49 protein-coding genes and 2 pseudogenes (1 of these 51 only partly in view) are annotated in these 57,671 nt (G+C 40.3%); 38 read left to right on the top strand and 13 right to left on the bottom strand.

The annotated features are described in order from the left end of the window. The 4 genes from drt2 to ACIQXV_RS06955 form a co-directional block, all read left to right on the top strand. Positions 1-509, top strand: partial view of an antiviral reverse transcriptase Drt2 gene (gene drt2 / locus ACIQXV_RS06940; protein ID WP_402957242.1) — the 3' portion only. 874 nt of this gene lie to the left of the window's left edge; the window shows 509 of its 1,383 coding nt (coding positions 875-1,383); its start codon lies beyond the left edge, outside the window; its stop codon occupies positions 507-509. A 197-nt stretch (positions 510-706) separates the two neighbouring features. After that, positions 707-1,609, top strand: coding sequence for a LysR family transcriptional regulator (locus ACIQXV_RS06945; protein ID WP_402957244.1), 903 nt, complete (start codon positions 707-709; stop codon positions 1,607-1,609). A gap of 217 nt (positions 1,610-1,826) precedes the next feature. Beyond that, a complete protein-coding gene (locus ACIQXV_RS06950; RefSeq protein WP_387314707.1) occupies positions 1,827-2,342 on the top strand; it encodes an acyl-CoA thioesterase in 516 nt (171 codons plus the stop codon). Between the two features lie 25 nt (positions 2,343-2,367). Next, positions 2,368-2,739, top strand: coding sequence for a hypothetical protein (locus ACIQXV_RS06955; RefSeq protein WP_402957246.1), 372 nt, complete (start codon positions 2,368-2,370; stop codon positions 2,737-2,739). Positions 2,740-3,012: 273 nt separating this feature from the next. On the opposite strand, the gene ACIQXV_RS06960 is transcribed toward ACIQXV_RS06955, so the two are convergent. The 4 genes from ACIQXV_RS06960 to ACIQXV_RS06975 all read right to left on the bottom strand — a co-directional run bounded on the left by ACIQXV_RS06960 (position 3,013) and on the right by ACIQXV_RS06975 (position 6,425). After that, positions 3,013-3,558, bottom strand: coding sequence for an NADPH-dependent FMN reductase (locus tag ACIQXV_RS06960; protein WP_402957248.1), 546 nt, complete (start codon positions 3,556-3,558; stop codon positions 3,013-3,015). A gap of 47 nt (positions 3,559-3,605) precedes the next feature. Beyond that, entirely contained in the window at positions 3,606-4,097 is a 492-nt protein-coding gene (locus ACIQXV_RS06965; RefSeq protein ID WP_402957250.1) for a flavin reductase family protein, read from the bottom strand. Positions 4,098-4,181: 84 nt separating this feature from the next. Then, a complete protein-coding gene (locus ACIQXV_RS06970) occupies positions 4,182-5,099 on the bottom strand; it encodes an alpha/beta hydrolase (protein ID WP_402957252.1) in 918 nt (305 codons plus the stop codon). 81 nt (positions 5,100-5,180) lie between these two features. Next, on the bottom strand, positions 5,181-6,425 hold the full coding sequence (locus ACIQXV_RS06975) for an LLM class flavin-dependent oxidoreductase (RefSeq protein ID WP_402957254.1): 1,245 nt from the start codon (positions 6,423-6,425) through the stop codon (positions 5,181-5,183). Positions 6,426-6,596: 171 nt separating this feature from the next. Between ACIQXV_RS06975 and ACIQXV_RS06980 the strand changes: the two genes are divergently transcribed. Continuing rightward, positions 6,597-7,496, top strand: coding sequence for a LysR family transcriptional regulator (locus tag ACIQXV_RS06980; protein ID WP_402957256.1), 900 nt, complete (start codon positions 6,597-6,599; stop codon positions 7,494-7,496). A 322-nt stretch (positions 7,497-7,818) separates the two neighbouring features. Here the strand turns inward: ACIQXV_RS06980 and ACIQXV_RS06985 are convergent. Then, positions 7,819-8,280: pseudogene (locus ACIQXV_RS06985) on the bottom strand (SDR family NAD(P)-dependent oxidoreductase); the annotation flags it as partial. 1,009 nt (positions 8,281-9,289) lie between these two features. Here ACIQXV_RS06985 and ACIQXV_RS06990 point away from each other — a divergent pair. From ACIQXV_RS06990 to ACIQXV_RS07005, 4 genes and pseudogenes are all read left to right on the top strand, one after another. Beyond that, positions 9,290-9,736: a hypothetical protein gene (locus ACIQXV_RS06990; protein WP_402957258.1), complete on the top strand. Its 447-nt coding sequence runs from the start codon at positions 9,290-9,292 to the stop codon at positions 9,734-9,736. 48 nt (positions 9,737-9,784) lie between these two features. Further along, positions 9,785-10,348, top strand: a complete 564-nt coding sequence (sipW, locus tag ACIQXV_RS06995) for a signal peptidase I SipW (protein ID WP_402957260.1) — start codon at positions 9,785-9,787, stop codon at positions 10,346-10,348. A gap of 77 nt (positions 10,349-10,425) precedes the next feature. Beyond that, a complete protein-coding gene (locus tag ACIQXV_RS07000; protein ID WP_402957262.1) occupies positions 10,426-10,986 on the top strand; it encodes a TasA family protein in 561 nt (186 codons plus the stop codon). A 106-nt stretch (positions 10,987-11,092) separates the two neighbouring features. Then, positions 11,093-11,215, top strand: a pseudogene (locus ACIQXV_RS07005) (DinB family protein); the annotation flags it as partial. A gap of 337 nt (positions 11,216-11,552) precedes the next feature. Here the strand turns inward: ACIQXV_RS07005 and ACIQXV_RS07010 are convergent. From ACIQXV_RS07010 to ACIQXV_RS07020, 3 genes are all read right to left on the bottom strand, one after another. After that, positions 11,553-12,566 (bottom strand): NAD-dependent epimerase, encoded by a 1,014-nt coding sequence (locus tag ACIQXV_RS07010; protein ID WP_402957264.1) that lies wholly within the window; start codon positions 12,564-12,566, stop codon positions 11,553-11,555. A gap of 207 nt (positions 12,567-12,773) precedes the next feature. Further along, positions 12,774-14,282: a glycosyltransferase family 4 protein gene (locus ACIQXV_RS07015; RefSeq protein ID WP_402957266.1), complete on the bottom strand. Its 1,509-nt coding sequence runs from the start codon at positions 14,280-14,282 to the stop codon at positions 12,774-12,776. Next, on the bottom strand, positions 14,279-15,379 hold the full coding sequence (locus tag ACIQXV_RS07020; protein ID WP_402957268.1) for a CotS family spore coat protein: 1,101 nt from the start codon (positions 15,377-15,379) through the stop codon (positions 14,279-14,281). The genes ACIQXV_RS07015 and ACIQXV_RS07020 overlap by 4 nt, the downstream gene beginning before the upstream one ends. 380 nt (positions 15,380-15,759) lie before the next feature. Between ACIQXV_RS07020 and ACIQXV_RS07025 the strand changes: the two genes are divergently transcribed. From ACIQXV_RS07025 to ACIQXV_RS07065, 9 genes are all read left to right on the top strand, one after another. Continuing rightward, positions 15,760-16,536 carry an SDR family NAD(P)-dependent oxidoreductase gene (locus ACIQXV_RS07025; RefSeq protein WP_402957270.1) on the top strand — a complete coding sequence of 259 codons (777 nt, stop codon included), beginning with the start codon at positions 15,760-15,762 and terminating at the stop codon, positions 16,534-16,536. A gap of 63 nt (positions 16,537-16,599) precedes the next feature. Continuing rightward, positions 16,600-16,866: a VOC family protein gene (locus ACIQXV_RS07030; RefSeq protein WP_402957713.1), complete on the top strand. Its 267-nt coding sequence runs from the start codon at positions 16,600-16,602 to the stop codon at positions 16,864-16,866. Between the two features lie 182 nt (positions 16,867-17,048). Next, positions 17,049-18,647 (top strand): glucose PTS transporter subunit IIA, encoded by a 1,599-nt coding sequence (locus ACIQXV_RS07035; protein WP_402957272.1) that lies wholly within the window; start codon positions 17,049-17,051, stop codon positions 18,645-18,647. Positions 18,648-19,110: 463 nt separating this feature from the next. Continuing rightward, positions 19,111-20,457 carry a gluconate:H+ symporter gene (locus ACIQXV_RS07040; protein WP_402957274.1) on the top strand — a complete coding sequence of 449 codons (1,347 nt, stop codon included), beginning with the start codon at positions 19,111-19,113 and terminating at the stop codon, positions 20,455-20,457. 265 nt (positions 20,458-20,722) lie between these two features. Continuing rightward, complete coding sequence (gene larE, locus ACIQXV_RS07045) at positions 20,723-21,556, top strand: ATP-dependent sacrificial sulfur transferase LarE (RefSeq protein WP_402957276.1); 834 nt, start codon at positions 20,723-20,725, stop codon at positions 21,554-21,556. Beyond that, the gene (locus tag ACIQXV_RS07050; RefSeq protein ID WP_402957278.1) at positions 21,549-23,324 is read left to right on the top strand and encodes a sigma-54-dependent Fis family transcriptional regulator; all 1,776 of its coding nucleotides are present in this window, start codon (positions 21,549-21,551) and stop codon (positions 23,322-23,324) included. Before larE ends, ACIQXV_RS07050 begins: the two co-directional genes overlap by 8 nt. 224 nt (positions 23,325-23,548) lie before the next feature. Next, positions 23,549-24,835, top strand: coding sequence for a four-carbon acid sugar kinase family protein (locus ACIQXV_RS07055; protein WP_402957280.1), 1,287 nt, complete (start codon positions 23,549-23,551; stop codon positions 24,833-24,835). 201 nt (positions 24,836-25,036) lie between these two features. Beyond that, the gene (gene pdxA / locus ACIQXV_RS07060; RefSeq protein ID WP_402957282.1) at positions 25,037-26,038 is read left to right on the top strand and encodes a 4-hydroxythreonine-4-phosphate dehydrogenase PdxA; all 1,002 of its coding nucleotides are present in this window, start codon (positions 25,037-25,039) and stop codon (positions 26,036-26,038) included. 108 nt (positions 26,039-26,146) lie between these two features. Then, entirely contained in the window at positions 26,147-27,403 is a 1,257-nt protein-coding gene (locus tag ACIQXV_RS07065; protein WP_402957284.1) for a nickel pincer cofactor-dependent isomerase, group 22, read from the top strand. Positions 27,404-27,655: 252 nt separating this feature from the next. Here ACIQXV_RS07065 and rluF read toward each other — a convergent pair whose 3' ends face one another. Beyond that, positions 27,656-28,372 (bottom strand): 23S rRNA pseudouridine(2604) synthase RluF, encoded by a 717-nt coding sequence (gene rluF / locus ACIQXV_RS07070; protein ID WP_402957286.1) that lies wholly within the window; start codon positions 28,370-28,372, stop codon positions 27,656-27,658. A 179-nt stretch (positions 28,373-28,551) separates the two neighbouring features. Here rluF and ACIQXV_RS07075 point away from each other — a divergent pair, with 179 nt between their 5' ends. The 4 genes from ACIQXV_RS07075 to ACIQXV_RS07090 all read left to right on the top strand — a co-directional run bounded on the left by ACIQXV_RS07075 (position 28,552) and on the right by ACIQXV_RS07090 (position 33,871). Continuing rightward, positions 28,552-29,697, top strand: a complete 1,146-nt coding sequence (locus ACIQXV_RS07075) for a 1-propanol dehydrogenase PduQ (RefSeq protein WP_402957288.1) — start codon at positions 28,552-28,554, stop codon at positions 29,695-29,697. A 179-nt stretch (positions 29,698-29,876) separates the two neighbouring features. After that, entirely contained in the window at positions 29,877-31,661 is a 1,785-nt protein-coding gene (locus tag ACIQXV_RS07080; RefSeq protein ID WP_402957290.1) for a L,D-transpeptidase family protein, read from the top strand. 415 nt (positions 31,662-32,076) lie between these two features. Next, positions 32,077-33,234, top strand: coding sequence for an Alp7A family actin-like protein (locus ACIQXV_RS07085; protein WP_402957292.1), 1,158 nt, complete (start codon positions 32,077-32,079; stop codon positions 33,232-33,234). Between the two features lie 13 nt (positions 33,235-33,247). Continuing rightward, on the top strand, positions 33,248-33,871 hold the full coding sequence (locus ACIQXV_RS07090; RefSeq protein WP_402957294.1) for a hypothetical protein: 624 nt from the start codon (positions 33,248-33,250) through the stop codon (positions 33,869-33,871). Between the two features lie 255 nt (positions 33,872-34,126). On the opposite strand, the gene ACIQXV_RS07095 is transcribed toward ACIQXV_RS07090, so the two are convergent. After that, on the bottom strand, positions 34,127-34,255 hold the full coding sequence (locus tag ACIQXV_RS07095; RefSeq protein WP_402957296.1) for a DUF4023 domain-containing protein: 129 nt from the start codon (positions 34,253-34,255) through the stop codon (positions 34,127-34,129). A gap of 96 nt (positions 34,256-34,351) precedes the next feature. Next, the gene (gdhA, locus tag ACIQXV_RS07100) at positions 34,352-35,734 is read right to left on the bottom strand and encodes an NADP-specific glutamate dehydrogenase (protein ID WP_402957298.1); all 1,383 of its coding nucleotides are present in this window, start codon (positions 35,732-35,734) and stop codon (positions 34,352-34,354) included. A gap of 155 nt (positions 35,735-35,889) precedes the next feature. Between gdhA and gltC the strand changes: the two genes are divergently transcribed. From gltC to ACIQXV_RS07115, 3 genes are all read left to right on the top strand, one after another. Then, positions 35,890-36,795 carry a glutamate biosynthesis transcriptional regulator GltC gene (gene gltC, locus ACIQXV_RS07105; protein ID WP_402957300.1) on the top strand — a complete coding sequence of 302 codons (906 nt, stop codon included), beginning with the start codon at positions 35,890-35,892 and terminating at the stop codon, positions 36,793-36,795. 97 nt (positions 36,796-36,892) lie between these two features. Beyond that, positions 36,893-38,515, top strand: coding sequence for a glutamate synthase-related protein (locus tag ACIQXV_RS07110; protein WP_402957715.1), 1,623 nt, complete (start codon positions 36,893-36,895; stop codon positions 38,513-38,515). A 94-nt stretch (positions 38,516-38,609) separates the two neighbouring features. Continuing rightward, positions 38,610-39,560 carry a phosphotransferase family protein gene (locus ACIQXV_RS07115; protein WP_402957302.1) on the top strand — a complete coding sequence of 317 codons (951 nt, stop codon included), beginning with the start codon at positions 38,610-38,612 and terminating at the stop codon, positions 39,558-39,560. A 32-nt stretch (positions 39,561-39,592) separates the two neighbouring features. Here the strand turns inward: ACIQXV_RS07115 and pepT are convergent, their stop codons facing one another. Continuing rightward, positions 39,593-40,825, bottom strand: a complete 1,233-nt coding sequence (gene pepT, locus ACIQXV_RS07120) for a peptidase T (RefSeq protein WP_402957304.1) — start codon at positions 40,823-40,825, stop codon at positions 39,593-39,595. A 421-nt stretch (positions 40,826-41,246) separates the two neighbouring features. Between pepT and ACIQXV_RS07125 the strand changes: the two genes are divergently transcribed. The 4 genes from ACIQXV_RS07125 to ACIQXV_RS07140 are packed head-to-tail and all read left to right on the top strand — an operon-like array spanning position 41,247 to position 44,390. Then, positions 41,247-41,870 (top strand): TetR/AcrR family transcriptional regulator, encoded by a 624-nt coding sequence (locus tag ACIQXV_RS07125; RefSeq protein WP_402957306.1) that lies wholly within the window; start codon positions 41,247-41,249, stop codon positions 41,868-41,870. Between the two features lie 15 nt (positions 41,871-41,885). Then, positions 41,886-42,770, top strand: coding sequence for an ABC transporter ATP-binding protein (locus tag ACIQXV_RS07130; RefSeq protein ID WP_402957308.1), 885 nt, complete (start codon positions 41,886-41,888; stop codon positions 42,768-42,770). Between the two features lie 6 nt (positions 42,771-42,776). Beyond that, positions 42,777-43,574 (top strand): ABC transporter permease subunit, encoded by a 798-nt coding sequence (locus ACIQXV_RS07135; RefSeq protein WP_402957310.1) that lies wholly within the window; start codon positions 42,777-42,779, stop codon positions 43,572-43,574. An 18-nt stretch (positions 43,575-43,592) separates the two neighbouring features. After that, positions 43,593-44,390, top strand: coding sequence for an ABC transporter permease subunit (locus ACIQXV_RS07140; RefSeq protein ID WP_402957312.1), 798 nt, complete (start codon positions 43,593-43,595; stop codon positions 44,388-44,390). Positions 44,391-44,599: 209 nt separating this feature from the next. On the opposite strand, the gene ACIQXV_RS07145 is transcribed toward ACIQXV_RS07140, so the two are convergent. Then, positions 44,600-45,298 carry a hypothetical protein gene (locus ACIQXV_RS07145; protein WP_402957314.1) on the bottom strand — a complete coding sequence of 233 codons (699 nt, stop codon included), beginning with the start codon at positions 45,296-45,298 and terminating at the stop codon, positions 44,600-44,602. Positions 45,299-45,437: 139 nt separating this feature from the next. Between ACIQXV_RS07145 and ACIQXV_RS07150 the strand changes: the two genes are divergently transcribed. The 9 genes from ACIQXV_RS07150 (at position 45,438) to ACIQXV_RS07190 (ending at position 57,596) form a co-directional block, all read left to right on the top strand. Continuing rightward, positions 45,438-46,172, top strand: coding sequence for a gluconate 2-dehydrogenase subunit 3 family protein (locus ACIQXV_RS07150; protein ID WP_402957315.1), 735 nt, complete (start codon positions 45,438-45,440; stop codon positions 46,170-46,172). A gap of 175 nt (positions 46,173-46,347) precedes the next feature. Continuing rightward, positions 46,348-48,063, top strand: coding sequence for a GMC family oxidoreductase (locus ACIQXV_RS07155; RefSeq protein WP_402957317.1), 1,716 nt, complete (start codon positions 46,348-46,350; stop codon positions 48,061-48,063). A gap of 94 nt (positions 48,064-48,157) precedes the next feature. Then, positions 48,158-48,508 carry an ASCH domain-containing protein gene (locus ACIQXV_RS07160; RefSeq protein WP_402957319.1) on the top strand — a complete coding sequence of 117 codons (351 nt, stop codon included), beginning with the start codon at positions 48,158-48,160 and terminating at the stop codon, positions 48,506-48,508. A 136-nt stretch (positions 48,509-48,644) separates the two neighbouring features. Continuing rightward, complete coding sequence (locus ACIQXV_RS07165; RefSeq protein WP_402957321.1) at positions 48,645-50,375, top strand: ABC transporter ATP-binding protein; 1,731 nt, start codon at positions 48,645-48,647, stop codon at positions 50,373-50,375. Then, positions 50,376-52,220: an ABC transporter ATP-binding protein gene (locus tag ACIQXV_RS07170; protein WP_402957323.1), complete on the top strand. Its 1,845-nt coding sequence runs from the start codon at positions 50,376-50,378 to the stop codon at positions 52,218-52,220. It abuts the gene before it with no gap. Positions 52,221-52,316: 96 nt separating this feature from the next. Next, a complete protein-coding gene (locus ACIQXV_RS07175; RefSeq protein WP_402957324.1) occupies positions 52,317-53,027 on the top strand; it encodes a hypothetical protein in 711 nt (236 codons plus the stop codon). Between the two features lie 108 nt (positions 53,028-53,135). After that, entirely contained in the window at positions 53,136-54,716 is a 1,581-nt protein-coding gene (locus tag ACIQXV_RS07180; RefSeq protein ID WP_402957326.1) for a PspC-like choline-binding domain-containing protein, read from the top strand. Between the two features lie 168 nt (positions 54,717-54,884). Continuing rightward, positions 54,885-56,090, top strand: a complete 1,206-nt coding sequence (locus tag ACIQXV_RS07185) for an MFS transporter (protein WP_402957328.1) — start codon at positions 54,885-54,887, stop codon at positions 56,088-56,090. A 318-nt stretch (positions 56,091-56,408) separates the two neighbouring features. Next, positions 56,409-57,596 (top strand): ABC transporter substrate-binding protein, encoded by a 1,188-nt coding sequence (locus ACIQXV_RS07190; RefSeq protein ID WP_402957330.1) that lies wholly within the window; start codon positions 56,409-56,411, stop codon positions 57,594-57,596. The last annotated feature ends 75 nt before the right edge of the window (positions 57,597-57,671 follow it).

Below are 57,671 nucleotides of genomic sequence, written 5' to 3' on the forward strand. Positions count from 1 at the left end.
TTATACCTTTTGAAGGGGAAGCAAACAGTTACGATTATAGCCAACATCTAGATGTAATTGAACAAGTGAAAAAGCAAACTCCAAGGTTAATCATTCAAAAAGAAAAAACAAATAGGTTTATCTATAAACAGGACAGAATATATGACGAGAATTTTGAGCCAAGTATTCTAGATTACCTAGGTTTTGCGTTTGATGGTCACAATGTGAAATTACGAGAAAAGAGTTTATTCAAATACTATTGCAGGGCATATAAAAAAGTTCGATTATGTAATTGGAAATCAGAAAAGTCGGGTGTAAAAAAGCATAGGAAAAGCTTATATACTAAATATACTCACCTCGGAAACGGCAAGGCAGGCTATGGTAACTTCTTAACTTATGCTGAAAGGGCTCAAGAAGTATTTGATAAAGACTCTGCAACAAACAACCTTATGGCATACCAAGTTAAAAACCATTGGAAAAAAATTCAGAAGCGCTTAATAACGCCGAAGCCTAAAAAGTCTAGCACCTAATTAACGAGTGTTGGGTTTTTTAGATTTTAGTGAAAAAACCTCATTTAGATGTGTTACGGTGAACCGTATCATAAGTAAATGAGGTTTTTTCAAAAATATTGGTTTGCCTTTTTGATAAATCACAAGTGAGGTTACTAAAGTAAAAAATGTGGTAAACTAAAATATCTTTAAAAAAGTATATAAGGTGTTTGATAGGATTGGAAATTAAACATTTGGAGTGTTTTATTGAAGTTACACGTACTGGCAATTTCACCAATGCAGCTGAAAATCTGTTTATTACGCAGCCTGCCCTCAGTAGAATTATCAAAACCTTGGAGGATGAACTTGGTACACAGCTATTTATTCGCACAAGAAAAGGGCTGATATTAACAGATTCAGGACGTATTTTAAAAAAGCATACATTAATAATTGAAAAACAGTTGCAGCTTTTGGATGCGGAACTTGGTCAGATGTTCATGCTAAAAAAAAGCCATGTCCGTATTGGACTCCCTGCGATTACTAATTCTATTTTTTTCTCACAACTGATTGCATCGTTTCATGAAAAATATCCAGAGGTGACATTCCAATTGGAAGAGGATGGATCTAAGCCGATTGAGGAGAAGATTGTCAATGGTTTGTTAGATTTTGGGGTTCTCGTTCTTCCGGAGAAAAATGATAATCTCGACTATTATAGGTTTGTTAATGAGAAATTAAAACTAGTGGTACCCTCGTTTCATCGTCTTGCTGGGAGACATGAAGTGTCATTGAAAGAACTTAAAGAAGAGAGCTTTATTATGTTCAATCGAGATTTTGAGTTAAGGAACCTAGTCATGACTGCTTGCAGAGAAGCTGGTTTTCAACCGAAAATTATTTCGGAAACATCACAATTAGATTTTATTCAAGAATTGGTGGCTTACAATATAGGTATTACTTTGCTGCCTGAGAATACATGTTTGGAACTAGCAAATGATTTTCGAACTATAACCGTAATCAATCCGACAATCGAATGGAATCTAGCGATGGTCTGGAAAAAAGATGCATACTTATCACAGGTTGCGAAAGAATTTATCCGATTTGCTAAAGTAAAGCTGTCGACATCTAATCATAACCATGATTCATAATCTAAATTGAGTCAAATAGTAGAAGGCTTCCTCTTGTTAAGGGGAGGCTTTTTTTATTGTTTAGGCTAAAGAGCGCTTACATACTATTTTGTTATGAATTGCATATGGGATTGGCATTGTATCTTTCCACTATAGTCATATTATAATTGTCATTGTAAAAACTTCAATGCATTTGAGGAGAACGCTTCAAATGTATTTTTATATAAGGTGGTATTTTATGCAAGCGAAAAGGGTTATAGAAACGCGTGTTGTTCAAACCGATCAAGTGCTCATTAATGATTTGAACAATTATCATACATTATTTGGTGGAGTTCTAATGAAGAAGATGGATGCTTGTGCGACGCTTTCCGCTCGCAGGCACTCAAGGGTAAAGGAATGTGTTACGGCATCTACTGACTCGGTTAACTTCATTGAACCAATCAGAGTAAGTGATTCGGTTTGTATCGAATCATTTGTCAGCTATACAGGTAAAAGGTCAATGGAGATTTTCTGTAAAGTGGTGGCCGAAGATCTTGAAACTGGAAAACGTAGACTTGCAGCTACAGCATTCTTAACTTTTGTTCCTCTAGATGAAAATAAAAGGCCGATAGAAGTTCCAGGTGTTATTCCAGAAACAGAAGAAGAAAAATTTCTCTATGAAACGGGAAAAGAACGTGAAAAAATTCGCAAGCTAAAAAGACAACAAAATAACGAACTCGTGTCCAAACTTTCAGTGGATAAACCATGGGACTAATACCAAGCAAAAAGGGAGAGAGATTGTGCTAACAACATCAAGTTACAACCAATTGAAAAGTGCGCAAATTGCTATCGGAAAATTGAATTCCACAAAACCATCTATTTACAGAAAATTTATCAATATCATTAAGCTGACTCGTCAATTGCAGTTTGGATATCAATATATGGGCTCATTAATTATGGATGAAGACCCAGGTAAATTCAATCCGAGGACTCAAGATGATTATGTGTTGTCTGTCTATTATCGGGAAATCGAAAATTTAAAAACAGACATAAAGTTCCTTGAGTTAAAGCAATTACTAAAAACGTATAAACAACTCAGCTATGCTAATATTAGCAAGTTGGCATTGGGGGAAAACCCAGAAGAATTAGTTGGTCCAACTTTAGTCCGTTAATAGCCGAACGGAACCTTTCCAACCTCACTTAGAACTTTCACGGTGAACCTTACCATAAATAGAGGCGGTTTACATTAATTATCCTGAAACCCTATCGTATCTTCGAGGTTTTCAGGCTGACGTTTATTCAAACACGAGCAGGAGAAAAAACCGGTAAAGTTTAGAAATCAACTTTCGGTTAATCTTTTGATCTTAAAACTAGTATGCATCTGTTTATACTATAAGAATGGGGCCACTAGTCGTGGTCCCCAACTAGGCAAGTTATGGTCTCTGTTACTTTGATTCCATTGACAATTTGCTCATCATAAATAATACTTGGTGAGAAAATTCCTTTATTTCCACGTTCAATTCTGAATCCACAATTTCATTTTGCTTATTAAATTGACTACTATTTGCAAAGATAAAATGTGGAGTTATAATGGCTTTAAAATATCCTGCAATTGGTTTTAATTGATTTTCAACCACTAAGTAATGCTGAGGATTTCCTCCAGTAGCCACGAACCCCATAACTTTGTGCTGAAATACCGAAGGAGGAACCAAATCTAATAAATTTTTTAATGCACCAGTGAAGGAACCTTGAAAAATGGGGGTTCCTATAATATAGCCGTCAGCTAAAGAAATTCGTTCGATTACTTCCTTCGTATCTCCTGTATATTCGGAAGTTGTGCGTCCATCACAAAATTGAATGTTAAATTTTCTAAGATCTAGAATGTCCACGTCCACTTCAGGGGAAAAACTTTTAATCTCATTTATCACTTGCTCAATAACTGTTAGAGTTTTCCTTCCTATCAACGTACCTGAAATCCCCAATATTTTCATCCGTGCAGCTCCTCTTAAGAAGGTTTTGAATCATAATAATTATTTTACTACCAATCTTTTGGAATGGTTCCAGCCTTTTTGTTGTAAAAAAGTAAAGGTTCCTTGTCTTTTTTTAATAACTCTTTTACTTCACCTAATAGAATAATATGATCTCCTGCATCTATGCGTTGAACCGTAAGGCATTCTAAAACTCCGAGGGAATCCTCTATGATTGGTAATTTGTTTTCCGATGTGTACCAATTTACTTTCATAAAACGATCTGAACCCTTTCCGGCAAATGCCCAACAAGCCTCAGTTTGATCTGAAGATAGGGTATGAACAGCAAAGCCATCAGCCTTTAAAAACGTTTCAATTGAAGATGTTTTTTTATCGATGCACCATAATACTAACAATGGATCTATTGACACGGAGGTAAAGGAATTTACAGTAAGTCCGGCAGGCTCTTCATTCTCGTCCATAGTAGTAACAATCGTAACGCCTGTTGGATAGTGACCCATGATTTGTTTAAAGAGATTTATTTTATCCGTTGTTTTAATCAAAAATATCCCCCTTTTCTACAAAAAAGGCTACCGAAGCAGCCTTCTCAGAACAGTTTTTTAAACCGTAATTTCGTTGGAAGAATCTTAAGGAATTTCAATAGCTTCCAGCTTTTTAGTTACATAGTTTCCAATTTCATTTATAGCTTCTTGCGCTTCTGGGACACTTGTAGCAAATGCGTGGAACACATGCCACATGTCTTCGAATATCTTGAAGCTGACTTCCACACCTGCTACCTCAGCCCTCTCCACAAGTCGAACAGAATCGTCCAGTAAAATTTCGTCATTACCGACATGAACAAGCATTGGAGGCAGTCCCTGTAAATCTGCATAAAGGGGGGAGACTAATGGATGGCGCGGATCCATATTCCCTATATACATAGCGGGTGCTACTCTGTTCTGGTCAGGGTTTAGCCATGGATCTACATCTTTCCTAGTTTCCATTGATTTCCCCGTTCCTTCTAAATCAGTCCAAGGTGAGAGAAGTATAGCCGCGGCTGGAAGAGTGTCATCCGCATCCCTCAAAGATAATAGCGTGGCCAAGGTTAACCCACCACCAGCGGAATCTCCTCCAATAATGATTTGGGACGGATCAATCCCCTGATCAGAAACAAGCCAGCGATACGCAGAAACCGCATCCTCAATGGCGGCAGGGTATTGATGCTCAGGAGCCAATCTATACTCAACTGTGAGCACCCGGCTATTTGTTGCTTTGGAAAGACGTGACGCCAAATCCCGGTAGGCTTTACAGCTGCCTAAAAAGTAACCGCCTCCATGAAGGAAAAGAAATACGCGGTTCTGGGTAGCGGTTGGTGTTGTGACCCATTCAGCTGGTGTTTCTCCTATTTGAATTCTATTTATAGAAACATCCGACGCAAGTGGTGTACTACTCATCAAGTCCTCTAGGCTTTTTCTCATTTCCTCAATGGAAGGCTGTTTTTGTGCCTGCTGCGCTCCCCAATCCAGTAATCCCTGCCTAACAGCCAAACTCTCTTTACTTGCCATCTAGCATACCCCTCCCTAGAATCCTTAGTTTGGTAACACTTACAACGTAAACTTTTAAAAATATATTCTTTCCATATAGGTTTATTTGTTATTTATTGTTTCCGTAATTGGCAGGCGTGGCGGCGAGACCACTACATAATCCTCATCCGCGTGAAGAGCTGGGGCCTTACGTTCCAATGCCTGCTCTATTGCTAGAGCAAGTCTTTGCTGTTTGCGTGCTTGATAATGCTCATCACGTTCTTTAAATTCCGGCATTACTTCCTGGGCAAATAAAGTCAGTGCCTCACAAATATGTTCATGCTTGTTATTACCTGCTTGACTAATGAAAATCACTTGGTCAACCCCAGCTTCCTCATAACGGCGTAGAAGTTCGCGGACTTGCTCAGGTGTCCCTATTGCTCCTCTCCTAGAAATGGTCTCATGACCTGTTTCCTCAGAAGCACTAGTAGTGGCTTGCAGTTGGTTTTGGTTAAATTCATCCCAAATATCCGAATATCCAGGGCGGTGCTTACCGAAGGCATAATAATGTCCTAAAGAATAATCGAAAAAGTTAGCTCCCTCGACACCTCGTTCGATAGCTGTTTTTTCATCCTCATGTACCATAAACGGCAGAACTAAAGCGACATTTGGATTTACGGAAAAACCGGCAGGATTACATTGTTCAGATGCAAGTAACTGATAATAATCATCTACCCACTCTTTCGCCTGCTCCGGTTCAATAAATGCAAAGGACAGAGCACCAATTCCTTTTAATGCTGCCGTACGAATATATTCATGCTGGCTGCACGCCATCCATAAAGGCGGGTGAGGTTTTTGCATGGGCTTTGGAAGGACGTTACGTGCAGGCATTTTTAAAAATTCGCCGTTATAACCAGCAAACGGTGCTTCGACAAACATTTTTGTAATCGCATCAAGAGCTTCGCTCCATTCCCTGCGCTTGGCATCACGGCTGACATTAAAGCCTCCCAATTCAATTTCTGCTGAACCTTCTCCCGTTCCAAATTCAACCCTGCCATCAGAAATTAAATCCAATGTTGCAATCCGCTCTGCTACACGAGCTGGATGGTTGAATTCCATTGGCAGCTGGACAATACCGTGTCCAATACGAATGTTTTTCGTGCGCTGTGAAGCTGCAGCAAGAAAAACTTCTGGTGCTGAAGAATGACTGTACTCTTCAAGAAAGTGGTGCTCAACCTCCCATACATAGTCATAACCTAGTTGATCAGCCAGTTCAATTTGATCTAGAGCATCTTTTAAAAGCTGATGCTCGTCCCCCTCTTTCCATGGTTTAGGTAATTGATGCTCATAGAATAATCCAAATTTCATTGCTTTTCCTCCTTCATTATTATCAATATAGGGTGGCTTACATCTTCCAGATAAGTGTTTTATCCAGAATTTTTAGACTAATCTAAAAATAATTTTACAAAAGGAAATGGCCCATGTAAAATTAATATAAATCATGGTTTCATGAGTTTTGGTCATGGATGGAGGTATAAGGTGAATATCGAGCAATTAAAATATATCGTTGAAGTGGCAAAAACAAGATCGATTACCACAGCAGCGCAAAATCTCCATGTTACGCAATCTGGAATAAGCAGGGCAATTGCTTCACTTGAAGATGAGCTTGGAATCTATTTTTTCAAGCGTACACGATTAGGAGCAGAACCAACGGTTGAAGGAAAAGAAATGATTCAACATGCCAAAGAAATCGTTATAAAGCTTCAGGAATTTGAGGAAAAGGCCCGAAAGAAACAAAAAGAATTAAAAATATCAGCTATATTTGGGCTATGCAATACACTATTACTCGATGCCTTTCAGTCTTTTCACGAAAGCCAACGTCATATTAAAGTAGATATAGAAGAAGATTCCACAGAGGAGATTATCGAAGGAATCAAACAAGGCAAAATCCATGCAGGTTTAATTCATATTTATGAAAGTATGCATAAAGAGCATGATGATTTGTTATTTAAAGTTCTTTTCGATTCAAAAGTACATGTCCTTGTAAACAGACATTCACCATTAGCCTCCCTTGAATACATTACGCCGTATGATTTGTCAAATTATCCCATAGTTATATATAACAGCAAGTATGTAGTGCAATTTTTTCAAGAGCTTTCCAATAAATATGCTCCTAATAAGATCCTTTTTGCTACTAATAACACAGATATTATCGAAAAGACAGTTGCCGAAGGAAGAGCAATTAACTTTATTCTAGACCCTGCTTTAAAAAATGGACAAGTTATGTGGAACAAATTGATCGTCTCTAAACCTTTCATGATAGATCATAACCCCGTAAAGATTCCCATGGGCTACGTAGTATCAAAGAATAATTCATCAAAATCTGTGAAGGCATTTCTAAATATTATCCAAAACCAAATGAAAAGCTATTACAAATAGACTAGTTAAGTAATTAGGAATTAGATGGCATTTCACGGTCCTCCTGAACTAAATAATTTCCTTAAATTAAGCCATAACCTGCAATTCTAGCTTTTTAGTAGACCGATAATGTTACCAGCTATTTTCCAATACTTAAAAACCGCCGGTATAATTGGTGCGGTGAACCGTACCATAAGTAAATGAGGTTTCAAATCTAGGTGAAGCAGCATAAACATCTTAAATAATCCGAAAAGGGAATTGGATGTATCCAATTCCCCTCGCTTTTTGATTACAGCATCTTTGTGTTAAAAATCCTTCTTTACCAGAAAAGTTTCCTACAATATTAGTGAAGCATTATTGAGCCGCCGTCAACCATGATTGTTTGACCAGTAATATATTGAGAATCCTCAGAAGCTAAGAATACGGCAACACGGCCGATATCATTTTCTACATCACCAAAACGGCCCTTTGGAATTTTGCTTTTAACGCTTTCGTAATATTCAGGCTGTGCTTTAGCCCAAGCTTGTACACCTGGAGAGTTAGCGAGTGGACTGATTATGTTTACGTTAATACCGAATCTGCCCCATTCGTTTGCTGCTACACGTGATAACCCACGAATCGCTTCTTTAGCAGCAGCATAAGTTGCTTGTGTTTCATGTCCCTCAAGACCCGCACCAGATGCGAAGTTAATGATATTTCCTTTGGATTCCTTCAAGTATGGTAGTGCAGCTTGCATTAAATAAAATGTCGGATAAAATCCAGTACCAAATGATAGATCTAAATCTGCTTGTGTTGTTTCTTCTATTATTTTTCTTCTATGTGGGGTTTTTTTCGGTTTCTTTTTTGATCATACGTTAAGCGTTTTACCAATAAGCTTTTATGATTTAAATGATAATTCACAACTTGAACTTACAGACTTTCTATCACATTGTATGTACGGCCCGTATAGTTATCTGTTCTTTTAAATATATGATCAACGGGACATCCGGCCACGGTATTGCCCTGTGTATATCCTTATTTGGGCGCTTCTAAGTGTAGGAGTAGAAAGAGTGTCTGAATTACTAGGAGTCTTCCATTACAATTATGGGTATAACATTTACTACTCGTTCGCCATTTATCTGTTTGTCCTTAGTTTTTGGGTTGTCTTTTACTATACCATCAAAACATATGGTTACAAACTGTTCTAGATGTTTAAGTAGGGGCAAATAGAATAAGTGCCTGTAACCACCCGCATTTTGTCGAATTCATCGACATTGTTCGAGGAGTGGTAGGCACTCATTTAGAAATACCAAGAACCTGCTTGGCAACATTTGTGGAGACAAGGTTATCTATGTACAGATATATTACTTTAATTCCAACGGTGTTTGGGTAAAGTCAACCGTTGGGATAGTTTGAAAACTCTATGGCGCGTAGCTATAGAGTTTTTTGTATGAATAATGAGTTTCTCAAAGAAGCCAAATTATTCATAGATATTATAAAGTACAAAATATTCTATATAAAGAATAATTTAATGAGAAAACGGGAGATAAACGGATATAAAGGACAGAAAACGTTCTTATTTGGGGAAAAACACCTATTTCAGGAGTTTTTCAATAGTGGTATTTTGTACTATACTAAATCAGAGATATTCGTTATAAAGAACACTATTTTGGGCAGTTCAGATTTTTTACGAGAGTATAGCTCTTTTATCGCAAGTTACCCAATGATTAATAAAGGGAGGGAGAACAATTAAACTTACTAGGTTTAGGAATTTAAGAAGGAAGCATAGAAGCCTCTTTATTATTTTGAATTTTGGACTTGCCTGGTATGTCTTAATGTTTATATCACTTAACTTAACATCAACAACAAATGCGCTTTTTATTAGTCAAGCAAAAATTAAAACCAGCATTGAAGCAGGTCCCGGGTTTGATTATAGTACATTATCATTTACAAATGCTAGTTATGATTCAAATGAAATCTATGCCTATATCCAGAATGTCGGTCCGGGAGATATGACCCTAAACTCAACATATTACGTTTATTATAGTCCGAATGGAAACCCTGTTGGCCCTCATGGAGAAACTGGTGAACTAGTATTTTGCGAGGGGGTAATTCCTAAAATGGCAGCAAATGGGGCACCAATCAAGATTACATATACTCCATTAAAAAAGGGATTTTATATGTTTGTTGCTTTTCAGAATCATGAAAAGCTAATAGGAAATGAGTTATTAATAGAAGGATCACCAGTAACTGTTAGTAAAAAAATTAATGTTAATAAATAAAAGAGACATTACCTTTTTATCAAACAAAAAAAAAGAGTAGGTGAAAGAATGGAAGGTTTAAAAAAATGGGCAGGTAGAATTTCATCAATAATTATCTACGGGTTGTTAATTTGCATGGTTATTACAGTGATATCGACAAAAATAAATGGTGGAACTCCAAAGATTTTCGGCTATGAGATTATGACGGTCTTATCAGGTTCAATGGAGCCAGGTATTAAGACGGGGTCAATAATAGCTGTAAAACCAGTTTCTAATACGGCTAGTCTTCAAAAGGGTGATGTGATCACTTTTAAAGCGGCTGATAATCCTAACACATTAATAACCCATAGAATTATTAAAATACAAAAAGAAAAGGATTCAGTCCAGTTTATTACAAAGGGTGATAACAACGACACTAAAGACCGATCCCCTGTAATTACTGAAAAAATAGTTGGGGTATATAGTGGTTTCACTCTCCCTTTTGTAGGAAGGCTATTGGCTTTTATTCAATCTACCAATGGTGCAATTTTCCTTATGATTGTTCCAGGAGTGCTAATGATCCTATCGTCCGTTATTAGCCTATGGAAAGCCATTTCACAAGTAGAATCAAAAGAATCAAATCCAACTGGTTGAATCTCCTAAAAAGGAGTTCACATAAAATCATTTATCCTTATAGATATCTGGATAATAGAAAATGGGAGGCAAGGAAGATGAGTTTAAAAAGAAAAATGGGAGCGGCCTTACTGACAACAGCCATGGGAGCAGCATTAATAAGCGCAGGGACATTTGCATTGTGGACTAGCGAGGGTGCATTTGAAGGCAGTAATTTTAAACCAGGATTATTAGAAATTAATGCAGTAAACGGTGGACCAATTTTTGCAGAATCACTCCACATGGAAAATTTAGCACCAGGGGATTCTGAAACTGTTAAAGTTAAGGTGAAAAATGATGGAAACTTGAATGCTTGGGTTACATTTGATCAGGAACAATCCAATTCAACCAAGCAGGGTGAATTATTTGAGGCGTTTGAGGGTCATAATACACCTCTAAAAATTACCTATGATAATGCAGTAAAACTAATAAAACCAGGTGAGACTGCAACATTAGATTTAACCTATACATTCCCTAGAAATGCACCTAATCATTTTCAACGCGCAAATTATGGCTACATCGATATTTTTGTTAAAGCGGTTCAATCGCGGAATAATGGTGACGCAAATGATAATGGTGTAATCGATCCTGGGGACGCAGTCCAAAGTTGGAACGATTAAATAGAGTAAAGTGGAAATAAGTTCCTGTCACCACCCGCATTTTGTCGAATTCATCGGCAATATTCGGGGAGTGACAGGAACTGTTTTTATGTGAGCTTAATTGACTGTAAATGGTTTCCCTGAACAAGTGAAATGGTGGGGAATACTCGGAAATGATTCAACTCATAATGCATATCACATTGCCCAAATAATTTATATTAGAAAGTTGAAAACCAGGGGCAATCAATAGCATCTCCAAAGTGAAAAAATGTATGGCCCTTCTTATACGCATTTTCTTCTCACTAATATCATTAGAAGAATACAAAATAAATCCTTTTTAAAAATATAAAAAAGCACTCGTCAATATTCTTAAAAATGCGAGCACCTTACAGTATTAAAAACCGCAAATTAGATTGTACGGTGAACCGTATCATAAGTAAATGAGGTTTTTGCTTTATAAAATATAGAATGCTTGGTCATAAAGGGCTGTCCAAAAGGTTATTCTATTGACTAGTATACAGCCCCTTTTGTCTCTGCATATATTAATTAAAGTTTTGAAAAATAGTCCCTTTAAAAAATTGAGGAGATTATTTTTCCTTTAGATGGTATTTTTTATACCAATCTACAAATTTACCTAAACCTATTTCTAATGGTATAGCAGGGTAGAAGCCCACATCCTTCTGCAAACTTGTAATATCTGCATAGGTCTCTTTAACATCTCCTGGCTGCATAGGTAATAATTCTACTTTTGCCTTTTTGCCAATTAGCTTCTCTAATATCTGAATAAATTCCATTAACTTGACGGGATTATTGTTGCCAATATTATAAATCTTGTAGGGAGCATAACTTGAACTCGGGTCAGGTTTTTTTCTATCCCAATTATTATTGTATTTGGGTGGATGATCTAGTAATTTAATGATCCCCTCCACAATATCATCAATAAAAGTGAAGTCTCTGCTCATATCGCCATTATTAAATACTTTTAAAGTATTTCCTTCTACAATAGCTTTAGTAAAAGAATAATAAGCCATATCGGGTCTTCCCCAAGGGCCATACACTGTAAAGAAACGAAGGCCTGTGGTTGGAATATTAAATAAATGGCTATACGAATGAGCCATTAACTCATTTGCTTTTTTTGTAGCAGCATAGATACTCACCGGGTGATCAACAGAGTCTTTTGTAGAGAATGGAATGTTTGAATTTGCTCCATAAACGGAACTTGAAGATGCATAAATTAAGTGCTCAACTTGATAGTGCCTACAGGCCTCTAAAATATTTATAAACCCAAATAAGTTTGAATGAACATAAGAATGAGGATTGTGAAGACTATAACGGACTCCAGCTTGAGCTGCCAAGTTGATTACAATATTGATTGATCTATTTTCAAATATTGGCATTAATGATTCTTGATCTGCCAAATCAATTTTATAGAATTCGAAATTAGCGTTTTTTTTCAATATATTTAACCGATCGTTCTTTAAATGAGCATCGTAATATTCATTAAGATTATCTACACCGATAACATGATAATTTTCATCTAACAAACGTTTAGAAAGATGAAACCCAATAAAACCAGCCGTTCCTGTCACTAAAATGTTCATTTGGAAATAAGTTGTCTCCTTTCGACAAAGTGTCCGGATTTTTTTCCATTTTAATATAAATTACTACGGTTAATTAAAATGGCTTGGACAAATTTACTGGAAATTATGAGGATATTTCTAAAAAATCAAGGTGCCATTTGAATTGCATCTTGATTTTTTGAACGCGTACCTACATCGATAAAATTATTATTATGATCAGTCGTTTTTTTACTTCTTCTTATGTTTGTTACCTTTTGAATGTTTTTTCATATGCTTTTTATCTTTGTTACCTTTTGCCTCACTCCTCTTAGATTCTTTATCCTTCTTTTTGTGTTTATCTTTTTTGTCTCTATCTTTGTGCTTCTCTTTATCCTTCTTTTTGTGTTTATCTTTTTTGTCTCTATCTTTGTGCTTCTCTTTATCCTTCTTTTTTTCTTTTTCATGAACACTCGATTCATCTGTGAATTGAGTGCTTGTTTGCTCGACCTCACTAACGTGTATCTCTCTAGATCCGCCCTGTACAGGAATAATATTTTGGAAACTTTCAACCTCTGGGGCTACATATCCATCTGGGAGCGGTGTAGGAAGAGGCATTTGCAGAGTAAGACCCCAAACTTCCATAATTTCATGTGCTACTCGAGACCAGTTATAATTGCTTATAGCAAGTTCTCTTCCTCTTTTCCCCATACTTTGCATTAATGATTTATTTGATAATACTTCAGAAATCTTTTCTGCAAAATTTGCTGGGTCTTCTGGATTTTCGACTACAAAGCCATTCTCTCCTAAATTAATTACCTCTGGATTCCCTCCTCTTGCCGTTGTCACAATAGGAAGGCCGGCAGCCATGGCTTCGTAATGAACTCGTGCTAGTGGTTCTTGCCAAAGGGAAGTACAAACAAATAAATCGGCAGCCGCAAACCAATTTTGAATATCAGCTGGTGATACAAAGCCTGTTGTCACAACAGGAACGGCCTGTTGTTTCGCTAAAGATCGAACATAGGCTACATAATCGGTTACTTTGTTCTGACTAAACCAATTACTTCCTACTACAACTAAGGCTAAGTTTTTGAATTTTTTTGAAAGCAGCGGTAACGCCCGAATTAACCGATCTACTCCTTTGTTTTCGGAAAGTCTCCCTGCAAATAGGATCACATTCTTACCATCTAAGCCATGTTCTTTGCGAAGTCGATTTCGAATAGATTCCATTTTGGAATGATTACCAGGTAAAAATCTTTCAGAATCAACGCCTGAATAAATAGTTCGGAGCTTTGATGATGCCTGAGGATAGAGGTTTCGGATGACATTCCCCACATAGTTACTGACTGTAACGATCATAGAGACTTCATCTATTGCAGAATTTGCTTCATTTGGTTCGATTTTATCAAGATTGAACATATCATTGTGCATGCTAAGGATAATTTTGGATTGAGGTGCAATACTTCGAATCGGCATAACAAGACGAGGACGATTAAAAATATGAATAATGTCAAAAGAATTGGAAGCTAAAAATTGAACGATTCCTTGTTGATAGAGTGCTAATAATTTTCCTGGTACCCGGACATATTTAATTCCCTCTTTGATTTCTTCATTAGGAAGCGAGGGGTCCGTTATTCCTAAAACAGTAATATTATACGACTTTGCTAGGTAGGGTAGGCTTCCAGAAATATAGGTTTGAATTGCCCCTCCCAGTACAGGGGGTACAGGAAGTTTTTCAGTAGCGATCATTAAAATATTCATGCTTTCTTATTCCTCCAATCGTTTTGAATTTCTTTTAATGCCGGCCACTTGGATTGGTCTGTATCGACAATTGTTCTAATTAGTTGAGAGGTTGTTTCATTTAAAAATATTTCTGGTTCATATAGTACTTCTTTAACATTTTTATAAAATTCATTAGGAAGTGACATATCAATCATTAAGATGTCATATAGTTCTGGACTGATTGGATTTGCTTCGTGATAAGCTTGGATCATTTCACGCATCCACGTTACATCCCATCTATATAAATCTGCCATGGTACCTGTAATCAATTTCCTTAAGTCGCGTATTGGAAGATCATATGCCACTCCGTCCAGGTCAATAATCCACATACCATTCGGTCCCATTTGCCCATTTGACCAGCCGTAATCCTGATGTACTAACCCCCAATTTGTATTTCCGAGTTTTACCAGTTCGGGGTATTGTGACTGATTAAGTGCTTCTACACTTCTCTTTGCTTGTTCTTCAAATAGATCGATAACATTTAATAGGTCCTGACTTGCAGGCATTGAACTATAAGCTTTTGCTGTAGTTCGGAACCAATCCATTTTCGTTCCGATTTTTTGATAGCTTTTTGGCCATTTATACAATCTCGATGCAATTTCAGCTCCAGCAGGAGGAACATATCCCTGACTTAATCGGTGAAATTCACCAAGTGCATAGCAAAGTTGTTTTGCGCCTTCTAAATCCTTTGATACAGGAGTTAGTGGTTCAATCCATTCCGCAACAAACCACAACTTTCCTCCGGCCTGAACATAATCCTCTCCTGATTTCGTTGTGATAATCCCTGGTACTCTTGCTTTTTTTACATCCACCAAATATCTTTGGGCACCAAGACTAAACATACTTCTTGTAGGTCTTCGATGGAGAAGTTTAAAACTTATTGGTCCTGTATTGGTATCCAGCTTCCAAATAGCCCCACCCTTGTCAGGCTTTGTTGTGACCACTTGCATGCTATTAACTTTTAAATTGTATTGTTTAAGAACTTCTAATCCTATATCATTGATATAATCTGGAACATAAAATTCTCCATGAGTTAGTTCATCCACTTCCCAAGGTACAATCACTTGATTCTCCAATGTATCACATCTCCATTTCCGAGCAGCTTATCCCATTACAGAATATTAATGAAAGGTTATTTAAAAAATAACAAACTTTATTTAAGCAAGCCCTATTTACATTATTAATATGCTTATTGTGCAAGAAGGTACAGGCTGTAAGCGGATTTGAGTTGAAAAACATTCATAGTAAAGAGATTGTTCAGATAAAATGGATATATACTTGTAGGTTTACAAATAAAGTTTAATACATATAATTTAAACAAATCATAAAACATTCAAAATTTGAATCTATTGTGATATACTGCGTTTGTACATAAGATAATAATAAAAAGTTTAGTAGATAAAAAGCGGAAAAGGCAGAAAAATACATTACATGAAAAAGAAAGCGAGGACAACACATGGCAAGATTAGCTGGAAAAGTCGCTGTCATTACTGGTGGAGCAGGTGGAATTGGAAAAGAAACTGCTAAATTATTTTTAAAAGAAGGGGCTAAGGTAGTTTTAGTGGGCAGGTCTGAAGATTCCCTATTTAATGCCAAAGCGGAACTTGAACAGTATGGTGAGGTGATCACGGTTCAAGCTGATGTATCCCAAGAAGCTGACACGATCCATTATGTTAAAAAAGCCATTGACCATTTTCGAAAAATAGATATTTTCTTCAATAATGCAGGAATAGAAGGAAAAATTGCACTCTTGATTGATCAGTCTGTTAAGGACTTTGATGAAGTCATGAATACCAATGTTCGGGGTGTTTTCTTAGGATTAAAGCACATACTGCCAATCATGATGGAACAAGGGAGTGGCAGCATAATCAATACAGCTTCTGATGCAAGCTGGATGGGATATCCCACTCTATCTCCATATGTGGCTTCAAAACATGCGGTTGTTGGACTGACTAAAACAGCAGCACTTGAAGCCGCAAGCAAAAATGTACGGGTAAATTCGATTCACCCGACTAGTGTAAATACAAGAATGATGAGATCCATTGAAGAAAGAACCTACCCAGATCGGCCAGAACAGGCTAGAGAAGAATATGCCCAGATTATTCCATTTGGGAGATATGCTGAGCCAATTGAAGTTGCGAAATTGGTGCTATTCCTTGCTTCCGATGACAGTTCGTTTATAAGTGGCAGTCAGTATCGAATTGATGGCGGGATGGCTGCGAATTCAAATTAAACAGCAAAGGAACGTAAATTTAACTAATTGGGACACAAGTTTCATTCGGTCAGATCGTAATATATACTAGAAGCCAAAAGCAACCTTTTTAACTGTAAAGACCAGAAGGAGATTGATTACTTTTGGGATAGGCTTTCTGCTGTTCCTGAGGCAGAACAATGCGGATGGGTAAAGGATCAATTCGGACTTTCATGGCAGATTGTTCCGGATAACATGAATGAGATCATGTTTAATGGTTCAAGAGATGAAAACATTAGAATTACTAAGGCACTTTTTAAGATGAAAAAAATTGATTTAGAGGCTTTGGAAAAAGCTCGTTTTGAAAAATGATAAAAGACCGTACCATAAATATCTGCTTAAAATTGAGCCCCTCTTTTGTTTATAAAGAGAGGCTCTTTTATATATTTTAAAAAATCGCAAATAAAATAAGCAAATGGAAATCATAAGATAAAGCTTTCCTGCTCAAAAAATCGTTTAATCTAACGTAAAATTTCAAACAAGGAGAACAAAAAATGAATGCGATTAATACGAGTGATGCTTCAATAGAAAAAAAAGAAACGGTCATGAATAAAATTTTAGGAGCAATCAGTGGAAGTTTCGCGCCTATTTTAGGGGTGCTTGCTGGCTCAGGTTTAATTTCAGCCTTATTATCAATTTTAACGACAATAGGATGGTTATCGGCTAAAAGCGGAACCTATGCCATTCTTTCTGCAGCTGGACATGCTATTTTTTACTTCTTCCCTGTTTTTCTTGGGATAACATTGGCCTTAAAACTCGGTGCAAACGGCTATGTTGGTGGGGCAATCGGTGCTGCACTTTTGGAACCGCATTTTACTGACTTAGTTTCCTCAAAGGCACAAGACGTCACTTTCTTGGGAATCCCAGTTATATTAGCAAATTATTCCTCAACTGTTTTTCCAATATTAATTGCTGTATCAATCTTTGCAGTCTTAGATAAGTTTTTGAGAAAAGTAATTTATAAAGACTTACAAATGTTTGTTAATCCACTTATTTCTTTAGCGGTTATTGTTCCTTTAACCGTACTAATTTTTGGGCCTTTTGGTACATATGTTGGAGAGGCCATAGCAGTGGTTGTCCATTTTTTAAGTTCAAAAAGTGGAATTTTGACGGGAGCGGTGATGGGAGCTGCATGGTCATTCCTGACAATATTAGGTCTCCACTGGGCCATCATTCCAATATTTATTGCAAATCTTGCGACTGGTGGTGATCCGCTTAGCCCGATGATAGCTTCAGCTCCTTTTGCTCAAATGGGGATGGCTCTTGGTGTTTTCTTAAAAACGAGAGATAAAGATTTGAAAACACTAGCTGGATCTGGGCTTGTTCCTAGTGCCTTGGCAGGTACAACAGAAATCATCACATACGGTTTACTCGTGCGCTACAAACGAACAATGCCAATTGTTGCAATAGCTGGAGCAGTTGGCGGAGCGATTACTGGGGCACTTGGAGTAAAAGGGACGGCGTTTGCTCTCCCAAGTTTCTTGTCTATTCCTGTATTTATACCGACGGGATTATTTTTAATTGGTACTTTAACGGCTTTAGTTCTCGCATTAGTTTTGACACTTGTATTTGGATATGAAGGAAAAAGTGATGCAGTGCCTGCCAAAACTGTGAAAGAATTTGGACTAGCGAATGTAAAGAGAGAAACTATTTTAAGTCCATTAAGCGGGGAAATTGTTCGATTAAGTGAAATTAGCGATCCGCTTTTTTCAACTGAGACAGTAGGTAAGGGAATTGCGATTGAACCCGCAAACGGCGAAGTGATTTCTCCCGTTGATGGAACGGTTACCACTCTATTTCCAACCGAGCATGCTATTGGTATTACATCAGTAGATGGGGCTGAAATCTTAATTTGTATTGGGGTTGATACCATTAATTTAAAAGGTCAATTTTTCACTTCTCAAGTAAAACAATGGGATAAAGTGAGGAAGGGCGACTTGCTCATTCAATTTGACATTGAAAAAATTAAAGCTGCAGGCTTTGATGTGAAAACTCCTGTAGTCATCACTAATACCAATCAATACGTAGATGTTGTCCCAGCCATTGATGGGAAAGTCCAAGCAAAAGATGAATTAATCAGGCTGGTTGTATAAGAGGTAAAAAGACGAAAAGAAATGCAAAAAATGGGACAAGGGGCCATCCTCCTTGTCCTTTATGCTGTCCCTCTGCTTCGATGGTTGAAAAAACGAGCAGATTTTGTCGATTTGCTCTCTTGACAAGACTTTTAGGAGGGTATAGAATTTAAAAAAGCAAACAATGTGATGCGATAATCAACAATTTTGGTAGATTTGTATTCTCGGTAGTATTAAATTGAGAATATATGTTGCAATATTACCTCTTTGCCATGGCTGAGGGTATATTGCGGTCAACCCTTTTTTTTACTTTTATTTTGTAAGCACTTGCAGTTGTAATGAAAGGGTTAACAACTGTTTGATGAAATTACAGAAAGGCAGGGAAGAATAGATCGAGATACTTTTAATGTGTAAAAGAATAAATAAGTTTCATCGTTTTTATATATAAAACCTATCATAACGTACAGTAGGAGGATGGAGTATTATGCCGTTATTAATTGTTGCAATAGGGGTACTGCTATTAATTATTTTAATTATGGGATTTAAATTAAATACATTTGTTTCATTAATCGTTGTTTCATTCATTGTCGCTTTATCATTAGGAATACCGTTGAAGGATGTTGTTCATTCGATTGAAAGCGGTTTAGGTGGAACTCTTGGTCATATTGGTTTGATTTTTGGACTAGGTGCCATGCTCGGCAGGTTAATTGCAGATGCAGGTGGAGCCAATCGTATTGCCAATACCTTAATTGATAAATTTGGGGAAAAAAGAATTCAATGGGCGATTTTATTTGCTTCCTTTATTGTAGGGATCGCATTATTCCTTGAAGTAACCATTGTATTATTAGTTCCTATTATTTTCACGATCGCAAAAGAATTAAAAGTTTCAATTGTAAAATTAGGTCTTCCAATGGTTACAGCCGCCTTAGCAGCGCATGCTTTCTTGCCGCCGCATCCGGGCCCAATTGCTGTCGCTGCGGAATACCAGGCAAATGTTGGTTTGGTTTTAATTTACGGAATCATTGTCGCAATTCCAACTGTGATTATAGCTGGTATTTTTTATCCTAAGCTTGCCCAGAAAATTGTGCCAACTGCCTTCACTAGAGAAGGAAGCGCATCTTTTGGTGTGCAAAAAACATTCAAATTAGAAGAAACACCTGGTTTTGGAATTAGTGTTTTTACAGCATTATTCCCTGTTATCTTAATGGCATTAGGTGCCATCGTTGATATGACTCAACCAGCTTTAGGATTTAAAGATAATGGGTTCATCGTCTTTATTCGTTTTATCGGGACATCTTCAACTGCTATGTTACTTTCTGTATTGTTTGCGATCTACACAATGGGGCTTCGCAGAAAAATTCCCGTCAAGAATTTGATGGACTCTTGTTCTTCTGCTGTTAATGCATTAGGTATGCTACTGTTAATTATTGGTGGCGGTGGTGCCTTAAAACAAGTACTTGTTGATGGCGGCGTTGGTGATTATATTGCGAAACTATTTGAAGGTACTTCAATGTCACCGATTCTTTTTGCCTGGATTGTCGCAGCCTTATTACGTATCTGCTTAGGCTCTGGAACTGTTGCAACGTTAGCAACCCCGGCGTTAGTTCTTCCATTAATATCTACCATGCCAGATGTGAACTTAGCATTAGTCACGCTTGCAACTGGAGCCGGAAGTGCCATCGCATCGCATGTTAATGATGCTGGATTCTGGATGGTGAAAGAGTCATTAGGAATGTCCTTGAAGGAAGCATTTGGGACATACACCGTGCTTTCTACTATTGTTTCTGTATCTGGGTTGGTATTTACCTTAATTTTAAGTATGTTTCTTTAAAATTTAAAAAAAGTGACCATTTTATTAACCTTAATAAAATGGTTTCTTTTTTTTCCTGATTTTTGAAATCGTTTTACTCTCTCACCTAACTGCTTTTCCTTTGGCAGAAATTCGCTTATAATTGATGAGTGTTGCAAAATGCACACAAAGGACTTTTCAGAGTGAAAAGTAATCTCTATCATCACGGGTAGATCTTGCGAGAGAATAAACTGACTGAATAATACATTAAAAATAGTTTGAAAATATAGAGATAGGTGGAATTAGCATGAATGAAAAGTATGAACGACTGAAAACAATCTTGCGAGAAATGGAAAACGTCGTTGTGGCCTTTTCAGGTGGTGTCGATAGTACGCTGCTATTAAAAGTTGCGGTTGATGTTTTAGGGGTTGAAAATGTCTTGGCTGTTACGGCTGATTCGGAAACATACCCTTCAAGTGAATTGGCAGAAGCAAAGAAGCTAGCTAAACTGATTGGTGCAAACCACCAAATCATTGAAACCTCTGAACTGAATATACCAGGCTACGCAGAGAACGATCGGAACCGGTGTTATTTTTGCAAAAATGGTTTGTTCGAAGAAATCGTTCCGATAATGCATCAGAGGGGATTTCAAAACGTTGTGTATGGTTTGATTGCGGATGATATGAGTGAACATCGTCCGGGCGTACGTGCAGCCAAGGAACATGGTGTCCGCGGGCCGCTTCAAGAGGCAAATCTTTATAAAGAAGAAATTCGTGAGCTATCAAAACAATTAAACTTGCCTACGTGGGAAAAACCATCACTCGCTTGTTTATCTTCCCGAATTGCTTATGGTGAAAAGATTACCCAAGAAAAATTAACAAAGGTTGAAAAATCTGAGGAATATTTAAAAGGCTTGGGTATTGGACAGGTGCGCGTTCGAACGCATCAAGATATTGCCAGGATTGAAGTAGAGCCAAAAGATATGCAACTCGTTTTAACAAAGCATCAAGAGATTATAGAAAACCTTCAACAATTCGGATATAAATATGTTACCCTAGATCTGCATGGCTATATGAGCGGAAGCATGAATAAAGTGTTACCAACAAGTTTTGCAGTAGAAGGTGATGGGGGAAATGATTAAAGCTTTGGCGATTGTCCCATATGAGGGACTGTTTGAAATGATGAAAGAGATCGCTCAGGAAGTGGAAGATATTCACTTACAGATCAAATTAGGTAATTTATATGAAGGAGTAGCGATTGCGAAGAATGCAGAAAAGGACGGCTATCATGTCATAATCAGCCGTGGCGGTACAGCTTCCATGATTCAGGAGGCTGTATCTATACCAGTGATTGACATTAACGTGTCCGGCTATGATGTATTACGTATTTTAACACTTGTAAAAGGATTTTCAACTAAAGCTGCAATCGTTGGATTCTCAAATATTACACAAGGTGCGGCTACGATCTGTAAGCTTCTTGATTTTGACGTTAAAACATTAACGATTACAAAGGATATTGAGGTTGAAGAAAAATTAACGAATTTAAAAAAACGCGGTTATGAAGTGGTTATCGGAGATGTTGTTACGGTTCAAGCGGCAAAGCAATTAGGTATGACAGGAGTTCTCATCACATCCGGGAAGGAAGCCATTCTTGAAGCATTAGAAGAAGCAAGAAGGTCATACCGCTTATTCTCTCGGTTGCAACAGGATGTTTCCTTATTTCAATCAATCCTCGATTGTCAAGAACAGGCAATTGCTGTTTTGGATAAACAAGAGAAAGTTATTTATGAGAACGAGCGTTTCAATAAAGAGTTCCATTGGATGGAAGTTGAGAATTCGGCAGATGTAAGAAAGTTAATACAAGAAACAGCCTTAACACGTGAAAAGCAAACAAAAACGCTTCACATCAATCATTCATTTTGGAAAATAACGACTTGTCCGAATGAAGAGGGCATTGTATTATTTTTTGAAAAAAATGACCTTAATCAAGTGATTGTACAGGGCGGGGACAGGAATACGAATGCAATAGAATTTCAATCATCCGTGTCTTATACCCATATTTCCGGAAAAAGCGAACAGATTCAGAAAGTGTTAAAGCAAATTGATCAATATGGTAAAAATGAAGAACCTGTGTGGATTTACGGGGAAGAAGGAAATGGAAAAGATTTAGCTGCCCACTCCATTTATTTAAAAAGAAAAACAAGGAATGAACCATTTATCATCGTGCATTGCGACTTATTGCGTGAAGAACAACTGAAAGATCTAATGAACGAAGCCTTTTTTCAAAAATACGCAAATGGAGTCATTTACTTAAAAAATATCGATAAACTGAACTCTTATCTACAAAAGGAACTATATCATATTCTCAATATAGGAAATGGTAAAAAGCTGCAATGGCTGGTGTCTTCTGAGGATACCATCGAGGAAAAGGTCAAGAATGGAAAATTCCATCGAGATTTATATCATACATTGGCACAATTAAACATTCATATACCACCACTCCGAGAACGCAAAAATGATATTGAAGATTTGGTTCATGTATTTATTTCTGATTTACATCCGAAATATGGAAACGGAGTAGTTGGGATTCGACAGGATGCACTGGAGGAACTCACTAACTATGATTGGCCGGGGAATGTAGAACAGCTTAAACAAGTAATTGAGCAATTGTTTTTACAATCACATTCTTATTATATCGAGAAGGAAGAAGTTGAAGCCGTTTTTAAACGATTAGAGCAGCAAGAGAAGAAGAATGATGCAGTAACACCGATCGATATAAGCGGTACATTAGATGAAATTGAAAAACAAGTGATCACGAAAGTCCTTGAAGAGGAAGGATTGAATCAATCAAAAGCAGCTAAACGTTTAGGGATTAACCGTTCGACATTGTGGCGCAAGCTAAAAGACTAGCTTGCGTTTTTTTTATGGGCCAGATAGCATAAATGATTTGATGCAAAAAGCAACGTATTGTATTTTTTAGAAATATGTTTTTCTTAAATATTGCATTATGCACCATATTGGTTTATGATTATTGCTGTAGATATTAAAATTTAAGTTGTATAGAGCGCTATGAGCGGAATGAATAAACGCAAATAATCCAAACTATTTATGTATAAAAGGGGGTCTGGAGATAGGTGAAACTAGCAGTTATAGCAGATGATTTAACAGGCGCCAATGATACCGGTGTCCAATTTGCCAAACAAGGTCTAAAAACGACAGTGCTATTTTCAGATACACAATTACAGCCAACCCATTTGAGTGAAGATGTAATCGTTTTAAATTCAGATAGTCGTGCATTACCTTTTGGAAAGGCTTACGATGTTGTTTTTAATCTATCTACACAATTGAACAAATTGAACGTTTCAAACGTGTTTAAGAAGGTAGATTCTACTATGAGGGGACATATTGGAGCAGAAATTGATGCGGTCATGGATGTGTTTCAGTTTAAGACTTCGTTTGTGGTACCAGCTTTTCCGAAAAGCAATCGAATGACTATGAATGGAAACCATTATGTCAATGGTGTGCTATTAGGTGAAACCGAAATTGCACATGACCCCGTCAGCCCAGTAAAGATCAGTTACCTGCCAAAGTTATTGGAGGAACAAAGTAAGCGGAAAGTCGAATTGATTTCCATTTCAGATGTACGAAAAGGAAAACGCCATTTATCTGAAAAAATGAACGCGTTATCTTCAAGTACAACTCAAAAAATTATCATCGTTGATGCAACAACGGATGAAGAATTACAGACGATTGTCGAAGCGGCGAGCGTGTTACATGAGAATTTCCTTTGGGTTGGTTCAGCTGGGATTGCTTCTCATCTTTTCAACACAGGGTATCGTGAAGAACCTTTGCAAAAGATTCAGGATGGTGAAAGGCTTCCGGTGCTAGTGGTAGCGGGAAGTGTGAAGTCCATTACCCATCGGCAAATTCAAGAGCTGAAAGAGAAACATCATGTTGAAGAAATAGTTATTTCTCCAGAAGAATTCTTTTTCGAAGATAGGAGAAAACTTGAAATTGAGCGGATTGTTAAAGCAGGTCAAGCTATCCTTGAAAAAAGGGATCTAGTGATATCGACCAATCCTGGGCAAGAGGCAATCAACAAAGTAAAGGATCTCCAACTTTCCGGCGGTTTATCGAACTTCGATGTAGGTAATACCATTGCCGAAGCAATGGGAGAAATTGCTGGTCAACTAATAGAAAGTAAGCGCATTTCTGGTGCTATTTTAACAGGTGGAGATATTGCAGGTGCTACTTGTAAAGTATTAAAGGGCTTGGGGATTCGCGTCATTGGTGAGGTCGAAGCTGGTATTCCTTACGGAAAATTGTTCGGCGGCTTATTTGACGGTTTACCGCTTGTGACGAAAGCGGGTGCCTTTGGAACAGAGGAAGCACTTGCTAAAGCGCTTCGAACCATTATTTAATGTAAATGTCCTGGTTCAAAACAGAGTTTATCAAATGTTAATGGGAAAGCGTAGTGTGCTGCAAAAAAATGTACCAACGCTTTTACCGAATCAGTTTTTAAAAAGAGCAGGAAAAACGCCAAGTATATGTCGGATTGCAAGTTCGTTGCCATTCGACATATGCTTGGCAAAAATAAGATGTACTAACGGGAGGAAATAATTATGGCTGCAAATAAACCAGTTATCGCCATTACAATGGGGGACCCATCAGGAGTTGGACCTGAAATCATCGTCAAATCGTTGTATGATCAACACATCTATGAAAATTGCCGTCCATTTGTCGTGGGCGACCTGAAAATTTTGAAAAGAGCATTAGAAGTAACCAATATCGAGCTTCAATTAAACAGCATTGCAAGTCCCGAAGAGGCAAAGTACCAATATGGAACCATCGATATTATCGATTTAGATTTAGTATCAGAGGATTTACCATGGGGACAAGTTTCTCCTGAAGCAGGAAATGCGGCATTCCGCTATTTAGAAAGAGCTATTTCCTATGCCAATGAAAAGAAAATTCAAGGAATTTGTACGGCACCATTAAATAAAGAAGCGCTCCATAAAGCGGGCCATATTTATCCGGGACACACTGAAATTTTAGCGGAATTAACGAACACCAAAGATTTCGCGATGATGTTATCTGCCCCTGGTTTACGCGTCATCCATGTGACAACCCATATTGGTTTGATGGATGCCATTAAAAAGAATAATGCGGAACGTCAATATACGGTGATAAAACTTGCCCATGATACATTAGAAAAGGCTGGGATTAAATCACCACGAATCGCCGTTTGCGGGATTAACCCACATGCTGGGGAAAATGGCCTTTTTGGAAATGGTGAAGAAGAAGAAAAAATTATCCCAGCTGTTGAGAAAGCACAGGCAGAAGGAATTAATGTACAAGGACCGCTTCCAGCAGATACTTTATTCTTTAGAGCAAAACGCGGTGATTTTGACATCGTTGTGGCGCAATATCATGATCAAGGGCACGGACCAATTAAGGTATTAGGTCTTGAAGCCGGCGTAAATATTACTGTTGGTCTTCCGATCATTCGTACAAGCGTTGACCATGGAACGGCTTTTGATATCGCTGGAAAAAATATTGCGGATGAGCTTTCGTTAAAAGAAGCGCTTCGCATGGCGATTGAATTAGCACCTGAAGAATTGTAATCAAATCCATCAAGCAAGAGGCCATATGAAAGGTCTCTTGCTGCCTTTGTATATTTCGATTGATGTGAAAGTTCCTTTATTCCGTGTTTAGTTTGAAAGGAGAAATGTATGATGTCATTACCGAAATTCGCCAAAATAAGACAAACATTTCATGTAGAAAGTCTAAAGGATATCCCTGGAACGGTTACAGAGCAATTTCTTCGTGTAAACGCCGATGAAAAAATAAAACCCGGCATGGAAATTGCCATTACCGCCGGAAGCAGAGGAATTGCCAATATTCCTTTAATCGTTAAAAGCGTGGCAGATGAAATTAAAAAAAGAGGGGCAACCCCGTTTGTCATTCCTGCCATGGGAAGCCACGGGGGCGCTACAGCTGAAGGGCAAAAAGAGATGCTGGAAGGATTAGGTATAACGGAAGAATACACTGGCTGCGAAATTCGTTCATCGATGGAAGTCGTGGAAGTGGGGGTCACGTCAGAAGGCATCCCTGTTTATGTAGATAAGATTGCGTACAATGCAGATGGAATCATCGTGATGGGCCGTGTAAAGCCGCATACAGATTTTAAAAATAAAATTGAAAGCGGCGTCTTAAAAATGGCGTCGATCGGCATGGGCAAACATAAACAAGCATTGGCTTTACATACATACGGCATTAAGGGAATCAGTGAAATGATGCCTGAAGTTGGAAAAGTCGCGATTGCCAATTCCAACACACTATTTGGTGTCGCTATTGTGGAAAATGCTCATGAAGAAACCGCCATCATTGAAGCAATTGAACCAGACCAAATTGAAGAACGCGAAAGAGAATTATTGAAAAAAGCCTTTGATTTAATGCCAAGTCTACCAGTCGATGAAATGGATATTTTGGTCGTTGATGAAATTGGTAAAAACTACAGCGGCACCGGTATGGATACGAATATTATTGGCAGAATTCGCGTTTTAGGAGTAGAAGAGCCTAAGAAGCCTAGTATCAAATATGTGATTGCTTCCAATTTAAGTGAAGTCAGCCACGGCAATGCGCTTGGGATTGGCTTAGCAGATCTAACAACGAAGCGTCTCTTTGAAAAGATTGATCATCAAACCATGAATGAAAATGTTATCACAAGTACATTTTTAGCTCGGGCTAATATTCCAATTGTTCTTGATAATGACCAAGAAGCACTTAAAGCTGCACTACGCGCTACCTGGGGTGTTGCCCCGGAAGAGGCAAGAATTGTAAGGATCCCAAATACCCTCCATATAGGTGAGTTATATGTCTCTGAAGTCATTTATCATGAGTTAAAAGATAAAGAAAATATCGAAGTATTAGAGGACCTGCATGAAATGAAATTTAATGAAGACGGCTACTTTCTGCCGATGGGGTGAAGAAAGTGAAGCAAGGGAACGGTTCGTTGAAGCAGAAGAACCGCCCCTGTGCTCTGAAAAAAAAAAGAGGATGAGCTGAAACTTCGGCTCATCCTCTCTTTTTGTCCAGCTCCAGCGCCCTAGCGGCTAGTGTCCTTCGCTCTCCGCCCTACGATAAGTCAACATCGAATCGCCTCCGGCTCTTCGTGTTTTCTTTATCTCAGTTGGAGCGCTCCAGGCCATACGCCGCTGACCAGGGCACTTGCGCTTTTCCTACCATTGTTTTGGCTCATAGTTTAGGTCGGTGAATAGTTGTTGGCGTTCTTTTTTTGATATGTCGCGCCATTGCCCAATCGGAAGATTCCCTAAATGGATATTCATGATCCGTGTCCGCTGCAGCCGCACTACCTCATAGCCAAGCGCGGAACACATCCGGCGGATTTGCCGGTTCAGTCCCTGTGTTAAGACAATTTGAAAGACATATTTGGACAACTGTGTAACTTTGCATGGGAGTGTTTTCGTATTAAGAATCTCTACCCCTGAGGACATTCGTTTTAGAAATTCAGAAGTAATCGGCTTGTCCACTGTCACAATATATTCTTTTTCGTGCTTGTTTTCTGCACGCAGAATTTCATTCACAATATCTCCGTCATTCGTCAGCAAAATTAAGCCGTCTGAATCCTTATCCAAGCGGCCAATATGGAAAATTCGCAACGGATGATTGACGAAATCAACAATATTTCCCTTTATATGTCTTTCCGTTGTGCTGGTAATCCCGACGGGTTTATTCAAGGCAATATAGACATAGTTTGCAGTGACATTGACGGGGCTGCCGTCAATGTGAACCAGATCCCCAGGTTCAACCTGACTGCCTATTTGCGCCACTTTCCCATTGATCGTAACTCTGCCATCACTAATTAATTTATCGGCCCCGCGTCTTGAGGCTTTTCCCGACTCACTAATAAACTTATTAATCCTAATGTTAACCACAACCTTAACCGGAGAATCGTATGATTAAGAATACCGCAACCACCGGCTGAATTTCAAGTAGCAGCGAATTTTTCTAGTAGTCCCTTTTGCACAGGGAAATCTTATACTTGAAAATATCGTTGTATGGTCATGGTTCAAATAGTATAGTAAAGATGAAAAAATCGCTAAGGAGAATGGATATGAGGGAGATTTCTTTTCGAACGAAGATTTATATTGGCGAAAATTCATTAGATAGATTAACACGAATCAAAGCGGAGCGAGTATTTATTGTCACTGATCCTTTTATTGAACAGTCCGGAATGGTGGCGGAAGTGACCAATCGCCTTGATCATATTGATAATGAGTATCATATTTTCAGTGATATTGTCCCAGACCCGCCGATTGAAACAGTGGCAGCAGGAGTAATGGCGATTCAGGACTTTAACCCTAGTGTGATGATTGCTATTGGCGGTGGCTCTGCCATTGATGCGGCAAAGGCAATGAAGGACTTTTCTCTTAAACTCTCACCCCAGCAAAGGGAGATGAAATTTATTGCCATCCCGACAACAAGCGGGACGGGCACAGAGGTAACAAAGTTCTCGGTCATTACGGATAAAGCAAATCATGTCAAGCACCCGCTTGTTGCGGATGGATTATTACCGGACGAGGCAATCTTAGATCCTACCCTTGTAAAATCAGTGCCGCAGGCGGTTACCGCAGATACTGGGATGGATGTATTAACCCACGCAATTGAAGCCTTTGTGTCGACCAAAGCGAATGATTTTTCCGATGCCTTTGCGGAAAAGGCTGTACGGCTCATTTTTGATTATCTACCAAGATGCTATAAGGATGGAAATGATGTAGAAGCGAGGGAGAAAGTCCATCATGCTTCCTGTTTAGCAGGGATGGCCTTTAATATGGTTGGATTAGGAATCAATCATAGCATTGCCCACGTGTGCGGTGCCCAATTTCACATTCCCCATGGAAGAATGAATGCACTTTTACTTACACAAGTCATTGAATTTAATGCAGAACTACGAGGGTTTTCAAGTGATGGATTTAGTGCTGCGGCAATGAAATACGCCCAGTTATCCAAAATCATTGGAGCAGCTCCTGCGACGACAAATACTAGATTGGGAGTTAATAGTCTGCTCCACCATATTAACCAATTAAAAAGAGAACTGCACATGCCAGTTACATTAAGGACATGCGGCATTACAAAGGAACAATTATTGGCGGCAAGCGAGGCCATTTGTGAAGCAGCGCTAAATGATGGCTGTACTGCTACAAATCCTAGAATTCCCACAGGCAAGGATATAGAATCAATCATAGAAAAAATAATATAATGCATTATTATAAATTTGGATTTTTCTTCATAATGATGATGCTTTCTACTAATGTCGAAAACTATTAATTTATTTTTCTAAAAAAATACAAAAATATTACAAGTTTTTCTTCAAATTATGACAAAAAATTTCGATTTGACATGTTATTGTAATATAAACTTCATAATTGGGGGATAGAGATGAAAAAGTTATCAGTTATTTTTGTTCTGCTATTAAGTATCTTTTTCTTTACAGTACCAGCAGATGCAGCTAGCAGTTCACAATTAATTATTATTAACAAAAAGACTAACACTCTAGCATTTTATAATGCTGGTAAGTTTGTCAGAACATTTAGCGTAGCAACAGGGAGATCAAGAGATTTAACTCCGGAAGGGAAATTTAGAATTGTAAATAAGATTGTTAACAGACCCTACTATACGGGGAATATTCCCGGAGGTGACCCACGTAATCCATTAGGAAACAGGTGGATGGGGTTAGAAGCAAATGGTACATATGGTACAACATATGCAATACATGGAAATGCTAATGAAAGTTCCATTGGCAAGTATGTAAGTTCCGGCTGTGTCCGAATGCATAATGAGGAAGTCCGTTGGCTGTTCGATCAAGTTGAATTGTATGCAACCGTCATCATTGCCTATTCCGACAGCAGCTTTGATGCTATTGCGAAGGCTAATGGTATTTCAGTCAATACAGACGGCTGGGTTAAGGTAAGTGGTGATTGGTATTACTATGCAAACGGGACAGTGAAAACTGGATGGCAGTCCATCAGTGGAAAATGGTATTACTTTAATGGCTCTGGCGTAATGAAAACAGGCTGGCAAAAGGATGGTAACAACTGGTATTACCTTGATTCCAGCGGTGCCATGAAGACGGGCTGGTTAAAAGATGGGGGCAGTTGGTTTTATTTGAGTTCCAGTGGCGCCATGAAAACAGGCTGGTTGAAAGATGGCGGCAGCTGGTATTATCTTGACACCTATAGCGGTGCAATGAGAACAGGCTGGGTGGCAGACGGCACCGGCTGGTACTATTTAAACAGTAACGGCACAATGAAAACAGGCTGGTTTAAAGAAGGAAACAGCTGGTACTATCTTGCATCAAGCGGTGTGATGAAAACAGGCTGGGTTAAAGATGGCAACAACATGTATTATTTAGATGATAAGAGCGGGATTATGAGAACATGCTGGTTAGCCAAAGACGGCAGCTGGTATTACCTCAATCCTTACAGCGGTGACATGAGAACAGGCTGGTTGAAGCAAACAGAGGGCTGGTATTATCTTGATGCTAATGGAAAAATGGTTTCCAATACAACGATTGATGGCTATGTCATTGGTGCAGATGGAATATGGGTCAAAGTGGAATATGTTGCTTTAGGGGATTCCCTGGCAGCCGGATTGATGCCAGATGGCCAAACAGATAATTTAGGTTATCCAGATTATATTGCAGAAAACTTTAGTAAATCCTATGATTTAATTGATTTTGATAACTTTGGTGTTTCTGGATTTACTACAGGGCATGTTATTGAGCAATTAAAAGACGCAGGTGTGCAAAAGGAAATAAAAGAAGCTACACATCTTACAATTGATATTGGTGCAAATGATCTGCTTCCAGTTATTCAAAAAGATCCGACTCAAGCCCCAGCGGCAATTGGTATGATTTCTGCAAATCTAAACGCAATTTTGGCCAAAATTGATGAACTGAACCCTAAGGTAAAGGTTTATGTTATGGGCTATTATAACCCATTCCCATACCTACCACAGGAACAGCAAGCACAATTAATTCCGGTGTTAACGGCTTTCAATGGTCAAATTCAAGCACAAGCGATACAACATGGCGATACATTCGTAGCAACGGATGCATTGATCGCGAGCAATTTCCAAGAGTATCTTCCAAATCCGGCAAATATCCACTTAAGCCTTACAGGATATCAAGCAGTGGCCGGAGAGTTCTGGAAGGTAATGAAATAATAAGCAAATAATAGTTAGTAAAGGCACCTGTTAAGGGTGCCTTTCTTTGTGTGCAAGATGTATTGAGAAGAAATTAGATTCCTGAGTCTAACTGAAATATTTGTAACATTCCATGGCTGTATACAGTATTGTAAACTTGTTTACTTTTTGTATACATTCTGTTTGCAAATTCGTTTACATGTATACAAACTTGTGCACATCCAATAACCGTGCGTTGTATACAAATTTGTCGTCAATGTTTACAATTATGTATACATTACTGCCGAAGTTTACAAATTGTTTACTATTTTACACACTCATTTCTTTTCTGCCTGCCTCATTGAAGAATCTAGTAATTTCCTATAGACTTAAATAGAAGGTACTAGAAATCTATTTTTTATAAAATAAATCTATTAAACGAAAAGGAATGATGTTTATGACTAAATCCAGGGTTGCCGCTGTAGATGTTGGAAATGACTCCATTAAGGCCATTTTCGGAGAATTAGAGTATGAATTAAATATTCCTAACATCGTTGCGAGAGACACAGAAGACCGCCCGGTAATTGGGATTGAAGAGCTTGACGATAAGAATCCGTTAGATGGGATTCATATCAAAGTCCACTCCCCTGCATTGAAGGAAAATAACGTCATTTATCGTGTCGGGAATCTAGCGACTAAAAGTAATAATGCCACCGAGTTAGACCCTGGCAGCAGCAAGTCTGAGGAAGACCAAACGTTAATCATGCTCTTTACCACATTGGCATTGGATGCGGTGAAACAAGAGAGTTTTCCAAAGACAAAGAATGTCATTGATGCCAGCTACACATTAGGTACCGGCCTGCCCCTCCGTGAAGTAAAGGAAGGAAAAGATGCCGGATATCGTTCAAAATTAGTTGGATCCGTCCATCAAGTTGAATTTTTAGTGACGCCAAAATATCAGGGATTAAAGGTAAATATTAAATTTAATGACGTAAAGGTCTATCCTGAAGGATTTGCTGCCTACATTAACCTGGTGATGGATAATAATTTAAAAATCATTAATAAGGATTTAATCGATAAGCGTATCTTAATTCAAGATATTGGCGGATTATCAACCGATATCGCGGTTATTAAAAATCGCAATGTTGATGATGATAAGGCACAAGGGTTTAACCTGGGGGTTTCTGAATCATTAGAAACGATTCGCGAAGAAATCAGAACGAAGCACGGAGTTGAACTGGACAGCCGCCGCGATGTGGTCGAAATTATTACGAGGAAAAACGATCGAAACCATATTATGGTCAAAGGAAGCAGGACAAGCGTTCACGATATTACTGATCGCATTTTGCTTGATTTAGCTAAAAAACAATATCGCTTATTACGGAATGTGTGGCAAAAGAACTCACAAACGGAAATCTGCTATTTTGTTGGCGGCGGGGCTCATGTCTTAAAGGATTATCTAAAAACATTAAATAATAATTTAGATGGCTACAATATTGAATTTTTTGAAGATGATAAGGAAAGTATTTGGATGATGGCAAATGCTTATTATAAACTCATTACAGATTTTGTCAGAAAAACGGAGAAGCCGAAAGCTGTACCTGTAAAGAGTTAATTAAGGTGATTCTATGAAAAAGACTGCTGCCAATGAAATTAATAGAGGCCAAGCGCTTTCCTTTCGTGTCCCTTCGGATACTCCTGACCATATCTTAAAACAGCTGCAAAAATTAAAAGAAACAGAGAGAAGAAATTTTTCAAGTAAATTGGCGGAGTTTGTGCTGCAAGGGGTTAACCAGTCATTTTCCAGGGAAAAGGAAACAATCACAATCCCCCTTCCAAGGAATTTAACGAAAGCCCAGCGAGATTGGCTGAAGCATGAGCACTCAGAGGCGTTGTTAGGAAGTATTGTCTATCAGCTGATTTCCGACCCGATGCGTTCCACCTCTTTACTGGCATCATTGAATAGTAATTCATTGGACATTGAAGAGGCTTTGTATCTTCAGGAGGCAGTATTTCCCGAGGAACTTGCCGTTTCCTCCGAAGAAGAAAGCAGCAGTCACGAGGAAATAGCCGCCGCTGTGATCGAGGAGACTCCAGCTCCCATTGATTTATCCGATATGGAGGACGACTTGAGTGAGTTTGATTGGGAAGGTGCGAAAAAGGAGCAAGTGGCTTCGCAAGAGGAAAATAAAGAGGAAGAGTATGATATAGATGACCTGCTTGGCGGGTTTTTGGCGAATATGAATAAGTAACTATTTTAATAGAAAGGGCCAAGCTCTCAGCAGCGGAAAATACCGCTTAGAGGATTGGCTCTTTTCAAAATATAAGAAATTTTAAATTTCGACTTTGAGAATTGTCCAGCTCCAAAGCCCTAGCGGCTATTGTCCTTCGCTCTCCGCCCTACGATAAGTCAACATCGAATCGCCTTCGCTCTTCGTGTTTCCTTTATCTCAGTTGGAGCGCTCCAGGCCATACGCCGCTGACCAGGGCGCTTCCGCTTTTCTAATTTAATGCTTATGATTCGGTAATTTTTTACCGGGGTGATTGTCGCCTTGCTTTTCCCGATTTTTTCTGTCCTTTTCCTGGTTTTCCTGAAGCTTTTCGACAAACTCGTGGGTGCTTTTGTTGTTATCCATATCGCTAAACCTCCTTGATAATTGAACCAATGTTAATGTAACCAGTCGGCAAAGAAAACATGCAGGCAAAAAAAAATCTCCCTAGTAGGAGATTTTTTAAATTACACCCTGTGCGATCATCGCGTCAGCAACTTTCGTGAAACCGGCGATGTTGGCGCCTACGACCAAGTTACCTGGGAAGCCGTATTCTTCAGCTGCCTTTACACTGTTTTGATAAATATTAATCATGATTTGGTGGAGCTTGGCATCGACTTCCTCAAAAGTCCAGGACAACCGCGCACTGTTTTGCGCCATTTCTAAGGCGGAAACGGCGACACCGCCAGCATTGGCAGCTTTACCTGGTCCAAACAGCACCTCGCTGTTGAGGAATACATCAACGGCTGCTAATGTTGAAGGCATATTGGCACCTTCACCAACCGCTTTCACACCATTTGCCACAAGTATTTTTGCTGATGTTTCATCAATTTCATTTTGGGTCGCGCAAGGTAAGGCGATATCACATGGAATCGACCAAATCCCTGAGCACCCTTCGAAATATTGGGCATGCGGGTGGTATTTCACGTATTCGCTAATTCGTTTCCGATCAACTTCTTTAATTTGTTTGACAGTTTCTAAATTGATGCCAGTTTCATCATATATATAACCATTGGAATCACTGCAGGCCACAACCTTAGCGCCAAATTGCGCTGCTTTTTCCATCGCATAAATGGATACATTACCCGAGCCGGAAACAACGACCGTACTGTCGCAAAAGCTTAAGCCTTGATCCTTTAACATTTCCTGAACAAAATAGACGGCACCATAGCCGGTGGCCTCTGTACGTGCTAAACTTCCGCCGTATCCCAAGCCTTTTCCGGTTAAAATCCCTGCCTCAAAGCTGCCGCGGATTCTTTTATATTGGCCAAACATAAAGCCGATTTCTCTTGCCCCAACACCGATATCCCCTGCCGGTACATCGACATCCGGACCAATATGGCGGTAAAGCTCTGTCATGAAGCTTTGGCAGAAGCGCATGATTTCGCCGTCCGATTTTTCCTTCGGATCGAAATCAGAGCCTCCTTTTCCGCCGCCAATTGGCTGACCGGTTAAGGAATTTTTAAAAATTTGCTCAAAGCCTAAAAATTTGATAATGCTGGCATTCACAGACGGATGGAAGCGTAAACCGCCTTTATATGGACCGATGGAACTGTTGAACTGTACGCGGAATCCGCGGTTTACTTGCACTTTTCCACAATCGTCTACCCAAGGAACGCGAAAGGTAATGACCCTTTCCGGTTCAACGATTCTTTCAAGGGTCCCCTGCTCGATATATTTTGGTTGTTTGGCAAAAACAGGCACGAGTGAATCGAAAATTTCCTTTACTGCCTGATGGAATTCACTTTCAAACGCATTGCGGTTTTTCACCGTTTCGAACACACTTTCTACATATTCCCTTGCAGCCTTTGTACCTGATTGTCTAACATCTTCAATTGTTTGCATGGAATTCACTCCTTTTACAAAAATAAACATTTATATACTGAATATTCTTCATATTATTATCGTTTTATTTTATAATTGATAAATAATCTGAGCAATATGGAAAATAGATAAGATTAATGCCAAAAATAGATTGATTAAAAAAGAGGAGGGATTTGGTGGAGTTAAGACAGATTCACTATTTTATTGAGGTCGCCAAAAGAGAGCATGTAACAGAGGCTGCCCATGCCCTGCATGTCGCCCAATCAGCCGTGAGCAGGCAGATTGTTAATTTGGAAGCGGAATTAGGGGTAGATTTGTTTATCCGTGAAGGCCGAAATGTCAAACTGACTCCGATTGGTGCCTTGTTTTTAGAGCAGATGCAGCAGGCGATGAAGCTGATTGATAATGCCAAACGAGAAGTGGAGGAATTTTTGGACCCGGAAACCGGAACAATTCGCATCGGCTTCCCGAGCAGCCTGGCAGCGTATACCTTACCAACTGCCGTTTCAGCGTTTCGTGAGCGCTATCCCCATGTTAAATTCCAGCTCCATCAAGGTTCCTACCAATCGTTAATTGATGGTGTGGGAAAAGGCGATTTTAACCTTGCCCTTCTCGGCCCAGTGCCTAAGAAGGAAAAGAAAATTAAAGGAACAACATTATTTACTGAAAATATTGTTGCCTTATTGCCGCACACCCATCCCCTTGCCACCAAATGTATTTTAGCATTAAGTGAATTAAGGGAAGATTCCTTTGTTCTTTTTCCAAATGGATTTATTTTACGAGAAATCATTGTCCATGCCTGCGCACAGCTTGGCTTTGAACCAAAGGTGTCATTTGAGGGGGAGGATATTGATGCCATCAAAGGCTTGGTTTCTGCAGGGCTTGGCGTGACACTTATTCCTGAAATCACGCTAATTGACAGCCTCCCGAGGTCAACGGTGAAGATCCCGATTACAGAACCGAATGTAACAAGAACTGTCGGTGTCATTATCCCAAGTGAACGTGAGCTGCTGCCGACAGAAAAGCTTTTTTATGAGTTTTTGGGAGAGTTTTTCAGCATCCTTGACAGGTATCAAAATTAACACTGCCCCCGAAGTTATTGGATTTAAACGTTACCATCTTACATATGTATTAAAGTAAGAAGCGGCTGACACAGTTGCTTTTGGAAAAAATCAAGTGATGGTGGTGGTTTCAAACAATAACGAGGGGGATGCGGAAGTGGTAGTAACGATCTTAATCTTTCTTTTGCTTGTCTTTATTGGGGGGCCGCTTTGTTTCTTTCTTTGGCTTCGGAATTTGGCAAAGAAGCCGCAGCATTCGATTATTCGCGCCTATCCTTATTTTGGCTGGATGCGCTACGTTCTGGAAATGATGGGGCCGAAGTTAAGGCAGTATTGGTTCGACAGTGATAATGGCACTGGGCCGTTTTCTCGTGCCGATTATTTGGGAATCATTTTTTCAGCGAAATATCGTACGGATTTGATCAGCTTTGGCTCAAAGCGGGACTTTGAAAAACAAGGTTACTATATCGCCAATGGCTTGTTTCCGCTGTTGAATGAAGAATTGCGGGTGGACAACGAAGAAAAAATTCATGCGATGAAATACAAGATTGAACATGAGGGTTTGTTCACACGACGTGAGAGTCTTGAAGGAGATCAAATTACCCGTTGGCTTTATCCCAACGAGGACACGATTATAGTTGGTGCCGAACGGGAAAATCCCTGGATGCTTCACGGACCTTTTGGGGCTTCGGCCACATCGTATGGTTCGGTTGGCGAAAACTATATCCTTTCCACCGGCTATGGCAGCAGGATGGCAGGTGGATCCTGGATTAATACAGGTGAGGGCGGTATAGCTCCTGAGCACTTAGAAAGCGGTGCTGATGTGGTTGCCCAAATCGGTCCGGGGTTATTTGGTTTTCGGAATGAGGATGGTCATTTTTCACTGGAGGAATTTAGGAAGCATGCACAGCAGCCGGTGATCAAGGCATTTGAACTCAAATTTGGCCAAGGGGCAAAAATTCGCGGCGGCCATTTGGAAGGTTCGAAGGTGACGGCAAAGGTGGCACGAATTCGTAAGGTGAAGGAGGGCCAAACCATCAATTCGCCCAATCGTTTTTCGTTTTTACATAACGAAACCGAAGCGCTCCAGTTTATTAAACGGCTGCAGGATGAAGGCGGGAAACCCGTTGGGATTAAAATCGTCGTCGGCTACGGGTCAAACTTGGATGCCTTGTTTGCGGCAATGAAAGGAATGCACATCTATCCTGATTTTATTACGGTTGATGGCGGTGAAGGCGGAACCGGCGCCACCTATAAGTCGATGGCAGACAGCATGGGGCTTCCCCTTTATCCGGCCTTGATTACCGTTGTCGATAAAGCCCATCAGTTTGGGGTTCGCGATAAGCTGAAGATTTTTGCCTCCGGGAAATTGATTTCTGCCGATAAAATAGCGATTGCACTGGCCATTGGTGCGGATGCCGTCAATTCAGCGCGCGGTTTTATGATCGCGGGCGGCTGCATCATGGCGATGCAGTGTCATACCGGCAAATGCCCGGCAGGCGTGACAACGACAGACCCGAAGCATCAAGAAGCGCTGGTCCCGGAGGAAAAGAAATGGCGGGCCATGAACTATATTATCAATGTCCGCCAGGGGCTTTTTGCCCTGGCAGCCGCTTGCGGTATCGATACACCGCGTAAATTCACTCGTGACCATATTGTCTTTAAAACGGAATCAGGCCAAGTGGAAAGACTCTCCGAACTGTTCCCCCTTCCTGATTCTTCAGGACGGAGAGAAAAATGAGGCTAAAATTCTTGCCATGATGGGAAGTTAGCATTATAGTCATGGTGGAAATGTTTACTACTAACTACGAAACTATTGGAATAGGTGGTGGGCTATGGAACTGCCTGCTAATATGGTCCATCCTGATGGCACATTAAATGAAGAATTAATCCTGAAAAAAGAACCCCTTTATCAGGGGATGAACGGGAGATTTGTCGAAAGGTTCTATCTTCCCACTAAAGAAAGTTATATTTTTAAGCCATTAACGAATAATGGCCAGTTAGGCAAAGAAGTATGGGTCCACGAGCAAGTTCTTCCCCTCTTCCCGGCTATTTTTCCAAAAATACTCTCGTATTCGATCAATGATGAGCCTGTAAGAAATTGGATGATTCTTGAGGATCTTGGTCAATTGTCGCATGACTTTAATGAAGACAGTGCACTGGGTGCGGCCAAATGGGCGGCCTGGTGGCATTCCTTGCCGATTGAAAAACTTGGCGATGTACCACGTGTGGGTTTGAAACCGCAGTTTAAGGAGATTGTTACGGATATTTGTAGGCGGAAGGATGAATTCCTTCGCTTATTGCCAAGTCTCGGAATGGAAAGGAATCTTGTCGATATGATTTATGCATTGCTTGATAGATTCGTATTTTCAGAGAAACTAGTATTGACTCACGGCGACTTACATTCAGGGAATTTTGCGATGGCGAAGGGTCAGTTGATGATTTTAGACTGGGAGCACACCCATTTAAATGTGCCATACTGGGATTTGTATCATCTGATTGATATGTCGCATCCGCTTTTTCCGAAAAAAATGACGGTTTCGTTTCGCGAGAGAATCTTATCTTCGTATCTGGATCAGATTGAATTTGAGGTAGATCGTGATGCGTTTATGAAGGAGTATTATTTGTTTGCTGCCGTGTTTTCGATCTGGATGATTTTGCTTATTCAGAAAGACTTGCAGGGAAATGGCGGGAAATGGTCTGCTGTGCAGTTGCAGGCACAGCTGCAGGAGACGGTTGCAAGCCTTAGACAGTGCGGTGCAGCCCTTGTGTATGGAAAAAGCTAACCCTTAGTTTGATTCGGGTTAGCTTTTTTAGCTTATGCTTTTTGCTCTGTAAGTTTGATAATTTCAATGATGGTATGGGTTGCTTTAACCATATTATCAACGGAGATAAATTCAAATTTACCGTGGAAGTTTTCGCCGCCGGTAAAAATATTCGGTGTTGGCAGCCCCATATAGGATAGCTGTGAGCCGTCGGTGCCGCCGCGGATTGGTTTGGTGATCGGAGTGATGTCCAAATTAACCATTGCTTGGTGGGCGATATCGACGATCTCTTTAACCGGTTCAATTTTTTCTCTCATGTTGTAATACTGGTCATTTAATTCAAGCAGGATCTTGTCTTGGCCATATTTCTCTTTTAAGTCACTCACAATGGCCTCGAGGTCGGCCTTACGGGCATTGAATTTCTCCCTGTCATGGTCCCTGATAATATAGTTAAGGTTTGTTTGCTCGACATCCCCATTGAAGGAAAGCAGATGGAAAAAGCCTTCGTATCCTTCGGTATGCTCTGGGACTTCTTGTGCTGGAAGTTTGCTATGTAACTCCATTGCAATTTTCATTGAATTGACCATTTTATTTTTCGCTGAACCAGGGTGAATGTTATTGCCTTTGATGGTAATTTTGGCCCCTGCAGCATTGAAGCTTTCGTATTCGAGCTCCCCTAACGGACCGCCGTCAACGGTGTAGGCATAGTTTGCATTGTAGGCCGCAACGTCGAACTTATGTGGTCCTCTGCCAATTTCCTCATCCGGTGTGAACGCAACGCGGACCTTACCGTGCTTAATTTCCGGATGTTTAATCAGGTAGGCCATGGCGGTCATGATTTCGGTGACACCGGCCTTGTTGTCCGCGCCAAGCAGCGTCGTGCCGTCGGTTGTAATTAAGGTGTGGCCCTTATATTCTGGCAGGCTTGGAAAGTCTTTCGGTGACATGATTACCTTTAGCGCCTCGTTTAGGACGATTTCCCCGCCATCATAGTTTTCTACGATTTGCGGATTCACGTTTTTGCCAGTGAAGTCAGTAGCCGTGTCGACATGGGCGAGGAAGCCGATCGTTGGTACAGTTTTGCTGGTGTTTGCGGGCAAGGTCGCCATCAAATACCCATTTTCATCTAGTGTTACTTCATCCATGCCAACTTGTTTTAATTCTTTTTCTAGCATGTGCAGCAATGTCCACTGACCCTCAGTTGATGGACAGGTCTCACTGCTCTCATCCGATTGCGTGTCCACCTTTACATAGGAAGTAAATCTTTCAATTAGCTCATTTTTCACCTATAACGCACTCCCCTTTTTTGTTTTGTTCATGATTATTTTATCACTATAGGAGAGCGGTTACACGTTTTTGCAGTCATTTGCCGCTTGATTAGTGATTACTTGCGGATAAGCGCCAATAACTTGCGAAAGGCGAAGTTACTTACGGATAGGCATAAATAACTTGCGGATAAGGCAAAGTTACTTGAGGATAAACATCAATTACTTGCGAAAGCCGCGATGACTTGCGAAGGTTGTCAATCTTTCATTCCTAATATCAGACATCGTAGCACATTCCAAAAAGGCAAACTATAAAGTTCATATTTTTGTAAAAAAAATACATTGTACACCATTGACCGGTGGGGTCAACGGGATTATAATGATGCCATTAACATCAATATTGACTGATATGGTCAACGTCAAGAAATGGAGGGCTGTCACAGTGTTTTCGAAGTTTCTCAACATAGATCAGGAAAAACAAGATCGAATCATCAATGCCGCTATAAAGGAATTTGCCCAGAAAGGATATGACCGGGCATCGACCAATGAAATCGTGAAAGAGGCCGGTATTTCCAAGGGGCTGTTGTTTCATTACTTTGGAAATAAAAAGCAACTGTTTTTATTTTTATTTGATTATTGTTACGAGATTATTGCGGAGCAGTTTTATCAAAAAATTAACCTAAATGAAAAGGACTTTTTCACAAGAATTCGGCAGGCAGTTATGATCAAAATGGAATTGCTCACCACCTATCCGGACCTCTTCAAATTTATCGAAGAGGCTTATATGGAGGACTCAACTGAAGTAAAAGTCGAGGTAGATAAACGGGTAAAAGAATGGAATGACGCCAATTTTGGTAAAGCATACGAGGGCATTGATTTTTCAAAATTCCGAGATGACATGGATATCAAAAAGGTGCTTAAGATTATAACCTATACCTTTGAAAAGTTGAGCGAAGAGGAGCTTTTAAAAGCAAAGCTGTCACCAACGCATCATGTTGATTATGAAAAGGTATTTTTAGAGGCAGAAGACTATTTTGAGATTTTCACCAAATGTTTTTATAAATAAAGGGGGCACTCCAAGATGAATGTGATCGAAATCAAAAATCTTACAAAGACGTACGGCAAAGCAAGAGGAATCACTGACATCAGCTTTCATGTCGAACAAGGGGAGATTTTTGGCTTCATTGGGCCAAACGGTGCTGGTAAATCTACAACCATCAGAACGCTATTATCGCTCATTTACCCCACCAGCGGCAGTGCAACGATTTTTGGCAAGGACTGCATTCAATTTGCCCCGGAAATAAAAAAGGAAATCGGCTACCTGCCGTCTGAAGTTTTTTATTATGACAATATGAAGGTAAAGGATCTATTAAAATATTCCGCAAGTTTTTATAAAAAGGATTGCAGTAAGAGAATCAAAGAATTAGCGGACATCATGGACCTGGATCTCAATAAAAAAATCGATGACCTTTCATTGGGAAATAAAAAGAAGGTTGGGATTGTACAAGGGCTGCTCCATGAGCCAAAACTCATTATTCTTGATGAACCAACGAGCGGTCTCGACCCATTAATGCAGCAAAAATTCTTTGAACTCCTTGAAGAAGAGAATAAGAAGGGCGCGACGATTCTCTTTTCGTCGCATATCCTTAGCGAGGTGCAAAGACTATGCAATCGCGTTGCCATCATTAAAGAGGGCAAGATTGTTACCGTTGAAAAGATTAGTACCTTACAAGAAAACAATTATAAAAAGTTCAAAATCGAAACGAAATCGCCCCTTGACTCGAATTACTTTAATCTCAGCGGTGTTAACAATTTAACGGTTAACGATAACGTTACCAGCTTTATTTTTAAAGGAAATATTAATGATGTCATGAAAAAGATTGCAGAGATTGAAATCGCCAATCTGTGGATTGAGGAGCCGGACCTTGAGGAGATCTTTATGCACTATTATGAAAAGGAGGCATAGTAAGCTATGAATATCTTTTTACATGAATTGAAGGCTTATCGGAAGTCGACGATCATCTGGTCGTTCTCCTTAGTGTTGATCATTGTTCTGTTTATGTCGTTCTATCCCTCTTTTGCAAAGGATGCTGAGGGTTTTAAGAAAATTATGGAGGGATATCCGGAGGCGATCAGAAATGCTTTAGGGTTTAGCCTGGGGAATTTCTTTACCATTGTGGGTTTCTACTGCTTTCCATTATCGTTTATTACGCTGTGTGGTGCGATCCAAGCGATGAATCTGGGAACCAGCATTGTCAGCAAGGAAGTCCGTGAGAAAACGGCGGATTTTCTGTTAACGAAGCCCGTTACCCGGACAACGGTTTTGACCGCTAAGCTAGTGGCGGCATTCAGTTCTATCGTCATCACCAATATTGTATATATAGCGGCAGCAAGCATCATGGCCTTTCAAGTGAAGACGGATGACTTTAGCTTAAAAGTTTTTGTCATGCTTTCGCTTACGATGTTTTTTATTCAACTGATTTTTCTGGCGTTAGGAATCATTATTTCCGTGATTGTGCCGAAGATTAAATCCGTGTTGACCGTGTCACTGGCGACCGTTTTTGCTTTTTACTTTATCGGCATGCTCGCCGATACGTCTGGTGAGGATGCGAAACGATATTTTTCGCCGTTTAAATACTTTGACACCGCTTATATCATTAGACACTCCGGCTTTGAAGCGTCCTTTTTGATTGCCGGTGCCATCATAATCATTTTCGCCATTGCGGCCAGTTATGTTATTTATGCTAAAAAGGATATTCATGCTGTTTAACATGGGGGTGTTTCAAAAGTGAATATATTTAGAAAAGAAATGAAGTCACATCGAAAATCACTTATTTTCTGGTGCATTGGTGTATTCCTGATGGTGGTGTCAGGAATGGCAAAATATGATGCGTATTCGTCATCGGGACAATCGATCAATGATTTGGTGGCCGATCTGCCCCAATCATTACGAGCAGTTCTAGGGTTCGGTGCCGTGGATTTATCGAAGGTTGGCGGCTATTATGCCTTACTGTTTCTTTATTTGCTATTAATGGCGACCATCCACGCGGCGATGCTTGGCGCCACCATCATTGCCAAAGAAGAGCGGGACAAAACGTTTGAGTTTCTATTTGTAAAGCCTGTGTCAAGGACGACCATCATTACCGCAAAATTAGCGGCGGCATTCACGAACATCGTGATTTTTAATCTCGTCACCTACTTTTCATCGATTATTCTGATCGCCAAATACAACGGTGGAAAATCAATCAATGGCGATATCGCCCTATTAATGATAGGAATGTTTATATTGCAGCTGTTGTTTATGGTAATCGGCAGTGCGCTTGCTGCGGTAAAAAAGAAACCAAAAACAGCTGCATCCCAAGCTACAGGCATTCTTTTGCTTACGTATATGTTATCGATTGCGATTGATTTGAACGAGCACATTGAAGGCTTGAAATATTTGACCCCGTTTAAATACTTTGAAGCCAAAAATGTGATGTTTGGTGGCGGGTTGGATTTCGTCTTCGTTGTCATATCTACCGTTTTGATTGCCGTGCTTTCCTATGTAACCTATGTTTTTTATCAAAAGAGAGATTTACACGTATAAAAAAAAGACCGATCTCGGTCTTTTTTTAAAGATAAGAGAGAATTAATTTCGACTTTGATAATTGTCCAGCTCCAGCGCCCTAGCGGCTAGTGTCCTTCGCTCTCCGCCCTACGATAAGTCAACATCGAATCGCCTCCGGCTCTTCGTGTTTCCTTTATCTCAGTTGGAGTGCTCCAGGCCATACGCCGCTAACCAGGGCGCTTCCGCTTTTATTTTTCCCTAGCCATTTTCACAAGTGTCTGGATGTCGCTTGAGAGTGACGGATAGTTTGGGGCATCCAATTTAATGTTGGCTTTAATTCCATCAATCAAGGGCAATGCCTTTGGGTTTGTAATTGTTAAGATTTGCACTTGGCCGTTAAAGGCCTTCCCCATCACCTCTTTGGCCCGATCCAAATTATCATCAGTATTCAATTTGGAAGGGTCGACCCCATCAAGGTTTCCTTTGCCGGAGAGTCCGGAAGTGTTTTTTAACACTTTGTTCTGCATCTCGTCATATCTGGTTGAGGTTGTTTCTTGCTGTGCCCTTGCGAGAATAATTGTATCATCGAGCACAAATACTTTTATCCCCGGGATCCCTTCCCCGGAAAGCCTTGATTCCAGGTGCGATGAAATTCCCCCATCATGCAAGCTAGAGCTTCCAATTAGGCTGTACACATTCGTTCCCACGCCGTTAGTTGTTTGGTTGTTAGCGTTTGTTGTTTTTTGCTTAGCGCGGTCAATACTTGGAATCACGTTTGGAGAGTCCGTAGACCCATGTACATGTCCATTTCCCTTCGTGTTTAAAGACTTTTCATAAAGGTTTTCAGCTGCTCCTACCCTATTCTCCCCTTGCTGCCCTGAGCAGGCAGTCAAAATGAGGAATGATAGTAAGAATGGTACACCACAGATTTTCCAGTTTCTTTTCATTATTTTTCCTCCTTTTTTTTATCATTGTTTCCTTTCCTTTTATAAGTATGAATGGTTTATTTTGGGAACATAATAAACCGAAAGAAAGGAATGACTGAAATTTTACGATAATTATCAAAAAAATCTGGAGGTGCACACATTGGTTGAAGAAAACAAAGAAAATCCAGAATCGTTATCAAGAAGGAAGTTTATTCGAAACACGGGTTACACGGTTGGCGGTCTTGCAATTGGCGGGGTAATAGGAAGTATTCTCCCCTTAGGAACTGCAAAGAAACATAAAGAAGAGAAGGCTGCCAATTTTAATCAAGCCCTTATGTATTTTACCCCTGAGCAATTTCGGGTTGTCGATGCGGCAACAGAGCGGATTTTTCCGAAGGATGATCATGGTCCGGGTGCAAAAGAATTGGGTGTGGCCTTTTTTATTGACCACCAATTAGCCGGTGAATGGGGATTCAATGGCAGGGAATATATGCAGGCCCCCTTTTTTCAAGGAGAAAAAGTGCAAGGCTACCAAGGCAGGTTAAAGCGGAGGGATATTTTCGATATTGCCATCCGTGAAATTCAAAACCACAGTAAAGACGTCTATAAAAAGGATTTCACTGCCCTAAAAGGAGAAGAACAGGATGCCATCTTAAGAGACTTTGAGGAAAACAAAGTTAATATCACGACCATTTCTCCGAGTGGATTTTTCCAAATGCTCAGGAGTGTCACCTTAGAAGGTGCCTACAGTGATCCGCTCTATGGAGGAAATAAAAATATGGATGGCTGGAAGATGAAAAACTATCCGGGCAGTCAAATGGCATATGCCAATATTATTGATAAGAAATTTAAGAAAGTGAAACCGCAAAGTCTTCAAAATCATATGAATCACTAAGAAAAGCGGAAGCGCCTTGCTCAGGGGCGACAGGCATAAGACGAGCCGGCGAGAAGGTTGCTCTTTAACCTTCTTGACGGATTGGCTTATGACCCCGAGCCCCTAGGCGCTGGAGCTGGACACTAAGAAAAGCGGAAGCTGCATATATTTCTATTTTAAAAAAGAAGGTGGAAGTATGGCGAGGAAATTGCCAAAAGTCGATGTTGTGATCGTTGGTGTTGGCTGGGCAGGCGGGATTATTGCCTCAGAGCTGACAAAAAAGGGACTTAAAGTAGTTGGATTAGAAAGAGGGAAAGAAAGAAAGACCGAAGATTACTTTATGGTGCATGACGAATTACGCTATGCCCTCCGATATGAGCTGATGCAAGACCTATCAAAGGAAACGATTACGTTTAGAGGCAATGAAAATATTCGTGCCCTGCCGATGCGGCAATACGGTTCGTTTCTAATTGGTGATGGCCTAGGCGGTGCGGGTGTCCATTGGAACGGGCAGACATTCCGCTTTTTGCCGTACGACTTTGAAATTTATAGTAAAACGGTTGAAAAATATGGAAAAGATAAAATCCCGGCGGATATGGCCCTTCAGGATTGGGGAATTACGTACGATCAGTTGGAGCCGTATTATGACAAATTTGAGAAGCTCGCAGGTATTTCGGGTGAGGAGAATCCCCTTGCCGGAAAACGGTCAAGTAAATATCCAACCCCGCCAATGAAAAAGTCACCGTCAATGGAAATGTTCGAGAAGGCCACGAAAAAAATGAAGCTCCATCCGTATATGATGCCGTCAGCTAACCTGTCCGAATCCTATACAAATCCGGATGGGATCAAACGAGCGGCCTGTCAATATTGCGGTTATTGCGAGCGCTTTGGCTGCGAATATGGGGCAAAGGCCGACCCTGTTGTCACTGTGATTCCTGTTGCCAATAAAACCGGCAATTTTGAAATTAGAACCCATTCAAACGTAAGAAGGATTTTAAAAACAGGAGACAAAGTGACGGGTGTCATGTATACAGATGTTACCACGGGTGAAGAAATCGAGCAGCCTGCAGATATTGTCGTTATGACTAGCTATGTATTCAATAATATTCGCCTGCTGTTAATGTCGGAGGTGGGCAAGCCTTACGACCCTAACACTGGAACAGGCGTGATTGGGAAAAATTACGCCTATCAGGTGATCAAAGGCAATGCAATCGGATTTTTCGATGATAAAGAATTTAGTACCTTTGCCGGTGCTGGTGCACTGGGAATGGTTATAGATGATTACAATGGTGATAATTTTGACCACGCAAATGTCAATTTTTTACACGGAGGGATGATCTCACTAAGTCAGACGGGACTAAGGCCGATTCAAAACAATCCGGTGCCCGGAGGCAAGCCAACCTGGGGGAAGGAGTTCAAGAAAAAGTCAGTCAAATATGCTAACCGTTTTTTATCGGTAGGTGCTCAAGGGTCTTCCCTGCCGTTTAAGCGTCACTTCCTTGACCTTGATCCAACCTATAAAGATGCATATGGAGACCCACTGATTCGCATTACCTTTGACTTTGAGGAACAGGACCGCCAGCTGGCAAGGTTTCTTGCGGACAAATGTGCAGATGTCCTAAAGGAAATGGGTGCGGATCATATTGATACGATGAAAGACTTAGGGCCATATGATATTACCACCTATCAATCAACCCACAATACCGGCGGTGTCATCATGGGAGCAGACCCAGCCACTTCCGCAGTGAATAATTATATGCAAATGTGGGACTTCGATAACTTGTTCGTGGTCGGGGCGTCCGCATTCCCGCACAACTCCGGCTATAATCCGACAGATACGGTTGGTGCGTTAGCCTACCGTGCCGCGGAAGGCATCCTTAAATACCATGACACGGGCGGCCAGGTTGTGTAAGCTGGTGATACCAGTGGAAATAATCCTTGGAATTGGATTTAACTATATCGATAATGTTAATATGGAAAAATAAACCGAAGAGGAGGAGAAATCAATGACAACACAAAATGAAAACAATACTTTGCCGCCAAAAACTTGTTCAGTTGAGCGTTTGGTTACGATGGAAAACGATGTGAAGAAGGTGCTCGCAGGAGAAAAAACAGCGACCCGCCGAAATGGCAGGTATGCCGACCCAGGCGAAATCATGACGCTTGAAAGCCGCCAGTTCGTGGTTGAAAAGGTTTATTCACAAAGCTTAGGGGAACTGACAGATGATGATGCTCGCCGCGAGGGCTTCGAAACGGTTGAAGAGTATAAGCAATCCATTCTTTCCTATCATCCGGGAATGCCGTGGCTGCCGCAAATGCGCGTCTGGGTTCATGAATTCCGCCCCGTTCAAGCTTAATAATTAGTTTTGCAAATGGTCCATTTTAGCAAATGGGCCATTTTTTTATTTTGAGTGACGAAATAATTGTTTATTTAGAGAAAACAAATTTATAATATCCTTATTAGAATTGTGACAAGCCGAGGTGGGGAATTCCATGAAGTTTTTAGCAAAATACATAAAGAAGTATTGGAAGTCTTTTAGCATTGCTGTCTTATTTCTCACCTTTGAGGCGATTAGTGATTTGATGCAGCCGACGATTATGGCAAAAATTATCGATGAAGGTGTTGCGGGCCGCGATATCAATTATGTCTTAAAAATGGGCGGTTTGATGCTGCTGATTACCGCTTTCGGTGCAGTGAGCGCCTCAATCAGAAGCGTAATAGCAAGCATTGTTTCGCAAAATTTTGGCACAGAGCTCAGGAGCGATTTGTTTAAAAAGGTACAAGCACTTTCGTTTAAAAACCTTGATAAGTTTGACCGCGCGTCGTTAATTACCCGCCTGACAAACGATGTCACCCAAGTGCAGGTATTTGTAAATGGGCTGATGCGCATCTTTGTCAAGGCGCCGCTGTTGGCCATTGGCGGGCTAGTGATGGCGGTACGGTTGAACCTCCACCTATCAGTCGTGCTAGCGGTTGTCGTGCCGATTGTAGCGCTATTAATCGTTTTTAATTTACGATTAGGGTTTCCCCTCTTTTCCAAGGTGCAAAAGGCACTAGACAGAGTGAACTCTGTTATCAGAGAGTACTTATCAGGTGTTCGCGTTGTCAAAGCGTTCAATCGCTTTGATGTTGAAATCGGCAAGTTCACAATGGCAAATGATCATTTTAAGGACCAATCGATCGCCGCAGGGCGCCTCATGGCAGCATTTAGCCCGGCGATTATGCTCACGGTAAATCTTGGCATCGTCGTCGTCCTTTGGATGGGCGGCTTAGGTGTTGATAGCGGTAAAATTCAAGTGGGCCATGTCATTGCCTTTATCAACTATATGACGCAAATCCTCTTTTCCTTGATGATGGTCTCGATGGTTTTCAATATGTTTGTCAGAGCGAAGGCCTCTGCCGGAAGAATTGACGAAATATTTTTACAAGATGATGATATTACCTGGGAAAATGAGACTGCACCACCATCTCATGCTGAAAAAGGCCGCATTGATTTTGAACATGTCTCTTTCTCCTATGAAGGAACGAGCGGTGAGCCTGTCCTAAAAAATATCAATCTCACAATCCTCCCAGGGGAAACTGTTGGGTTGATCGGCTCAACCGGTTCAGGGAAAAGCACGCTCGTCGGGCTGATCCCCCGCTTCTACGATGTCACGAGCGGGACGATAAAAGTAGATGGACAAGATATTAAACTTGTTAATCCAAAAAAACTACGGGATAAGATTGCGATGGTGCCGCAAAAGAATATATTGTTTACCGGCAGTGTCGCAGACAATATCCGCTGGGGAGAAGAAGAGGCAAAGCAGGAAGATGTGCTCGCTGCGGCGGCCATTGCCGGTGCCCATGACTTTATTGCGGCCTCCCCCGAAGGGTATCAAACGCAAATTGGCCAGGGTGGTGTTAATTTTTCCGGCGGACAGAAGCAGCGGATCTCGATTGCCAGGGCGTTAGTCAAAAAACCGGAGATTTTAATCTTAGATGATAGTACAAGTGCGGTGGACGTCGCAACCGAGGCAAAAATTAAAGAGGGATTGAAGAAATATGCCAAAGGGCTTACCTGTTTGCTGATTGCCCAGCGGATTACTTCGATTATCGATGCCGATAAGATTGTCGTTCTTGACCAGGGCGAGCTTGTTGGGGTGGGAACCCATACGGAATTAATCACGGAATGTAAGGTTTATCAGGAAATCTATCAATCACAGATGGGTAAGGAGGTATTGTAAATGTCGAAAGGAACAGAACAGGCACCAGCAGCCCCTCCAACCCTCCGGCCTGGCGGTGCCCATCGTCTTCGGGGCCCTGTCGTCAAGCCGAAAAACTTTAAAGGGACTTTGAAACGTCTTTGGCACTATTTTGGCAACGAGCGAAAAATGCTTGCACTGATCTTTTTCTTTATTATCATTGATTCGGTACTCATGCTCCTCGCCCCGTTTCTAATCGGGAAAGCCGTTGATGCCATGAGTCTTCATAATGGAAAGGTAGACTTTCCATTTCTTGAAATCATGATCATCGTTCTAACTTGCGCTTATGCGGCAGATGCAGCCCTCACCTTTTTACAAGGCTGGCTGATGGCCGGTGTGGCCGGGAGGGTGGTCAAGCGCCTAAGGGATGCCCTGTTTACGAAACTGCAAAAGCTGCCGGTTTCCTTTTTCGACTCACGGACACACGGGGAGTTGATGAGCAGGCTGTCGAATGATATTGATAACGTCAGCAACACGATTTCGCAGTCGACTACGCAATTAATGTCCGGGGTGATCGTGATCTTCGGGTCATTAATCATGATGTTACTGTTAAGTCCTGTGCTGACACTGGCGAGTTTAGTGACCGTACCGCTAGTTTTCCTGCTGACGCGGACAATTGCCAAACGGACAAGTGTCTTATTTAAAAATCAGCAAGTACAGCTTGGTAAATTGAATGGCCATATTGAAGAAACGATTTCCGGCATTGAGGTTGTGAAGGCCTTTAATCATGAGGATAAGGTAGTCGAAGAGTTTGAAACGGTGAACACAAAGCTTCGTGATGTCGGCCTCAAGGCGCAAGTTTGGTCAGGTTTTTTGATGCCGATTATGAACGTCATTAATAATCTGGGCTTTGCCATTGTTGCCGTCATTGGCGGCATCCTTGCTGTCAAAAGTTTAATCACGGTTGGCGCGATTGCCAGCTTCATCACCTACTCGAGGCAATTTGTCAGGCCGCTTAATGACCTTGCTAACATTTTTAATATCCTTCAGTCTGGTGTGGTCGGTGCAGAGCGCGTCTTTGAAATTATCGATGAACAAGAAGAACCTGCAGATTCGCCAAACGCAGTGCCCTTGGAAAATCCAAAAGGCCATGTTGTCTTTGAAAATGTCAGCTTTGGTTACCGTCCGGACGTACCCATTTTAAAAAATGTCAGCTTCGAAGCGAATGTCGGCAGCAGTACCGCCCTTGTTGGTCCAACAGGAGCCGGAAAAACGACGATCGTCAACCTCCTGACGAGATTTTACGATGTGACAGAAGGAAGAATCCTGCTCGATGGCCGCGATATTCGCGATTACACAAGAGATAGCTTGAGAAGATGCTTTGGCTTTGTGCTTCAGGACACCTATTTATTTTCAGGAACAATCAAGGAGAACATCAAATACGGGAAACCGGATGCTAGCGATGATGAGGTAGAACAGGCTGCGAAAATGGCCAATGCTGATGTATTTATTAAACGGCTGCCGAATCAATATGACACGGTTCTCTCGGAAAATGGCGGCAACCTAAGTCAGGGACAGCGGCAGCTGCTCGCCATTGCCAGGGTGATTTTAGCAAAACCGGCCTTGCTCATTTTAGATGAGGCCACGAGCAGTATTGACACAAGAACAGAGCTTCATATTCAAGAAGCCTTGTTAAAATTGATGGCGGAGCGGACGAGCTTTATCATTGCCCACCGGTTAAATACGATTCGCGATGCCGATACCATCATGGTCATTGACAACGGGCAAATTGTCGAAAAAGGAAGCCATAATGTGTTAATGAACGCACAAGGCCGATATTATCAAATGTTTTATAACCAGTTTAAAAATATTGAAGGGGCATTGTAGTCAATTTTGCCTATATAATAAAAAATATACCCTCCATTCGTACTAGTATGGTAATGTGTATAAGGATATTGACTGAAAAATAGAGGGTGAAAGATAGTGAAAAAATGGAAGATTCTGTTAACCGTTTTCGTTTTAATTCTAGCCGCAGGTGGAGGAACGCTGTATTTTTTTTTAAATATTAAAGAATATAAGACGGCTGACAAAAAGGTGAAGGAAATTGTTCAAGGAGATTACACCATTAAATTACCCGGTGAGGAGGACACTGACAATCCTTCTAAAAGCAACGCTAATGGACAAGTTGCAGGGAGCACGGAATCAGGATTAATCGCTGTCAATAACAGTGGAGAAACTGACGGGTCAGAAGCAGGTAGGGATACAACAGGAGGAAATGCCGGCACGAGTGCGCAGCAAAGCAACAACCAAACAAATTCCTCCACATCCGAAAGCAGCAAGCCATCTGCAGCTTCCATTATAAAAAGATATGAACCGTCTTTTAGAGATTTAGAAAGCCAGGCAGACGGGAAACTTAATTCGCTTTTATCTTATGCAATAAATGAGTACCAGACAAAGAAGGCAAATAAAGAGGATGTTTCTTATTTCTATTTTTATTCAAAATATACCTCTGCAGCGAAAACACTAGAATCGAGTACAGATGCTTCATTCAATTATATTTACAATGCACTTGTTAACGAGCTGCAGCAAGCCGGGTTTAGTTCTAGTGAAGCCATGCCGATAAAAGATCATTATACTAGTTTGAAAAAGCAGAGACGTTCCGCATTAATGAATAAAGCAATGGCGAATTCTTGATAAGTTTGTCGAATTACGCATGAAACTATTGTATTAAATGGTAGTTTTATGTAAAATAGGACTGTTGCATCATAGCAAGCTAGTGAAAAATATGATAGGGGGATTAAAGTGAGAAAAGTTCTTGCCATAACAAGTTTTCTTTTCATGTTTTTGGTAGCAGTACTTCCGCAGCATATGGCGCAGGCGGCATCAACGTATACTGCATCAATTACCATTAATGGAAAAGACTACTTGGTTAACAGCACCAATAACAAAATTATTATTAATATTGATGAACTTGTTAACCAAAATAAATTAAGTGAAACAGACAAGGTTGAAAAGATTTCGATTACAACACCGAATGGTGCTAAGACAATCTCAGCAAAAGGGACTATATCTTATCTATTCCCGGAAGCAAAAATTAACGTTGTAAATAATAAAGCTGAATTGGTTGTTGCGGCTGCATTGGGTAATTTAGACCCGCAGCAGGATGGTGTAGCCATCAGCACGTTGCGTGAGTTCCTCTATCCGGTAAACAATCAGGTTACAGGACTTGGCACAGTTGACTACGGTGATAGACTAGAAGATTTAACTTTAGTGTTAAAAGCTACTAAACAATTAAATCTTGCTAAAGGCACGCCAGTAAATGTCACTGGTTTATCTTTGACTGCGAGCGGTAAAGAATTAAAGGCAGCAAAAATTGGTGATAACAAATTCCATGTAAATATTGCTGGTGTTGATGATTATGCATTATTCCAATCAATCAAGTTAAATTCAGATACGGCCACAACTGTTTCTGTTTTTGCTAGAAACTCAGCATTTTACTCTGATTTAACAGATGTTAAATTCCTTAACAAGGAAGCAGTCTTAAATCAAGAGAAAGTAACAAATTGGGCAGCAAAACTAGGGATTACAATTCCTGCAAACGCTGCTGTTCCAATGTTTATGATTAAGGACCTTCTAAATGAAACAGGGATCACTACGTTAAATGGTGTAGTGGCTGATAACAATGGCAATGAATCTCCGTTTTCTCTAACTATCCAAACTTATGGCTGGGTACAAGTAGGTGGTCAATGGATTTATGTAAAACATGATGGCAGTAGCGCGATTGGCTGGTTAAACGATAATGGCACATGGTACTACTTTGATGGCAATGGTGTCATGAAAACTGGCTGGATTAACGATGGCGGTAAATGGTACTTCCTTAATATATCAGGTGCAATGCAAACAGGCTGGGTATGGGACGGCGGCAAATGGTACTTCCTTAAAACAGATGGTGCAATGCAAACGGGCTGGGTATTTGACGGCGGCAAATGGTATTTCCTAAATGCAAGTGGTGCAATGGTTACCAACTGGTTGAACCAAAATGGCACATGGTACTACTTCAATGCAAAAAATGGTGATATGGCAACAAACTGGGCATCTGTAAACGGTAAGTGGTATTTCTTTGATGCAACTTCCGGTGCAATGAAAACCAACTGGGTATACAGTTCTGGTAAATGGTACTTCCTTGATGCCAGCGGTGCAATGAAAACTGGTTGGGTCTCTGTTGGTAACAAGTGGTATTACTTAAACAACAGCGGTGCAATGCAAACAGGCTGGGTTGTCGTAAACAACAAGTGGTACTACCTGTACAGCGATGGCCATATGGCTGTTAATACAAAAATCGGCTCTTACCGAGTAGGTAAAGATGGAGCTTGGATTCGCTAAAATAATAGAATAAGGGAATGCCTTGTGCATTCTCTTTTTTTTATTAGCAGTGACAGGTGTAAAGACACATGGTAAAATACTTTATGTTTAATAGTTTTATGACCCTTACTTAAAAGAGTGGAATATGGGGAATAATGTAAATAACTGTTACAGCATAGGGGGATCCGGATGAAGAATAAAAAGGAAATTTCAGAACGAAAACTGCTTGGGATTGCCGGAATGGGCTGGATGTTTGATGCCATGGATGTAGGCATGCTCAGCTTCATTATTGCGGCCTTAAAAGTTGAATGGGATTTAACACCGGGACAGATGGGCTGGATTGGCAGCGTCAATTCGATTGGGATGGCTGTTGGAGCCCTTATTTTCGGCTTAATGGCAGATAGAGTCGGCAGGAAGCATGTCTTTATTATTACGTTGCTATTATTCTCAGTGGGAAGCGGCGCTTCGGCCTTAACGACAACTTTTGCAGCATTTTTAGTGTTACGATTTTTCATTGGCGCTGGTTTAGGCGGGGAGCTCCCTGTTGCCTCCACACTCGTGTCGGAAAGCGTCTCTGCTGAAAAGCGCGGCCGAATTGTCGTTCTGCTTGAAAGCTTTTGGGCTGTCGGCTGGTTGGTAGCAGCAGTGATTTCGTACTTTATCATCCCGAAGTTTGGCTGGCAGATTGCCTTGGTAATCAGCGCACTTCCGGCGCTTTATGCCCTGTACTTGCGGATGGGGCTGCCAGATTCACCGCGTTTTACAGCGGTCAAGGATAAGAAAAAAATTTCTGCCTTCGAGGGTATGAAGAAATTGTGGTCTAAAGAATATAGGCGTCCAACAGCGATGCTGTGGATTGTCTGGTTTTGTGTCGTCTTTTCTTATTATGGCATGTTCTTATGGCTGCCAAGTGTGATGGTCATGAAAGGGTTTAGTTTAATTAAAAGCTTTGAATATGTATTGATTATGACACTGGCACAATTGCCGGGCTATTTTACAGCCGCATGGTTTATTGAAAAGTTTGGCCGGAAGTTTGTTTTGGTCGTCTACTTAATTGGGACAGCCGTAAGTGCTTATCTTTTTGGAGTGGCAGATTCAACAGCCATGTTGATGCTGGCAGGAATTCTGCTATCGTTCTTTAATCTTGGTGCATGGGGCGGCCTTTACGCCTATTCCCCGGAACAGTATCCTACCATAATCCGTGGGACCGGAACGGGCATGGCAGCGGCGATTGGCCGGGTTGGCGGAATCTTAGGGCCACTATTAGTAGGTAATCTTGTCGCACAGCAAGTATCCATTTCGACCATCTTTATGATTTTCTGTATTTCCGTCCTAATCGGCGCATTTGCTGTCTTCTTTTTGGGAAAGGAAACGAAAAGCAAAGAATTAGTATAACAATTTGAACTAAGAGATTCCTGATTCGGGTGTCTCTTTTTTTTGCCTTGCAAGCAGGAGAATCATATTTAGACAAAATATTTAAAAACGTAATTTCCTTTTGGATAAAAGTAAATTCTTATTCTCTATATTAGAATAAAGCGTTATCATGAGTAAAAACAGCACTTTTTACTATTTTCTAAATTATTTTAAAATAACGCATAAATAGACTAGACGAACTCAAAAATATTAGATACAATATTTTCAGAATATTATCTTTTTTGGCAACTGTAGGACAATTAGATTGGGAAAATTTTAAGAAAAACAGGGGGTATTGCCATGAGAAAGAAAAAATTAGCTGGTATTTTTATGTCGTTTATGGTAGCAGCAGGCGTGATGGCAGGATGTGGTAGTTCAACTTCTTCAAGTAATGGAGGGGAATCGGACAAGGGCGGAGAAATTAAAATTGGCGCCAACCTTGAGCTTTCCGGCGGTGTAGCATCCTACGGTCAATCAATTAAAGAAGGGATTGATTTAGCGCTCGAGGAAATTAACAAAGATGGCATTGACGGCAAAAAGCTGAAGCTTGTTCCATTTGACAATAAGTCTGAAGCTCCGGAAGCCATTAACGGTGCGACGAAGCTGATCAGCCAAGATAAGGTTGTCGCCATTATCGGGGCAGCTACAAGCGGAAATACAAAAGCACAGATTGAAATTGCTCAAAGCAATAATGTCCCAATCTTAACACCAACGGGGACGGCAGATGACGTGACGGTTAAAGACGGCAAATTAAATGATTTCGTCTTCCGTACTTGCTTCATTGACCCATTCCAAGGTACTGTAGCAGCGAACTTTGCGTCAAATGACTTAAAGGCAAAAACAGCTGCTGTCTTCATTGACAGTGCAAGTGATTACTCTAAGGGTCTTGCTGCTTCCTTTAAAGAATTGTTTGAGAAAAAGGGCGGAAAAATTGTTACGCAAGAGGCATATGTAGCGAAGGATACTGACTTCCATGCCCAATTAACAAACATTAAAGGGAAAAATCCTGATTTCATCTTTGTTCCTGGTTATTATGAAGAAGTTGGTCTAATTGTCAAGCAAGCTCGTGAATTAGGCATTGAAGTACCTATGATGGGTGCAGACGGCTGGGATTCTCCTAAACTAATTGAACTAGCCGGCAAGGATGCCTTAAACAATACATTTATTACGAACCACTATTCTTCTGGCGACTCTGATTCAAAGGTACAAGATTTCGTTCATGCATTTAAAGCAAAATACAAAGACAAGTCACCTGATGCCTTCAACGCTTTAGGATATGATTCAGCTTATTTCATCGCAGATGCCATTAAGCGTGCTGGCAGCGGCGATTCTAAGAAAATCCAAAAGGCACTTGCTGAGACAGATGGTCTTGAGCTTGTAACTGGAAAAATGAAGCTTGATAAGAACCACAATCCAATCAAATCTGCCGTCATTCTTGAGTACAAAAACGGCGAACAGACATTTAAAACGAAGGTAAGTCCTGAATAAAATATTAAGTGAATAGGGAGAGTCTCATCTCCCTATTCTGGTTTTTAAAAAAGGTTAGAAGCCCTTTCTAAGGAG

Origin of the sequence: Neobacillus sp. NPDC097160 (assembly GCF_044762155.1) — a bacterium.
Classification (GTDB): Bacteria; Bacillota; Bacilli; order Bacillales; family Cytobacillaceae; genus Neobacillus.

Coding starts and splice junctions, on each gene's coding strand:
- ACIQXV_RS07160 (WP_402957319.1), top strand. CDS start 48,158: ATGACAACACAAAATGAAAACAATACTTTGCCGCCAAAAACTTGTTCA.
- ACIQXV_RS07135 (WP_402957310.1), top strand. CDS start 42,777: ATGAATATCTTTTTACATGAATTGAAGGCTTATCGGAAGTCGACGATC.
- ACIQXV_RS07165 (WP_402957321.1), top strand. CDS start 48,645: ATGAAGTTTTTAGCAAAATACATAAAGAAGTATTGGAAGTCTTTTAGC.
- ACIQXV_RS07110 (WP_402957715.1), top strand. CDS start 36,893: ATGGTGGTGGTTTCAAACAATAACGAGGGGGATGCGGAAGTGGTAGTA.
- ACIQXV_RS07115 (WP_402957302.1), top strand. CDS start 38,610: ATGGAACTGCCTGCTAATATGGTCCATCCTGATGGCACATTAAATGAA.
- ACIQXV_RS07050 (WP_402957278.1), top strand. CDS start 21,549: ATGATTAAAGCTTTGGCGATTGTCCCATATGAGGGACTGTTTGAAATG.
- ACIQXV_RS07080 (WP_402957290.1), top strand. CDS start 29,877: ATGAAAAAGTTATCAGTTATTTTTGTTCTGCTATTAAGTATCTTTTTC.
- ACIQXV_RS06950 (WP_387314707.1), top strand. CDS start 1,827: ATGCAAGCGAAAAGGGTTATAGAAACGCGTGTTGTTCAAACCGATCAA.
- ACIQXV_RS07075 (WP_402957288.1), top strand. CDS start 28,552: ATGAGGGAGATTTCTTTTCGAACGAAGATTTATATTGGCGAAAATTCA.
- ACIQXV_RS07025 (WP_402957270.1), top strand. CDS start 15,760: ATGGCAAGATTAGCTGGAAAAGTCGCTGTCATTACTGGTGGAGCAGGT.
- pdxA (WP_402957282.1), top strand. CDS start 25,037: ATGGCTGCAAATAAACCAGTTATCGCCATTACAATGGGGGACCCATCA.
- ACIQXV_RS07065 (WP_402957284.1), top strand. CDS start 26,147: ATGATGTCATTACCGAAATTCGCCAAAATAAGACAAACATTTCATGTA.
- ACIQXV_RS07145 (WP_402957314.1), bottom strand. CDS start 45,298: ATGAAAAGAAACTGGAAAATCTGTGGTGTACCATTCTTACTATCATTC.
- ACIQXV_RS07155 (WP_402957317.1), top strand. CDS start 46,348: ATGGCGAGGAAATTGCCAAAAGTCGATGTTGTGATCGTTGGTGTTGGC.
- ACIQXV_RS06975 (WP_402957254.1), bottom strand. CDS start 6,425: ATGAAATTTGGATTATTCTATGAGCATCAATTACCTAAACCATGGAAA.
- larE (WP_402957276.1), top strand. CDS start 20,723: ATGAATGAAAAGTATGAACGACTGAAAACAATCTTGCGAGAAATGGAA.
- sipW (WP_402957260.1), top strand. CDS start 9,785: ATGGAAGGTTTAAAAAAATGGGCAGGTAGAATTTCATCAATAATTATC.
- ACIQXV_RS06970 (WP_402957252.1), bottom strand. CDS start 5,099: ATGGCAAGTAAAGAGAGTTTGGCTGTTAGGCAGGGATTACTGGATTGG.
- ACIQXV_RS07090 (WP_402957294.1), top strand. CDS start 33,248: ATGAAAAAGACTGCTGCCAATGAAATTAATAGAGGCCAAGCGCTTTCC.
- ACIQXV_RS07185 (WP_402957328.1), top strand. CDS start 54,885: ATGAAGAATAAAAAGGAAATTTCAGAACGAAAACTGCTTGGGATTGCC.
- ACIQXV_RS07130 (WP_402957308.1), top strand. CDS start 41,886: ATGAATGTGATCGAAATCAAAAATCTTACAAAGACGTACGGCAAAGCA.
- ACIQXV_RS07190 (WP_402957330.1), top strand. CDS start 56,409: ATGAGAAAGAAAAAATTAGCTGGTATTTTTATGTCGTTTATGGTAGCA.
- ACIQXV_RS06960 (WP_402957248.1), bottom strand. CDS start 3,558: ATGAAAATATTGGGGATTTCAGGTACGTTGATAGGAAGGAAAACTCTA.
- ACIQXV_RS07035 (WP_402957272.1), top strand. CDS start 17,049: ATGAATGCGATTAATACGAGTGATGCTTCAATAGAAAAAAAAGAAACG.
- ACIQXV_RS07085 (WP_402957292.1), top strand. CDS start 32,077: ATGACTAAATCCAGGGTTGCCGCTGTAGATGTTGGAAATGACTCCATT.
- ACIQXV_RS06990 (WP_402957258.1), top strand. CDS start 9,290: ATGTTTATATCACTTAACTTAACATCAACAACAAATGCGCTTTTTATT.
- ACIQXV_RS07170 (WP_402957323.1), top strand. CDS start 50,376: ATGTCGAAAGGAACAGAACAGGCACCAGCAGCCCCTCCAACCCTCCGG.
- ACIQXV_RS07095 (WP_402957296.1), bottom strand. CDS start 34,255: ATGGATAACAACAAAAGCACCCACGAGTTTGTCGAAAAGCTTCAGGAA.
- ACIQXV_RS07000 (WP_402957262.1), top strand. CDS start 10,426: ATGAGTTTAAAAAGAAAAATGGGAGCGGCCTTACTGACAACAGCCATG.
- ACIQXV_RS07015 (WP_402957266.1), bottom strand. CDS start 14,282: ATGAATATTTTAATGATCGCTACTGAAAAACTTCCTGTACCCCCTGTA.
- ACIQXV_RS07040 (WP_402957274.1), top strand. CDS start 19,111: ATGCCGTTATTAATTGTTGCAATAGGGGTACTGCTATTAATTATTTTA.
- ACIQXV_RS07010 (WP_402957264.1), bottom strand. CDS start 12,566: ATGAACATTTTAGTGACAGGAACGGCTGGTTTTATTGGGTTTCATCTT.
- gdhA (WP_402957298.1), bottom strand. CDS start 35,734: ATGCAAACAATTGAAGATGTTAGACAATCAGGTACAAAGGCTGCAAGG.